56 protein-coding genes and 2 pseudogenes (1 of these 58 running past the window's edge) are annotated in these 56164 nt (G+C 54.3%); 18 read left to right on the forward strand and 40 right to left on the reverse strand.

From position 1 onward, the window contains the following. Both ACTF5F_RS00165 and pip read right to left on the reverse strand, forming a co-directional pair. Positions 1 to 270, reverse strand: a pseudogene (locus ACTF5F_RS00165) (ABC transporter substrate-binding protein); the annotation flags it as partial. 69 nt (positions 271 to 339) lie between these two features. Then, positions 340 to 1341: a prolyl aminopeptidase gene (gene pip / locus ACTF5F_RS00170; RefSeq protein WP_438954856.1), complete on the reverse strand. Its 1002-nt coding sequence runs from the start codon at positions 1339 to 1341 to the stop codon at positions 340 to 342. Positions 1342 to 1405: 64 nt separating this feature from the next. Between pip and ubiG the strand changes: the two genes are divergently transcribed. Next, the gene (gene ubiG / locus ACTF5F_RS00175; RefSeq protein WP_438954857.1) at positions 1406 to 2155 is read left to right on the forward strand and encodes a bifunctional 2-polyprenyl-6-hydroxyphenol methylase/3-demethylubiquinol 3-O-methyltransferase UbiG; all 750 of its coding nucleotides are present in this window, start codon (positions 1406 to 1408) and stop codon (positions 2153 to 2155) included. Here ubiG and ACTF5F_RS00180 read toward each other — a convergent pair. Genes ACTF5F_RS00180 through ACTF5F_RS00200 form a run of 5 tightly spaced genes read right to left on the reverse strand, consistent with a single transcriptional unit; the run spans position 2152 to position 4436 of the window. Then, on the reverse strand, positions 2152 to 2592 hold the full coding sequence (locus ACTF5F_RS00180; RefSeq protein ID WP_438954858.1) for a MarR family winged helix-turn-helix transcriptional regulator: 441 nt from the start codon (positions 2590 to 2592) through the stop codon (positions 2152 to 2154). The two genes, ubiG and ACTF5F_RS00180, sit on opposite strands and share 4 nt — an antisense overlap. Beyond that, the gene (locus ACTF5F_RS00185; protein ID WP_438954859.1) at positions 2589 to 3422 is read right to left on the reverse strand and encodes a carbon-nitrogen hydrolase family protein; all 834 of its coding nucleotides are present in this window, start codon (positions 3420 to 3422) and stop codon (positions 2589 to 2591) included. Before ACTF5F_RS00185 ends, ACTF5F_RS00180 begins: the two co-directional genes overlap by 4 nt. Further along, positions 3419 to 3676, reverse strand: a complete 258-nt coding sequence (gene grxC, locus ACTF5F_RS00190) for a glutaredoxin 3 (protein ID WP_438954860.1) — start codon at positions 3674 to 3676, stop codon at positions 3419 to 3421. Before grxC ends, ACTF5F_RS00185 begins: the two co-directional genes overlap by 4 nt. Before the next feature lie 31 nt (positions 3677 to 3707). Beyond that, positions 3708 to 4169: a ComF family protein gene (locus ACTF5F_RS00195; protein WP_438954861.1), complete on the reverse strand. Its 462-nt coding sequence runs from the start codon at positions 4167 to 4169 to the stop codon at positions 3708 to 3710. After that, the gene (locus ACTF5F_RS00200; protein WP_438954862.1) at positions 4170 to 4436 is read right to left on the reverse strand and encodes a double zinc ribbon domain-containing protein; all 267 of its coding nucleotides are present in this window, start codon (positions 4434 to 4436) and stop codon (positions 4170 to 4172) included. Between ACTF5F_RS00200 and ACTF5F_RS00205 the strand changes: the two genes are divergently transcribed. Continuing rightward, a complete protein-coding gene (locus ACTF5F_RS00205) occupies positions 4411 to 5280 on the forward strand; it encodes a methyltransferase domain-containing protein (protein ID WP_438954863.1) in 870 nt (289 codons plus the stop codon). The genes ACTF5F_RS00200 and ACTF5F_RS00205 overlap by 26 nt on opposite strands. A 53-nt stretch (positions 5281 to 5333) precedes the next feature. Beyond that, positions 5334 to 6419, forward strand: coding sequence for a ferrochelatase (gene hemH, locus ACTF5F_RS00210; RefSeq protein ID WP_438954864.1), 1086 nt, complete (start codon positions 5334 to 5336; stop codon positions 6417 to 6419). Positions 6420 to 6464: 45 nt separating this feature from the next. Here the strand turns inward: hemH and ACTF5F_RS00215 are convergent, their stop codons facing one another. Next, complete coding sequence (locus ACTF5F_RS00215) at positions 6465 to 7058, reverse strand: L,D-transpeptidase (RefSeq protein ID WP_438954865.1); 594 nt, start codon at positions 7056 to 7058, stop codon at positions 6465 to 6467. Positions 7059 to 7224: 166 nt separating this feature from the next. Between ACTF5F_RS00215 and ACTF5F_RS00220 the strand changes: the two genes are divergently transcribed. Further along, a complete protein-coding gene (locus ACTF5F_RS00220) occupies positions 7225 to 7788 on the forward strand; it encodes a CAP domain-containing protein (RefSeq protein WP_438954866.1) in 564 nt (187 codons plus the stop codon). On the opposite strand, the gene ACTF5F_RS00225 is transcribed toward ACTF5F_RS00220, so the two are convergent. The 7 genes from ACTF5F_RS00225 to ACTF5F_RS00255 all read right to left on the reverse strand — a co-directional run bounded on the left by ACTF5F_RS00225 (position 7779) and on the right by ACTF5F_RS00255 (position 14732). Continuing rightward, positions 7779 to 8270 carry a L,D-transpeptidase family protein gene (locus ACTF5F_RS00225; protein ID WP_438954867.1) on the reverse strand — a complete coding sequence of 164 codons (492 nt, stop codon included), beginning with the start codon at positions 8268 to 8270 and terminating at the stop codon, positions 7779 to 7781. The genes ACTF5F_RS00220 and ACTF5F_RS00225 overlap by 10 nt on opposite strands. Before the next feature lie 66 nt (positions 8271 to 8336). Then, complete coding sequence (locus ACTF5F_RS00230; protein ID WP_438954868.1) at positions 8337 to 9539, reverse strand: class I SAM-dependent RNA methyltransferase; 1203 nt, start codon at positions 9537 to 9539, stop codon at positions 8337 to 8339. Beyond that, positions 9540 to 11372: an ABC transporter ATP-binding protein gene (locus ACTF5F_RS00235; RefSeq protein ID WP_438954869.1), complete on the reverse strand. Its 1833-nt coding sequence runs from the start codon at positions 11370 to 11372 to the stop codon at positions 9540 to 9542. It abuts the gene before it with no gap. An 83-nt stretch (positions 11373 to 11455) separates the two neighbouring features. Continuing rightward, positions 11456 to 12034, reverse strand: coding sequence for a LysE family translocator (locus ACTF5F_RS00240; protein ID WP_438954870.1), 579 nt, complete (start codon positions 12032 to 12034; stop codon positions 11456 to 11458). Beyond that, entirely contained in the window at positions 12027 to 13157 is a 1131-nt protein-coding gene (locus tag ACTF5F_RS00245) for a CCA tRNA nucleotidyltransferase (RefSeq protein WP_438954871.1), read from the reverse strand. Before ACTF5F_RS00245 ends, ACTF5F_RS00240 begins: the two co-directional genes overlap by 8 nt. Further along, positions 13154 to 13744, reverse strand: coding sequence for a CoA pyrophosphatase (locus tag ACTF5F_RS00250; protein ID WP_438954872.1), 591 nt, complete (start codon positions 13742 to 13744; stop codon positions 13154 to 13156). The genes ACTF5F_RS00245 and ACTF5F_RS00250 overlap by 4 nt, the downstream gene beginning before the upstream one ends. Further along, a complete protein-coding gene (locus tag ACTF5F_RS00255; RefSeq protein ID WP_438954873.1) occupies positions 13737 to 14732 on the reverse strand; it encodes an Hsp33 family molecular chaperone HslO in 996 nt (331 codons plus the stop codon). Before ACTF5F_RS00255 ends, ACTF5F_RS00250 begins: the two co-directional genes overlap by 8 nt. Before the next feature lie 77 nt (positions 14733 to 14809). Here ACTF5F_RS00255 and ACTF5F_RS00260 point away from each other — a divergent pair, with 77 nt between their 5' ends. Next, entirely contained in the window at positions 14810 to 15244 is a 435-nt protein-coding gene (locus ACTF5F_RS00260) for an NUDIX hydrolase (RefSeq protein ID WP_438954874.1), read from the forward strand. A gap of 57 nt (positions 15245 to 15301) precedes the next feature. Beyond that, the gene (locus ACTF5F_RS00265) at positions 15302 to 16519 is read left to right on the forward strand and encodes an argininosuccinate synthase (protein ID WP_438954875.1); all 1218 of its coding nucleotides are present in this window, start codon (positions 15302 to 15304) and stop codon (positions 16517 to 16519) included. A 3-nt stretch (positions 16520 to 16522) separates the two neighbouring features. Here ACTF5F_RS00265 and ACTF5F_RS00270 read toward each other — a convergent pair whose 3' ends face one another. After that, positions 16523 to 17227, reverse strand: a complete 705-nt coding sequence (locus tag ACTF5F_RS00270; protein WP_438954876.1) for an HAD family hydrolase — start codon at positions 17225 to 17227, stop codon at positions 16523 to 16525. Positions 17228 to 17342: 115 nt separating this feature from the next. Here ACTF5F_RS00270 and msrA point away from each other — a divergent pair. After that, positions 17343 to 17974 (forward strand): annotated as a pseudogene (msrA, locus tag ACTF5F_RS00275) (peptide-methionine (S)-S-oxide reductase MsrA). Between the two features lie 23 nt (positions 17975 to 17997). Here the strand turns inward: msrA and ACTF5F_RS00280 are convergent. Both ACTF5F_RS00280 and ACTF5F_RS00285 read right to left on the reverse strand, forming a co-directional pair. Beyond that, on the reverse strand, positions 17998 to 18873 hold the full coding sequence (locus ACTF5F_RS00280; RefSeq protein ID WP_438954877.1) for a ribokinase: 876 nt from the start codon (positions 18871 to 18873) through the stop codon (positions 17998 to 18000). A 3-nt stretch (positions 18874 to 18876) separates the two neighbouring features. Next, complete coding sequence (locus tag ACTF5F_RS00285) at positions 18877 to 21132, reverse strand: NADP-dependent malic enzyme (RefSeq protein WP_438954878.1); 2256 nt, start codon at positions 21130 to 21132, stop codon at positions 18877 to 18879. 122 nt (positions 21133 to 21254) lie between these two features. Between ACTF5F_RS00285 and mutS the strand changes: the two genes are divergently transcribed. Then, a complete protein-coding gene (mutS, locus tag ACTF5F_RS00290; RefSeq protein ID WP_438954879.1) occupies positions 21255 to 23885 on the forward strand; it encodes a DNA mismatch repair protein MutS in 2631 nt (876 codons plus the stop codon). Here mutS and grpE read toward each other — a convergent pair. Next, on the reverse strand, positions 23882 to 24436 hold the full coding sequence (gene grpE / locus ACTF5F_RS00295; RefSeq protein WP_438954880.1) for a nucleotide exchange factor GrpE: 555 nt from the start codon (positions 24434 to 24436) through the stop codon (positions 23882 to 23884). The two genes, mutS and grpE, sit on opposite strands and share 4 nt — an antisense overlap. A 10-nt stretch (positions 24437 to 24446) precedes the next feature. After that, positions 24447 to 25481 (reverse strand): heat-inducible transcriptional repressor HrcA, encoded by a 1035-nt coding sequence (hrcA, locus tag ACTF5F_RS00300; RefSeq protein WP_438954881.1) that lies wholly within the window; start codon positions 25479 to 25481, stop codon positions 24447 to 24449. Between the two features lie 149 nt (positions 25482 to 25630). Between hrcA and rph the strand changes: the two genes are divergently transcribed. The 3 genes from rph to hemW are packed head-to-tail and all read left to right on the forward strand — an operon-like array spanning position 25631 to position 28081. Continuing rightward, positions 25631 to 26338: a ribonuclease PH gene (gene rph / locus ACTF5F_RS00305; RefSeq protein ID WP_438954882.1), complete on the forward strand. Its 708-nt coding sequence runs from the start codon at positions 25631 to 25633 to the stop codon at positions 26336 to 26338. Next, the gene (rdgB, locus tag ACTF5F_RS00310; RefSeq protein WP_438954883.1) at positions 26338 to 26946 is read left to right on the forward strand and encodes an RdgB/HAM1 family non-canonical purine NTP pyrophosphatase; all 609 of its coding nucleotides are present in this window, start codon (positions 26338 to 26340) and stop codon (positions 26944 to 26946) included. Before rph ends, rdgB begins: the two co-directional genes overlap by 1 nt. Then, on the forward strand, positions 26939 to 28081 hold the full coding sequence (gene hemW, locus ACTF5F_RS00315) for a radical SAM family heme chaperone HemW (RefSeq protein WP_438954884.1): 1143 nt from the start codon (positions 26939 to 26941) through the stop codon (positions 28079 to 28081). Before rdgB ends, hemW begins: the two co-directional genes overlap by 8 nt. Before the next feature lies 1 nt (position 28082). Here hemW and ACTF5F_RS00320 read toward each other — a convergent pair whose 3' ends face one another. The 7 genes from ACTF5F_RS00320 to hemJ all read right to left on the reverse strand — a co-directional run bounded on the left by ACTF5F_RS00320 (position 28083) and on the right by hemJ (position 35403). Further along, complete coding sequence (locus ACTF5F_RS00320) at positions 28083 to 28964, reverse strand: ParB/RepB/Spo0J family partition protein (protein ID WP_438954885.1); 882 nt, start codon at positions 28962 to 28964, stop codon at positions 28083 to 28085. Position 28965: 1 nt separating this feature from the next. Next, on the reverse strand, positions 28966 to 29778 hold the full coding sequence (locus ACTF5F_RS00325) for a ParA family protein (protein WP_438954886.1): 813 nt from the start codon (positions 29776 to 29778) through the stop codon (positions 28966 to 28968). Further along, a complete protein-coding gene (gene rsmG / locus ACTF5F_RS00330) occupies positions 29768 to 30382 on the reverse strand; it encodes a 16S rRNA (guanine(527)-N(7))-methyltransferase RsmG (RefSeq protein WP_438954887.1) in 615 nt (204 codons plus the stop codon). The genes ACTF5F_RS00325 and rsmG overlap by 11 nt, the downstream gene beginning before the upstream one ends. Beyond that, complete coding sequence (gene mnmG, locus ACTF5F_RS00335; protein ID WP_438954888.1) at positions 30382 to 32253, reverse strand: tRNA uridine-5-carboxymethylaminomethyl(34) synthesis enzyme MnmG; 1872 nt, start codon at positions 32251 to 32253, stop codon at positions 30382 to 30384. Before mnmG ends, rsmG begins: the two co-directional genes overlap by 1 nt. A 1-nt stretch (position 32254) precedes the next feature. Continuing rightward, positions 32255 to 33532: a tRNA uridine-5-carboxymethylaminomethyl(34) synthesis GTPase MnmE gene (gene mnmE / locus ACTF5F_RS00340; protein ID WP_438954889.1), complete on the reverse strand. Its 1278-nt coding sequence runs from the start codon at positions 33530 to 33532 to the stop codon at positions 32255 to 32257. Between the two features lie 30 nt (positions 33533 to 33562). Then, the gene (rho, locus tag ACTF5F_RS00345) at positions 33563 to 34837 is read right to left on the reverse strand and encodes a transcription termination factor Rho (protein WP_438954890.1); all 1275 of its coding nucleotides are present in this window, start codon (positions 34835 to 34837) and stop codon (positions 33563 to 33565) included. A 116-nt stretch (positions 34838 to 34953) separates the two neighbouring features. Next, positions 34954 to 35403: a protoporphyrinogen oxidase HemJ gene (gene hemJ / locus ACTF5F_RS00350; RefSeq protein ID WP_438954891.1), complete on the reverse strand. Its 450-nt coding sequence runs from the start codon at positions 35401 to 35403 to the stop codon at positions 34954 to 34956. Positions 35404 to 35791: 388 nt separating this feature from the next. Here hemJ and ACTF5F_RS00355 point away from each other — a divergent pair, with 388 nt between their 5' ends. From ACTF5F_RS00355 to dnaQ, 4 genes are read left to right on the forward strand one after another with little or no spacing between them, the layout of a single operon-like run. Beyond that, positions 35792 to 36388 (forward strand): Maf family protein, encoded by a 597-nt coding sequence (locus ACTF5F_RS00355; RefSeq protein WP_438954892.1) that lies wholly within the window; start codon positions 35792 to 35794, stop codon positions 36386 to 36388. Continuing rightward, the gene (locus ACTF5F_RS00360; RefSeq protein WP_438954893.1) at positions 36385 to 37218 is read left to right on the forward strand and encodes a shikimate dehydrogenase; all 834 of its coding nucleotides are present in this window, start codon (positions 36385 to 36387) and stop codon (positions 37216 to 37218) included. The genes ACTF5F_RS00355 and ACTF5F_RS00360 overlap by 4 nt, the downstream gene beginning before the upstream one ends. After that, on the forward strand, positions 37215 to 37808 hold the full coding sequence (coaE, locus tag ACTF5F_RS00365) for a dephospho-CoA kinase (RefSeq protein ID WP_438954894.1): 594 nt from the start codon (positions 37215 to 37217) through the stop codon (positions 37806 to 37808). The genes ACTF5F_RS00360 and coaE overlap by 4 nt, the downstream gene beginning before the upstream one ends. Beyond that, entirely contained in the window at positions 37801 to 38496 is a 696-nt protein-coding gene (gene dnaQ, locus ACTF5F_RS00370) for a DNA polymerase III subunit epsilon (protein WP_438954895.1), read from the forward strand. The genes coaE and dnaQ overlap by 8 nt, the downstream gene beginning before the upstream one ends. Here dnaQ and secB read toward each other — a convergent pair. Together secB and ACTF5F_RS00380 are read right to left on the reverse strand one after the other, a co-directional pair. Continuing rightward, positions 38489 to 38989, reverse strand: a complete 501-nt coding sequence (gene secB / locus ACTF5F_RS00375) for a protein-export chaperone SecB (RefSeq protein WP_438954896.1) — start codon at positions 38987 to 38989, stop codon at positions 38489 to 38491. The two genes, dnaQ and secB, sit on opposite strands and share 8 nt — an antisense overlap. Positions 38990 to 39058: 69 nt before the next feature. Further along, positions 39059 to 39547: an FxsA family protein gene (locus tag ACTF5F_RS00380; RefSeq protein WP_438954897.1), complete on the reverse strand. Its 489-nt coding sequence runs from the start codon at positions 39545 to 39547 to the stop codon at positions 39059 to 39061. A gap of 111 nt (positions 39548 to 39658) precedes the next feature. Here ACTF5F_RS00380 and ACTF5F_RS00385 point away from each other — a divergent pair, with 111 nt between their 5' ends. The 3 genes from ACTF5F_RS00385 to ACTF5F_RS00395 are packed head-to-tail and all read left to right on the forward strand — an operon-like array spanning position 39659 to position 41912. Continuing rightward, a complete protein-coding gene (locus ACTF5F_RS00385) occupies positions 39659 to 40321 on the forward strand; it encodes a Tim44/TimA family putative adaptor protein (protein ID WP_438954898.1) in 663 nt (220 codons plus the stop codon). After that, the gene (gene mltA / locus ACTF5F_RS00390) at positions 40318 to 41352 is read left to right on the forward strand and encodes a murein transglycosylase A (RefSeq protein WP_438954899.1); all 1035 of its coding nucleotides are present in this window, start codon (positions 40318 to 40320) and stop codon (positions 41350 to 41352) included. The genes ACTF5F_RS00385 and mltA overlap by 4 nt, the downstream gene beginning before the upstream one ends. Then, entirely contained in the window at positions 41349 to 41912 is a 564-nt protein-coding gene (locus ACTF5F_RS00395) for a Smr/MutS family protein (protein WP_438954900.1), read from the forward strand. Before mltA ends, ACTF5F_RS00395 begins: the two co-directional genes overlap by 4 nt. On the opposite strand, the gene ACTF5F_RS00400 is transcribed toward ACTF5F_RS00395, so the two are convergent. From ACTF5F_RS00400 to regB, 11 genes are all read right to left on the reverse strand, one after another. Further along, positions 41895 to 43121 carry an MFS transporter gene (locus tag ACTF5F_RS00400; RefSeq protein ID WP_438954901.1) on the reverse strand — a complete coding sequence of 409 codons (1227 nt, stop codon included), beginning with the start codon at positions 43119 to 43121 and terminating at the stop codon, positions 41895 to 41897. The two genes, ACTF5F_RS00395 and ACTF5F_RS00400, sit on opposite strands and share 18 nt — an antisense overlap. A gap of 39 nt (positions 43122 to 43160) precedes the next feature. Then, a complete protein-coding gene (gene hslU, locus ACTF5F_RS00405) occupies positions 43161 to 44471 on the reverse strand; it encodes an ATP-dependent protease ATPase subunit HslU (protein ID WP_438954902.1) in 1311 nt (436 codons plus the stop codon). Continuing rightward, positions 44464 to 45546, reverse strand: a complete 1083-nt coding sequence (locus ACTF5F_RS00410; protein ID WP_438954903.1) for a hypothetical protein — start codon at positions 45544 to 45546, stop codon at positions 44464 to 44466. The genes hslU and ACTF5F_RS00410 overlap by 8 nt, the downstream gene beginning before the upstream one ends. Further along, a complete protein-coding gene (gene hslV / locus ACTF5F_RS00415; protein WP_438954904.1) occupies positions 45543 to 46100 on the reverse strand; it encodes an ATP-dependent protease subunit HslV in 558 nt (185 codons plus the stop codon). The genes ACTF5F_RS00410 and hslV overlap by 4 nt, the downstream gene beginning before the upstream one ends. 109 nt (positions 46101 to 46209) lie before the next feature. Then, positions 46210 to 46530: a thioredoxin gene (gene trxA / locus ACTF5F_RS00420; protein ID WP_438954905.1), complete on the reverse strand. Its 321-nt coding sequence runs from the start codon at positions 46528 to 46530 to the stop codon at positions 46210 to 46212. A 57-nt stretch (positions 46531 to 46587) separates the two neighbouring features. Beyond that, positions 46588 to 49953: a double-strand break repair helicase AddA gene (addA, locus tag ACTF5F_RS00425; protein WP_438954906.1), complete on the reverse strand. Its 3366-nt coding sequence runs from the start codon at positions 49951 to 49953 to the stop codon at positions 46588 to 46590. Beyond that, complete coding sequence (gene addB, locus ACTF5F_RS00430; RefSeq protein WP_438954907.1) at positions 49950 to 52877, reverse strand: double-strand break repair protein AddB; 2928 nt, start codon at positions 52875 to 52877, stop codon at positions 49950 to 49952. Before addB ends, addA begins: the two co-directional genes overlap by 4 nt. Continuing rightward, positions 52878 to 53558, reverse strand: coding sequence for a nucleotidyltransferase family protein (locus tag ACTF5F_RS00435; protein WP_438954908.1), 681 nt, complete (start codon positions 53556 to 53558; stop codon positions 52878 to 52880). After that, complete coding sequence (locus tag ACTF5F_RS00440; protein WP_438954909.1) at positions 53555 to 54451, reverse strand: phosphotransferase; 897 nt, start codon at positions 54449 to 54451, stop codon at positions 53555 to 53557. The genes ACTF5F_RS00435 and ACTF5F_RS00440 overlap by 4 nt, the downstream gene beginning before the upstream one ends. A 55-nt stretch (positions 54452 to 54506) precedes the next feature. Then, positions 54507 to 54971: a tRNA (adenosine(37)-N6)-threonylcarbamoyltransferase complex ATPase subunit type 1 TsaE gene (tsaE, locus tag ACTF5F_RS00445; RefSeq protein ID WP_438954910.1), complete on the reverse strand. Its 465-nt coding sequence runs from the start codon at positions 54969 to 54971 to the stop codon at positions 54507 to 54509. Positions 54972 to 55424: 453 nt separating this feature from the next. Next, positions 55425 to 56164, reverse strand: the 3' portion of a protein-coding gene (gene regB, locus ACTF5F_RS00450) for a sensor histidine kinase RegB (protein ID WP_438954911.1). Its footprint extends 646 nt past the window's final position; only the last 740 of its 1386 coding nucleotides appear in the window; its start codon lies off the right edge, out of view — the gene reads right to left on this strand; the stop codon is at positions 55425 to 55427.

Consider the following 56164-nt stretch of genomic DNA (forward strand, 5'->3'; position numbering starts at 1 on the left):
TGAAACTTCCCAACTTTCGGCCAATTCGCCCTGTAACGTGCCATCGGCCGCCACCTCTGTCAGGCAATCAAAGACACAACCATGACCCGCAGCAATCATGAAGATGTCCGCATGGGTACGGCTGTCCCAACTGTCGCTGGAATGCGCGCCACTCAGCCCCGCAACCAGCGTCCCGCCACGGTGCTGCGCCCGAACTGGCAGACCGGTCAGGCTCAAAACACCTGCCGCTGCACCTGACCGAAGCAGGCCACGTCTGCTAATTCTGTTCATACGGGCGCGATCCCTAATTCAGATTTCGATTCGGACGGTACCTTAGCAATTTGGACGGTCACGGCGCTATCAATGGTTTGCGACGGCGCGTGTGTTGGTGAAAGAAATGCTCAGATCGTGCATCGCCCTCAGCAGTTCGGTCGTCACGCTACGCTCCGACAGCGCATGCCCAGCGCGTCCGACCATGCGAAGCTTGGCATTGGGCCAGAGTTTCGCAAGTTCATAGGCTGACACAGGTGGACAAATCATGTCGAACCGACCTTGAACAAGGTAGCCCGGTATATGCGCGATCCGGTCAACACGGTTCAGGATTTGCTGGTCCTCATCCAAGAAACCGCCATGCTTGAAATAGTGGTTCTCTAGACGAGCAAAAGCGCGGGCGTAATCCGCAGGGCTTTCCCCGACAATCCCGTCACTTTCGATGGAGGCCAGCGCGTTCTCCCAACTTGCCCACGCACGGGCGAAGCGGGTCTCAATGCTCAGATCGCCGCAGAAAAGACGTCGATGATACGCCTCGATCAAATCAGCCCGCTCATCTTCTGGGATCATACCTTCGAACTTGGCCCAAAGATCCGGCCAGAACTGCCCAGCGCCACCACCATAGAACCAATCCAGCTCTTTCTCGCGCATCAGGAAAACGCCGCGCAGGACCAAGGCCAAAACCGCTTCCGGATGTTCCTGCGCATAAATGAGCGACAGCGTAGCGCCCCAACTGCCGCCAAAGACGACCCATTTCGGGATGCCCAGCGTCTCCCGAATTTGTTCAATGTCGCGGACGAGGTGCCATGTGGTATTTGCCTCAACCCGCGCATTCGGACGGGATCGGCCACATCCACGCTGATCGAACAACACAATCCGGTAGATGGCAGGATCAAAATACCGCCGCATCACAGGGCTGCATCCCCCGCCCGGGCCACCATGCAAAACAACGACGGGCAAGCCATCAGGGTTTCCACATTGTTCGACATAAACGCGATGTCCGTCACCAACATCCAACAATCGTTGATCAAATGGATCAATCGACGGGAATAACTGCGGCAGTGCGCTTTTTTGGCTCAAGACCTTATCCATAAGAGACCTATATAGCTTGATAAGGTCAGTGACCACAGGCCGCGAAAGGTGCAAAAGGAACGCCATGCAAGCAGACGCCACAAATACGGTTGATCCGTCCGAGATCGCAAAGTTCGAAGCCATGGCCGCTGAATGGTGGGATCCGAAGGGCAAGTTCAAACCTTTGCACATGATGAATCCCGTCCGGCTGGAATACATCACAACGCAGATCGCGGCGGAATTTGACCGCGATTTGAAGGGGCCAAAGCCGTTTGAGGGGCTGCGCATCCTCGACATCGGCTGCGGTGGCGGGCTTTTGTGCGAACCGATGGCGCGCCTCGGTGCCACTGTCGTCGGTGCAGACGCAGCGGAGCGAAATATCCCTGTTGCGCGGCTTCATGCCGAACAATCCGGACTCGACATCGATTATCGGCACACAACGGCTGAAGCGATGGCAGCGGCGGGGGAGCAATTCGACGTCGTGCTCAACATGGAAGTCGTTGAGCATGTGGCAGACCCCCTTGGCTATCTGACCGCGTGTCAGCAACTCCTGAAACCCGGCAGGCTGCATCTTTGTTCCACCATCAACCGCAATCCAAAATCTTTTGCGATGGCGATTGTTGGGGCCGAGTGGATCATGCGGTGGCTGCCTAAGGGCACCCATCAATGGGACAAGTTCATCACACCTGATGAGCTCTACGAGTTGATGACCAATGCTGGAATGGAGCCAGTGGATCGCAAAGGCTATGTCTTCAACTTCGCGCGGTTCACGTGGTCGATTTCTGATCGGGATTTGTCCGTGAACTATGTCACTGCAGCGCTAAAGCCTTCCTAGTTTTCGTTCAGCTTGGTCCGAAGTTCGCGCAGCACAGGCAGCGTGGCTTTCACCTTCTCTTGGCCAACCGTGTCAACAAGCTCCGAAATAACCGGCGCAATCGCGGCCAAAGCCGCGTCCCGCGCGGCAATACCTGGCGGGCTAATCGACACCATCTTTTTGCGCGCATCATCCCAATCGGGTCGCACATGCACCCAACCGGCCCATTCGAGCTTGTTCAGCGTGTTTGTGATCGCCCCTCGGGTCAGATGAAACGTCTGTGCCAACTGGCCGGGTGATTTTTCTGTCCCCGCATGCGCGAGGTGGTTCAGAACCGAAAAATGCGACAGTTCCATCCCCTTTGGCAGCACACGTGCGAAACTCATCTTGGCAAGCTGATCCACCGTCAGCAGTTCGCTGAAAAGTGCAATTGCAAGATTCTTGTTCGTGTCGCTCATTCCGGCCCTTCAAATTCGCGCGCGCCAGAGAGGACTGGCAAACGCTCACGAGCTTTAGACACTTCAGAAAGATCAATTTCAACATAAGAGATACCGGGGGCCGTGCCCGCGTCACTCAAGACCTTACCCCACGGATCAACTGCCAAGCTATGCCCGTAGGTAGAGCGAACCTTATCTATAGAAGAGGGATGGGTGCCTGTTTGTGCGGCGGCCAACACAAAACACCCTGTTTCAATCGCCCTTGCGCGAAGGAGGGTTTCCCAATGCGCGGCACCTGTTGTGGGCGAAAACGCGGATGGGACCAAAAGGATGTCTCCGCCAGCCCGGGCGAGCCGGTGGTACAGCGCAGGAAAGCGGAGGTCATAGCAAATCGTCAGGCCAATCTTTGTGCCCTCCATATCTGCCAAGACTGCGCGACTCCCCGGGCGGGATCCGTCCGACTCGCGAAACCGCTCTCCCGCGCCGAGATCGACGTCGAACATGTGGATTTTGTCATAGCGTGCCGCGACACTGCCATCCGGCCCAATCAGAAAAGACCGATTTGCGAAGCGTCCATCAGGATCATCAGTTTTGAGCGCCAGCGACCCGATGGAGACCCAAACGCCCAGCGCCTTGGCTTGGTCACGGATCGCGGCAAGGGTGATGTCGTCCTCCTCCCGCGCCAGCACAGCTTCTTGCTGCGTGCGGCTGAGGGAGACGCAATTGCTCACTTCCGGTGTCAGGACAAGGTCCACACCACCTTTTGCCGCTTCTTCGATCATCGCGAATGTCTGAGGCAAGTTCGCCTTAGGATCATCGCCAGACGTCAGTTGCAGCAGCGCGACCTTCATGACGCGAGGAGGTCGTCCAATTTGCCGGAACGTTCAGCCGCCGCCAGTTCATCAAAGCCACCCACATGCGTGCCATCGATGAAGACCTGAGGCACCGTTGACCGACCATTGGCCCGTTGGATCATCTCTGGCCGTTCGCTGGGGTAATCCAATATGTCCACCTCAGCGAAGCTCACGCCTTTCGCCATCAGCAAACGCTTGGCCGCGTGGCAAAAACCACAAGTGCGTTTGGTGTAGATTTCAACGGTCGCCATTTTGAGTTCCTTTGCAGAGTTGAAGCCCTACCTAGGCATCTTTCGTCGCGTGTGCCAGAACCAAGATCGAAACCTGCTTTGCGCTCATCGCAAAACAGGCTTCTGTACAGGCAGACAGTGTCGCGCCCGAGGTCATGACATCATCCACAAGTGCAACGTTTTGACCTCCCAGAACACTTCGCGCTTTCGGGTTGGGCTGAATCGCCTCGTTGAGTTCGGCAAAGCGGTCATCAACACCGCTGACACCCAACTGCTGCGTGTACCTAATTCGTTGAAGCGCCGTGAGTGCCAGTCCAGACCCTGTTTGACGATGAATGGCCTTGGCCAATTCCGCCGCCTGATTGAACTTGCGTTTCAACATTCGAAAGCGGTGTAGCGGCACGGGAACCAAGACCGGATCGTCAGAAAGAACATCCCGACCCGCATGACACATCCACCCCGCCATTGCTGGCACAAGGTCGGTCCGGTCGCCATGCTTCAGCCCGAGCACCAATCACCGTCCGACATCGCGATAGGCAATCGCCGCACGCCCCCTGCCCCAAGGTCGGCCCAAGGCCAGACAATCATCGCAGTAAACGGTCTCCCCCATCACATTTCCTAAAAGCGGAACGCCACATAAGTCACAAGACGCACCATGAATGAAATGCGCGACCGGCCAACAGGCACCGAAAAGGCCATTATCCACCTCTATCGGGGCCACGCAATTAACGCATTGCGGCGAATAGACACCGCGAATGAGCCTTTGCATCAGTGCTGCCATTCATTACATCCCCTGCATGTCATCCGAACGCCCCACCCTCTTTGATCGCGCCGCCCTGCGGCGCAACCGTGCGCGGGCGAAGCGGTTGCCGGTCGATTTCTTGAGGCTTGAAGCCGTCGCTGACCTTGAGGAGAGACTGATTGAGGTTAACAGGACGTTTACAGATCTGGTGATCGTCACGCCGCGGCCCGATCTTTGGAAAGGTCGGTTGCAAGGCGCGAGATTCATTTTGGATGATGACCACCTCGATCTGACAGAAGACAGTTGCGACCTCATCATCCATGATCTGTGTCTACACTGGGCAAATGACCCCGTTGGCCAACTCATCCAATCCCGCCGCGCCTTGCGCCCTGATGGGTTGTTTTTGGGCACGATGTTTGGGGGCCTCACGCTGCAAGAGTTGCGGACAGCACTGACGGAAGCCGAAGCACGGTTGTCAGGCGGTCTGTCCCCCCGTGTCGCACCAATGGCCGAAGTGCGCGATCTGGGCGGTTTACTGCAACGCGCTGGCTTTGCCCTTCCCGTCGCAGACGCCCGACCGCTCAATGTATCCTATGCGTCGATGACGGATCTGATGTCAGAACTTCGGCAGATGGGTGAAACAAGCGCCCTATGCGGTCGCCGTCGTCAATTCTCCCCCAAAGCCCTATTCGCGATGGCCAGCGACATCTACGCAAAGAATTTCCCAGCCGATGACAATCGCATCCATGCGACTTTTGATATCATCACGCTTACTGGATGGGCGCCCTCCACCGATCAACCCAAAGCATTGAGGCCTGGTTCTGCGACAAATAGTCTGGCAGAGGCTTTGGGAACAAAAGAAACAAAGCTGAAACCGTTCTAAAGTTGATCTTTATCAAAACCCAATTAAATCGTCACAGAAAGTGCACCAAAGGGATGACGATGTTCGACGCCCAAAATGACGACCCGACAGAGGCGAAGTGCCCTGTTCACGCGGCTCCAGATCATCCGAAGATCAAGCCGGCGCGCGTTGGAATCCTGCTTGCGAACCTGGGAACGCCTGATGGGACCGACTATTGGTCGATGCGCCGATATCTGAATGAGTTTTTGTCAGACAAGCGTGTTGTCGATTACTCTGCATGGCTGTGGCAGCCGCTGTTGCAACTGATCATTCTGACCAAGCGCCCGTTTTCATCTGGTGCAGCGTATCGGTCCATTTGGAACACTGAAGCAGACGAAAGCCCACTACTTACGATCACCAAAGCGCAGACCGCCGCCATTAAAGCAGAGATGGAGCAGCGCTATGGCACCGACGTGCGCGTCGATTTCTGCATGCGTTACGGCAACCCATCGACGAAATCCAAAGTGCGGGAGATGGTCGAAGCAGGGTGCACCAAAATCCTCTTCTTCCCGCTTTATCCACACTATGCAGGGGCGACATCTGCAACAGCGAACGATCAGTTCTTCCGCGCGTTGATGGAAGAAAAATGGCAACCCATCGCCCGCGTAGTCGAGCCATACTTTGCAGAGCCCACCTATATCGACGCCTTGGCGCAATCAATTGAGAAAGCATATGCGGAGGCTGAGACACGGCCAGAAAAGCTGGTCTGCTCTTACCATGGCGTGCCGGAACGGTACCTGCGGGAGGGTGATCCGTATCACTGCCAATGCCAGAAAACCTCCCGCCTTTTGAAAGAGCGGTTAGGTTGGGATGACACTGACATCGTCACAACGTTCCAATCCCGTTTCGGGCCAGAAGAATGGCTCAAACCCTACACAGTGAACGAAGTGGCCCGACTGGCAGAAGAAGACGGTATCAAGAACATTGCGGTTTGCGCACCGGCATTCTCCGCCGATTGCATTGAAACGTTGGAAGAGATCAACGAAGAGATCAAGGAAAGCTTCGAGGAAGCTGGCGGTGAACACTTCACCTATATCCCATGCCTCAACGACGATGATGCACATATCTCAGCACTCTGCAGCATCATTGATCGCAATCTGCTTGGCTGGGTGAACCAATAAAAAACCAGCCTCGATGGGCCGGTTCTTCGTTCCAGTTTTGGACATTCAGATCAGAAGCACCTGCGTACCGACTTTCGTCATCTCATAAAGCTCGGCGATATGCTCGTTATAAAGACCGATACAGCCATTTGAGGACCGACGGCCAATCTTGCGCGTGTCATGGGTGCCGTGGATGCGGTAGTACGTCCATGTCAGGTGCAGTGCGTGCGTGCCAAGCGGATTGTCCGGGCCCGGACCGATGAAATCAGGCCATTCGGGGTTCCGCTCTTTCATCGATGGTGTTGGACGCCAAGATGGGCCCTCGACCTTGCGAATAATCTCTGTCCGGCCGAGACGTGTCAGATCCTCTGTCAACGGCACGGACGTTGGATAGAGCTTGTAGATCGACTGATCCTCCGACCAGTAGTGCAAAGCGCGACTTTGAATGTCGACCAGCACTGCACCGTTCTTGAGATCTTGGAAATATGGCTGCCAATCCAGCGACCGGAAGCTGGAGATGTTACGCACTACGCGACCGTCGACGTCCTGCTCAATCTCTGTACTGTTTTCGGACTGCGCTGTCGCAGCAGTTCCCATCACAGCGGCACTGCCGGCCACGAATGCGCGGCGGGACAACATCTGTGAAAACAGCTTTTTCATAGTCAAACCACCTCCAGTGGCGCATCACATGATGTCGCAGCAATACTGCCATGGTCCGCACGGATCAATTCAAAGATTCGTCAGATCGGCATCCTATTGCTGACGAGTATTTGATCTATCACCGACCTAGGGCTAAGTAAGCGAAAACCGTATAAGTACAGGATCGATGAACAGACGCTCATTCATTGTCAGCTTGTTGGCGGGATCAACTTTGGCGGCATGTACGTCCACGGCCGGTCGGATTGGGCCAAACGGGTTGCCGCTGCCACAAGTTTACCAGATCGAGGATGGCGATACAGCGGACATCCAGTTCCGCATGCTGGACAGCATCAACGCCCTACGACAAGCCGCAGGTGTGCCTGCAGTTGAGCTAGATGCGCGCCTAAATGCCGCCGCTGCGACCCACTCTCGCGACATGTCCGCACAGAACCGCCCATGGCTCTTTGGATCAGACGGATCATCGCCTTTAGACCGCGCCCGTCGCGTCGGTTTCGGCGGTCGGGTCTTGGGGGAAAATATCTCCGAAAGCTATGAAACAGAGCTTGAGACCCTGGCCGCTTGGATGAACCAATCGGACACGCGAGCTGTGATTTTAGACCCTAATGCACGGCGAATTGGCTTTTCTTGGTTTCAAGAAGAAGCTGGGAAACTGTGGTGGACCCTGACGGTTGGAACCGCCGATACAGGTGCCCTACGCCCCGCGTTGGCGCCTAGTGTCTTTCAGGGATAGATAAAGATCGGCGTTCCGTCCTTCACCATAGCGTAGATGTCTTCCATCTCTTCATCATTGACCGCGATGCACCCATAGGTCCAATCGTCTTGGCCCAAGAACGCGGATGTGGTGCCGTGGATGAAAATCTCCCCACCCGGGCTTCGGCCCTGAGAGCGCGCATAAGCAATATCCCGCGCATTTGGATAGGAAATGCCCAATGACAGGTGATACTGACTGTTTGGATTGCGGCGATCAATGCGATAGGCCCCTTCCGGTGTCCGCCCGTCCCCTTCGAAGGCTTTATGTCCTTCAGGTGCAAACCCAAGCTCAAATTCGTATTGCGCCAGAAGCTTGTCCTCATGCAGCAACTGCATAATGCGTTGCCCCTTAAAGAGCTGAACGCGCGTAACCGTCGGCCCTCTATATGTCTTAAACTTGCTCGTGCAGCCCGAAAGAAATGCTGCGATGAGTCCAAGTGCTCCCTGTCTGCGGGTGATCATGCCGCTACCCCGTCTGTTTTTTATTGAGTCTAACGGTCAGCTAACACCACAGCGACAGTTTTATCTTCACAATTTTGAAAAGCTGGCGACAAGCTCCACATGCGCTGACCAGCGGAATTGATCGACGGGCATCACCCAGTTCAACTTAAACCCACCGTCGATCAAGCCTTTTGCATCACGCGCAAACGTGACCGGGTTGCAGGAGACCATCGCGATTTTTGCAATACTCGACTTTATTAGAGTCTGTATCTGCTGCTCTGCCCCAGTCCTTGGCGGATCAATAACCGCGGCATCGAAGCGGTTAAGTTCATCCGGCTCAAGTGGTCGTCTGAACAGATCACGGACCCCTGTCGTCACGCGCTTGATCCCTTGAGTTTGCCGGAAACCATCGTCCAAAGCAGCGATCAACTCTCCCGATCCTTCCACCGCGTGAACCTCCGCGATTTGGGCCAAGGGAAAAGTGAACGTCCCACAACCCGAAAACAAATCAACAACGCTTGCAACGCCCGTGACTACTTCCGAGACTACGTCAACCAGCACGTCCTCCGCGTCTTTTGTCGCCTGAAGGAACGCACCAGGTGGTGGCGTCACCTGTGCCGAACCAAATGTCACGACGGGCTTGGCCAAGGTGACGACGACCTCATCATTCCATGCCAAACGCGCCAATTTGTGTTTCTGCGCCAAGTTCGCAAGCGTCACCTGAAGCTGTGCGTCGAGCGGTTTGTCAGTTTCGACCCAAACATCGGGACCAGCTTCACTGGCAATGACGGTAAACTGCGCCTCTGATTTCCGTGATGCGGCGAGAATAGTCAGATCTTCCAACGCGGGGATCACCGCTTTGAGGGGCTCGACCAGTACCGAACAATCCGGAACCTTCACAACCGTCGCAGATGCCATAGCGTGAAATCCGACAAGGGCGCCCTTTTTGGTGCGACGGCCCGAAAACTTCGCACGACGGCGGGAATTAGGGGGCGAAGTGTGTATCGGGCGAAACTCCGCCCCGATCCCGTGTGCGTCCAAGGCAGCTCGCACGATCCCCGTCTTCCATTCACGGACAAGGTCGTCGGACGCGTGCATGACACTGCAGCCACCGCAGGATTTGAAGTGCCGGCAGGGCGGTTTGACGCGATGGGCGACGGGCTCAATGATCCGCACCGCGCCATCATCACCCAGTTCAATCAGTTCACCCGGCAGGACGCGCGAGACAAATGTGCCGTCCTCAAGCCGCCCCATCCCGTGATGGGTCAGCGCCTTCACCCATTCTGTCATCTATTCCGCCGTGTCGTTGAACTTGATGAAGCCGCCAGACTGACGGTTCCAATACCGCGCGTATAGCCCATTTCGCGCGAGAAGGTCATCATGCGTTCCATCCTCAACGATCCGACCCTCATCAAGCACAACGATGCGGTCCATCCGCGCAAGTGTCGAAAGTCGGTGCGCAATCGCTATGACGGTTTTCCCGTCCATTACAGACACTAACGCTGCCTGAATCGATGCTTCAACTTCGGAATCAAGTGCGCTTGTCGCCTCATCAAGGATAAGGATTGGCGCGTCTTTGAGGATTGCGCGCGCAATCGCAATGCGCTGCCGCTGGCCACCGGACAGCTTCACGCCACGCTCCCCCAAGAAGGCGTCGTAGCCCTTATTACCCTTCTGATCGCGCAAATCCTGAATGAAATCGTGTGCCTCCGCACGTTTGGCGGCGTTCAGCAATTCCCCTTCGGATGCGTCAGGATCGCCGTAAAGGATGTTATCCCGCGCTGAGCGGTTAAACATCGCGGTTTCCTGCGTGACCATACCAATAGACCCTCGCAGGCTTTCCTGCGTCACGTCCGAAATATCGGTGCCATCCAGCTGGATCGAGCCGTTTTCAGCGTTATAAAGTCTCAAAAGAAGCGAAACGAGTGTCGACTTACCCGCACCAGACGCGCCCACAATCCCCAACCGCTCCCCCGGTTTCACTGTGAGGGTGATATCCGTGACCCCACCGGTTTCACCGCCATAGGCAAACGACACATCATCAAATTTGATCTCACCATCCGTGATATCCAGCGGTTTCGCGTTTGGCGCGTCGACCAACGTGTGAGCAGGGCTAAGGGTCTTTATGGCATCCTCAACCTCGCCCACTTCGGCGTACATGCTCATCAGCGTGAAGCTGACCCATCCCGTCATTTGCGACAATCTAAGACCCACCGCGCCACTGGTCGCAACCGCGCCGACGGTTGAATCACCCAGCGACCAAGAGTAGAGCGTCGCGCCGACCATCAGAACTGGTACGCCACCAGCGATGCCCGTCAGCAAAAATCGGAACTTGGCGGAGATCCATCCGAACGTGACCGATACATCCCAAAGATCGGCCATCGCCTTGATCGCCTCTTGGTCCTCGCGTTCTCGTCGCGCAAAAAGTTTGACAGTCGGGATATTCGTGACCGTGTCGACCACTTGCCCCGTCACCATCGCTCGCTTTCCAGCACGATCTTTGGATGCGGTCCGTATGCGCGGCATGAAATATCGGATCAGCGCGAGATAGGCCATGAACCAGATCGACAAGAAGATCGCCGTGCGGACATCAATCGAAATCATAAGGATGATAGAACCAACCAGCGACGCAATCGCGAAAAGGACGGTGTGTATCATCTCAATCACAAGGTTGGTCGACGCACGCGCGGCTTGGAGTTGTTTCTGCGCAATCCGACCCGCGAAGTCATCGTCAAAGAACGATACCGCTTGCCCCAATGTGTGGCGATGCAAACGGGAGAGCATGAGATTTGCCAGCGCAGGCCCAATCACAACCGATTGGGTAACGCTTGACAGTCCCAATACCACAGGTCGCAAGATCAGGAAAAAGACGCAAACAGCCAATATTAGTATCTGATTCTCCGCAAAGAACGCTTCCGGGCTTCCGCCCAGTGCGGCATCAATCACAAGCCCAAGGATCAAAGCAGTGGAGACATCGACGACCCCTGCAAGGATTGAAATGACACCCGACACCACCGTGGGGACATACCCACCTTTGAAGCCCCAAAGCAGGAACGCCATCAATGTGGATGGAGGTGGGCCATCAGCCTTCTGAAATGGGTCAATCCACCTTTCAATTTTCATTCGTTCAAAGGCCTAAACTATCCGTCCCGCCGACAACGCCCAACTTACGGTGGAGTGTCAACGCGCGTTATCGTGAAGTCGCTTCAGAGGAAGAGAAGCAGCGAAAATCCGACCAACGCCAGCGCCATCACACGATTGAACAGAGTCCATGCACACGGTCTGGTCAGTAAAACAGATAGGAGTGTTCCGGCCAAGGTCCAGAACGTGCAGACGCCGATATTGACCGTTGAGAATGTAAGACCGAGCGTGAGCGCTTGGATCATCGGCGGATGCGACGCGACAAAAGCGGATGCAGCGAGCGCAACGGCCCAGATTTTTGGGTTCACCCATTGGAACAAAACCGCTTCGACGAAAGTGAAGGGTTTCGCGTGCGGGTCTTGCGCTGGCGGGACAGCAATCCAGAGTCGATAGGCCAGATAAAGGATCCAGATCACGGAAACCATGGTCAAAACCCATTTCATCATCGGCAGAGCCTGCAACAAAGCGCCGATGCCGAACCCCGTGACGGCCGCGATGATGCCAACCCCAACTACAATACCCGCGATATGCGGCAATGTCCGCGCGAAGCCAAATCGTGCGCCAGATGTCGTGACCAAGATCACGTTTGGGCCAGGGGAAAACAGCCCCAGAAACACAAATCCAATCAACGACGCATTAAGCAAGGAGGTCTTCTTTAGTCAGCTGAAAATCAGATTCGATCCAGCGTTGTTCCAGTTCGACAAGTTTACGCCCCAAGGCGGGGCCCTCAGCACGATCCATGAGGTCTTTGGCTGAGACAGGAAATTGCGCCGTTATTCCAATTCGAGCCATTTCAGCCTGTTTAGAGTCTACTTCCGCACCTATGGACGACGCTTGAAGCACCAATGCAGGAATAGCCTCATCTTTAAGGCGATAACCCGTTTCGGCAGCCGTTGGATGGCTTGCCTTGAGGTTTTGCAGCGCCCGCACCTGTTTTTTGGACAACCTTAGATCATTCTCGGGCGACCCACCCAGCGCAACCAGGCGGAGCATGGGGTCAGGCCGCAATCTTGCAATCGTTTCGTTATGAATTAGCACGTGCAACACATCTGCCGTCGCGCCGGGCAAGCACTGCGCCAGCGCGCCAATCGCAGCCATCGACGCGACGCTCATCGACGGATTGGGTGCTGCAAGAAGTTTCAGAAATTCAGAAGTCACCCGTTCTTTCGACAGCGTCGGGATCTGATCGACAAATTCTGCACAAGCGGCCAGCCCTTCGGCTTCGATCCCAGCTTGCGGATCGCCATACCAAGCAAAGAACCGAAAGAAGCGCAGAATGCGAAGGTAGTCTTCTTTAATCCGCGCACGTGGATCGCCGATGAAACGGATCGTCCGATTGGCAAGCTCCGGCAACCCGCCAATCGGATCAATGACGTTGCCCTCGCGATCCGCGTAGATTGCATTAATGGTAAAATCACGTCGCCTCGCATCCTCAAGAACAGAGTCTGAATATGCGACTTTGGCACGTCTTCCATCTGTTTCAACATCAGTGCGGTAGGTTGTGACTTCGAACGGCACGCCATCTTCAATCAAGGTAATCGTCCCGTGATCAATCCCCGTTGGAACAGCCCTGATCCCAGCCCGTTCAGCGATCTTAAGGACTTCATCTGGCAATGCATTCGTTGCAAGGTCAAAGTCGATAACTGGTTCGCCCAAAAGCGCGTTGCGGACGCAGCCCCCAACGAAGAAGAGCTCATACCCCTCAAACGCATCGAAGATCTTCTTGGCGACGTCAGAGCGCACCCAATCTGTGTCGATGACCGTCATGCCGCGACCCGATCGGCAAGACCGCGCAGAATACGCGCGGTCGCACCCCAAATGTAATAGGGGCCAAATGGGACCACGTAGTAGCGGCGCGTATGCCCTTGCCACCGCCGTCCTTCAATCCGAAACCGCGAGGAATTGGTGGCGAGGTCTAGTGGCACTTCAAAGACTTCTGACACTTCGCCAACCTCGACCATTGTTTCAAAATCAGTGTCTAAACAGGCCAAAATGGGCGTGACTTCGTAGCCCGTGACCGTTTCGTGGGATGGCAAAGCACCCAATATTTCGACGTTTTGACGTGGCAAGCCAATCTCTTCTTCAGCCTCACGTAACGCCGTAGCATTGAGGTCCGGATCATCAGCATCCATCTTCCCACCCGGAAACGCTATCTGCCCAGGATGATGCTTCAGCTCGTTAGAGCGTTTGGTCAGGATCAACGATTGTGTTTCGAGTCTGACACAAACCAACACGGCTGACGGCTTCAAAACGCGGTTTTGAGGCAAGACCAGTCCGGGGTTCAGATCAAAATCAGAAGAGGCGCTGCCATCCTGTGACAGCGCCGCCACAAGTTTTGATCTCAGATCAGTCATTCGGTTCCGTGATTTCCGCTTCGAACCCAAGCGTTTTGGGATCGAAGACGTAGTGTGCACCACAAAACTGACAGTCGGCCGTGACCGTACCAGCATCCGTCGTCATCTTTTCGATATCCTTGGCCGAATAGATCGACAGACTTTGACGCACGCGGTCGCCCGAGCAGGTACAGCCAAAACGAAGTGGCTGCGTATCGAAAACGCGCGGTGCTTCCTCATGAAACAACCGCACTAGCAATTCATCTGGCGTGACGCTTGGGCCTATCAGCTCAATCTCTTCAACTGTGTCGAGCAATGCATTGGCGCGATTCCAGTTTTCACCTTCGTCATCCTCCAACAGCGACGCAGCCATCAAAAGACCGTCCTCGTCAGCCTCCGCCCCCTGACGGAGCAGGGACGCCTTTGGCATGTGCTGCAGCATCACGCCACCGGCACGCCATTCGGACTCTTCACCCGGCTGCTGGCTGCGCCCATAGGTCAGATTGAACCGTGTTGGAATCTGCTCCGATTGCGCAAAATAAGTTTCTGCACAGGCGGAAAGTGACCCTCCAGCGATCGGTGTGATCCCTTGATACGGCGTCATGCCTTCGCCCTGATCGATCAAAATCGCAAAGTAGCCTTGACCGATTTGAGAGAAGGGATCAGCCATCTCATCCAGTGCGTCTGCGTCGTAACTCGCATAAGCACGAATACGGGCAGGCTCACCTTCGTCAGTAGGACCATAGTAATCCGTGGCGATCAATCGGGCTGGGCCGCTTGCCCGCACTTGCAGCGAAAGCTTCCAGCGCAGTTTCACGGTTTGACCAATCAAGGCCGTCAGCAAAGCCATTTCTGCAACCAAAGCTTCGATCAAAGGGGGGTAGTCATGCTGCGCCAAGACAGACTCCAACACCCCATCCAAACGGGCAACGCGCCCGCGGATGTCCGACTTGTCGAGTTGGAACGGCAGTACGGTGTCGTCCCAGGCAATTTTTGCGCCTGTGGTCATGTGCTTTCCTAACGTGTACGGAGTTGCAATACCGCGCCTATATAGGCGGAACAACCCGTGGTCCAAGGGGGCAAGACATGATTAGACGTTTTGGCAACCCCCCAAAGGCGGGCCAGCGCTATATCCAACGGCCAGGCGCCTATGCGATTTTGCCACGGCGCGGGCAAATCCTTTTGACTTGGCAAGGTGATCCGCACAATGAAGTGCAGCTTCCGGGTGGTGGCATAGATGCGGGTGAATCAGCGCTGACAGCATTGCATCGCGAAGTCTTTGAAGAAACCGGCTGGCACATCGCGAAGCCACGACGGCTTGGCACGTTCAAACGGTTCACCTTAATGCCGGAATATGACCTCTGGGCAGAGAAGGTTTGCCACATCTTCGTTGCAACGCCGACGATCAAGATCAGCGCTCCGATTGAGCCTGACCACATCGCGATTTGGATGCATCCGGACACCGCCTTGCGCACCTTGTTCAATGATGGCGATGCCTCCTTCCTCGCTGGCTTGCTCTGATCCCTAATTCACGGTATCGCGCAGCCAAGTTGGAATCATTGAATAAAGGCCCCAGTTATGTCGGCACCCAAGAAAGTCGTTCTTGCGTATTCAGGCGGTTTGGATACGTCGATCATCCTGAAGTGGTTGCAGACAGAGTACGGGTGCGAGGTCGTGACCTTCACTGCTGATTTAGGTCAAGGGGAGGAGCTGGAGCCTGCCCAAGCAAAGGCTGAAATGATGGGCGCGTCGTCGATCTATATCGAAGATTTGCGTGAAGAGTTTATACGAGACTTCGTCTTCCCAATGTTCCGCGCAAACGCCCTTTACGAGGGTCTGTATTTGCTCGGCACCTCCATCGCGCGGCCCCTGATTTCCAAGCGCTTGGTCCAGATTGCAGAGGCAGAAGGCGCGGATGCAGTCGCACATGGCGCGACCGGCAAAGGCAATGACCAAGTTCGGTTTGAATTAGCAGCCTATGCCCTGAACCCAGACATCAAGGTCATCGCGCCGTGGCGGGATTGGGATCTGACCAGCCGGACCAAGCTTCTTGAGTTCGCAGAGCTGAACCAGATCCCCGTCGCAAAAGACAAGCTCGGTGAGGCACCGTTCAGCGTGGACGCAAACCTGCTCCACACATCGTCCGAAGGCAAAGTTCTCGAAGATCCGGCAGAGATGGCACCAGAATACGTCTATCAGCGCACCGTGAATCCAGAGGATGCGCCGAACGAGCCAGAGTTCATCGAGATCACGTTTGAGAAAGGCGATGCAGTCGCCATCAATGGTGAGGCCATCTCACCCGCGACAATCCTCACCAAACTAAATGAGCTTGGCGGCAAGCATGGCGTTGGTCGTCTTGACCTTGTTGAAAACCGCTTTGTCGGGATGAAGTCGCGCGGCATCTACGAAACACCAGGTGGTACAGTTTTGCTTGAGGCACATCGTGGCATCGAACAGATCACACTCGACAGCGGGGCAGGGCATCTGAAAGACAGCATCATGCCGCGCTATGCGGAGCTGATCTACAACGGCTTCTGGTACAGCCCAGAGCGTGAGATGCTGCAAGCCTTGATCGACAAGAGCCAAGAGCATGTCTCCGGCACGGTGAAGGTGAAGCTCTACAAAGGGTCAGCCACCACCGTTGCACGCTGGTCTGATCACTCCCTCTATTCAGAGGCGCATGTGACCTTTGAAGATGACGCGGGTGCTTATGATCAGACTGATGCAAAAGGCTTCATCCAGTTGAACGCACTTCGGTTGAAGCTGCTGGCGGCGCGCAATCGTCGCCTGAAATAGGCCCTAAACCAGTAGTTTCGCGCTTTCCATCATGCGGTAGCTTGGCAGGGCGGCTTCAACAATTTGAGCCGCTTTGCCCGCCACCTCTGGCAACGGTCCTTCGCGACCTGCAAAGCCCGTGCTCTTATGCACGGCGTCGTACCAATGCTGCGCCCAGACGCCGTCAAAGCTCTTTGGACCCGCCGGCCAGGCCAGCATCGCCGGATCAAACTCAAGGCCTATGGCCCCGCACAGCGCCATCATCATCCGCTCAGGATCAGCGCGCACATCAGCGCTGTCGATCACAATCCCGCCCAGCGCTTCATACACCGCGATTTGCTGTTGGAAGCCAACATCCTCCAACGAGACCTCATCGCGCTTTTTCGTGTAACTCGCCACGACACGCGCCGGATGCCGAATAAGGTGGATGTTCACGCAGTCCATCGCCCAATCGAACGGGAAATCAGGCATCATCTGATGCGGCATGTGTTTCATGTAGAAGTGCGGCTTGTTGTTTGGGATGTCGCCAACGCAGTGGTGAGCGACCGTATCTGGATCAGTATTATGTGTGCCCAAAATCTCCGCCTTCATCGGGTGGTCGATGTCGGAAGCCGCGAGGTAGGGCGCATAGAAAGGTTCGTCCCAAGCGGCAAAATCCGCACGATTGCCAAAACTATACATCATCGCCGTTGAAAGATTTCGCGGGCCAGACCACATCGCAATTCGCATGAGTATCCTCCTGACCCTACGGGACGCTAAATGTTGCTAGATGTAAACTCACGCGTGGGTGAACTGCTATTTCAAACGGCTTCGGCGCAACTGACCACAAGAAGGAGGCCCTCTCATGCCGGTAAACATCGAAAAGACCAAATCCGTCATGCTTGCAGTGGGTGTCGGTGTCGCAGCTTTGCTTACCACCGAACGCGCCGACGCGCGCGACATCCAAACCAACGTTCTGGCGGGTAGATGCTGGTGCATCGAAGCGGATTTCGAGAAGTTGGATGGGGTTCAAGAAGTCGTCTTCGGCTACTCCGGCAGCACAACGGCCAACCCGACGTACAAAGAGGTCACCGCCAGAGGATCAGGCCACTATGAGGTGGTTGAGATCACATATGACGCTGATGTCGTGTCATACGATCAACTGCTTCATGCGTTCTTCCGGTCTGTCGATGCAACGGATGCTGGCGGGCAATTCTGTGATCGTGGCGAAAGCTACCGAACGGCTATTTTTGTCGACAACGCGAAAGAGCGAGCAGCAGCTGAAGTAGCGAAAAGCGCCGCACAGAGTGCATTGGGTCAGCGGATGTCACGCCAATTTTGGAAAGCGTGCCGTTCTATGAGGCGGACAGTTATCACTAAGATTACTACAAAGGCACAAACATCGTCCTCACCCGCTGTGGACCGAAGTCACAAGAAAATGCCTACAAATTCTATCGCGAAGTCTGTGGTCGGGACGCGCGCGTGAGGGAGCTTTAGGGCTCTGAAGCGCTGTTCGCGAACTAAGAGCGGAAGTTCTGAACCGCTAAAAGGTCAGGAATAACATCGGCGGTGCCATGACGCATCACCATCAGCGCCCCTGCCTTTGTCGCCATCTGGATCGCCTGGGCCAAGGGCATCCCGCGATCAAGGCCGGCCAGAGTGTAGCCTGTGAACGTGTCACCGGCGCCTGTCGTATCGACGGGCGTCACAGGGATCGCATCAAAAGACTGCACTTCCCATCCCAATGACTGCTCAAACACATCAGCGCCCTTTGAGCCTTTAGTGACAATTACAATGTCTATACCTAACTCTCTTGGCGATTTCCCCATGGAGCTTTGCAGCTGCGCCATCTCCACTTCGTTCAGGATCAGAAAGTGAAGGTACGGTAGAACAGCCTCAATCGCACCTGCATCAAAAGGTGCCGCAGCGTAGGCCACACGAAGCCCCATCATATGGGCCAGCTTTGCGCCTTCGACCTGCAAATTGGTTTCGTTTTGGGTCACGAACCAATCGGTTGTCTGCGCCTCTGACAAAGCGGTCTGAACGCTGACCAAAGGGATCACGGCGTTAGCACCAGGGTACAGAATGATCGAGTTTTCGCCGTCAGCATCGACAGCAATGATGGCTTGCGCTGTATCCTCCTCAACTACACTGATATGGCGGGTATCAACGCCATATTCCAGTAGCCGATCAACCGCCCAGCGCCCGTCATGTCCTACTGCGCCGATATGACAGACGCGCGATCCGGCACGCGCGGCGGAAACTGACATGTTGGTGCCTTTGCCACCCAAAAACACGTCGCAATTTGTGGCGGCGAGAGTCTCCCCCGGTGCGGGAATGTGAGGCACGGAATAGACGAAATCGGCATTGATAGACCCTAGATTCCAGATCGCCATCGCTTACCCCACGCGACACGCGGCCAAGACAGCCATGTTCAAAATGTCGTTCACGGTAGAGACGGTCGAACAAATCTGAACCGGTCGATCAATACCGGACAGGATCGGACCAATCACCGTCGCACCCGCCATTTCCTGCATCAACTTGACGGAGATGGAAGCGGAGTGTCGGGCAGGGACCACAAGGACGTTAGCCGGACCTGACAATCGAGAGAACGGATATTGCTCCATCGCTGCAGCGTTCAAGGCGACATCGACTGTCATCTCCCCTTCGTATTCGAAATCGACATTGCGACTGTCCAGTATTTCCGGCGCGCGTCCCATTTTTTCCGCGCGTTCAGACACTGGATACCCGAAGGTAGAAAAGGACAGGAACGCAACGCGCGGCTCCATCCCCAAATTGCGGGCAACGTTCGCGCCCCGCTCCGCAATATCAGCAAGGTCAGTCTCATCCGGCCATTCGTGAACCAACGTATCAGAAATCAGAACAATCCGGCCATTGTGCAAAACGGCGGAGACACCGACTGCCCCATCCTTGGCCGTCGCATCAAAGACATAGTTGATGAGCTCAAGAACATGCGCTGACTTTCGCGTGGCACCCGTCACCATGCCGTCGCCATGCCCGTGCGCAAGCATTAGAGCCGCAAAAACGTGCCTGTCGCGAGCTGCAAGCCGGTGAACATCGGCACGATCAAAGCCTTTCCGCTGCAAACGCTCATAGAGGAATGATTTGTATTCGGCGAGGTGATCGGTCTTCGCTGCGTTGATAACCTCAATCTCTTCAACCGCATCGGCAAGGCCAAGGTCCGTCAGCTTTGTCGCTACGTCTTTGTCGCGGCCGACAACAAGGGCTTTGCCAAGGCCAGAACGTTGGTAGAGCACCGCCGCCCGCAGGACGCGCGGATCGTCACCTTCCGCAAAAATCACGCGGGCCTGAGCGGCTTTTGCTCGGGTGTTCAGATTGCGCAGGATGGACGCCGTTGGGTCCATGCGGGATTTCAATGAAAGCTCGTAGCTTTCCATATCCACGATGGGGCGCCGTGCGACGCCAGTATCCATGCCTGCCTTTGCGACAGAAGGTGGAATACGGTGGATCAGGCGTGGGTCAAAAGGCGTAGGGATGATGTAGTCCCGACCGAAAGTCAGCTTGGTTCCGTAGGCCATCGCAACTTCGTCAGGTACATCCTCCCGCGCCAATTCAGCAAGGGCGCGCGCGCAAGCGATCTTCATCTCGTCATTGATGGCGCGTGCATTGATGTCGAGGGCACCGCGGAAGAGGTACGGAAAGCCAAGCACATTATTCACTTGGTTGGGGTAATCAGAGCGGCCCGTGGCCACGATCGCATCCTCACGCACGGCATGTGCATCCTCCGGCGTAATCTCAGGATCAGGGTTCGCCATCGCGAAGATAACGGGATTTAGCGCCATGTTAGATACCATTTCTTGCGTGACCGCGCCCTTCGCTGACACGCCTAAGAACACGTCCGCGCCCATCATCGCATCGTCAAGGTACCGCGCATCGGTATGGGCAGCGTGCGCCGATTTCCACTGGTTCATCCCCTCCGTCCGGCCTTGGTAGATGACGCCTTTGGTGTCGCACATGATGCAGTTGTCGTGCTTGGCGCCCATCGACTTGAGCAGTTCAAGACATGCGATCCCCGCAGCACCCGCACCGTTGAGGACGATCTTCACATCCTCGATCTTCTTGCCGGAGATTTTCAGCGCATTGATCAAGCCCGCTGCACAGATCACCGCCGTGCCGTGCTGGTCATCGTGGAAGACGGGAATATCCATTTCTTCCTTCAAGCGCTGCTCAATCATGAAACACTCGGGCGCCTTAATGTCCTCGAGATTGATACCGCCAAACGTCGGACCCATTAACTTCACCGCGTTGCAAAACGCATCAACGTCTTCGGTGTCCAGTTCCACATCGATGGAGTTCACATCAGCAAACCGTTTGAACAGAACAGACTTCCCTTCCATCACGGGCTTAGAGGCCAACGCGCCCAAGTTGCCCAGCCCGAGGACAGCCGTCCCGTTGGAAATCACCGCAACAAGATTGCCTTTATTGGTGTAATCATAGGCCGTCGACGGCTTCTCGTTAATCTCTTTACAGGGGACCGCGACACCGGGGGAGTAGGCCAGCGACAAATCACGCTGCGTGGTCATTGGAACGGTGGCGCGCACCTCCCACTTACCGGGTGTTGGGTTCAGGTGAAACGTGAGCGCGTCTTCGCGCGTCATCTTATTCTTTGTCATCTACTGCCTCCGAGCCAGTTGCCATTTTGAAGGGTTTCCGAAAAGGGCGCAACAGACCGAATTTCGACTTTCGTCGCTAACATTGCGTCGGTACTGTCTCGTTCAGTGATCCGGGGGGATAAATGGCGGCAAAATCTGGCACGACGCCGATGATGGCACAGTATCTTGAGCTAAAGGCCGGATACCCTGATGCCCTACTGTTTTACCGGATGGGCGATTTCTATGAGATGTTCTTTGACGACGCGGTGACTGCTGCTGCTGCACTAGACATCGCGCTCACCAAACGCGGCAAGCACGACGACAAAGACATCCCGATGTGCGGCGTCCCCGTTCACGCCGCTGAGGGGTATTTGTTGACCTTGATCCGCAAGGGCTTCCGCGTCGCAGTTTGTGAACAGATGGAAGACCCAGCGGAGGCGAAGAAGCGCGGTTATAAGGCTGTGGTCAAGCGCGACGTTGTGCGGCTCGTCACACCTGGAACATTGACTGAAGACACATTGCTTGATGCGCGGCGGCACAACTACCTCGCCGCCTATGCGGAGATTAGAGACAGCGGTGCCTTAGCTTGGATCGATATCTCAACCGGTGCGTTCCATGTGATGCTCTGTCCCCGCGTCAGCTTGGGGCCGGAGTTATCGCGTCTGCGCGCAAGCGAATTGATCGTGCCAGATGGGTCTGAGGCGGATTTGTCAGAGATTGCCGAGGAAACCGGCGTAAGCCTGAGTGGTCTGGGAAAGTCTGCTTTTGACAGTGCAGCGGGGGAACTGCGGCTAAAAGCCGTCTTCAACGTGAAATCGCTTGACGCCTTTGGTCAGTTTGAGCGGGTAGAAGTCGCGGCGCTATCCGCAGTCGTTGAATACGTCGACATCACGCAGAAGGGCAAAATTCCTTTGCTGCGCCCGCCACAAAAAGAGCTGCAAAACGCAAGTATGCAAATCGATGCGACAACGCGGCGATCTTTGGAGCTGACACACAGCATGCAGGGCGGGCGGCAAGGCTCACTTTTGTCAGCGGTCGATCAAACGGTCACCGCTGCAGGGGCGCGCCTGCTGGAGCGTCGGATTTCGAGCCCTTCACGCAATTTAGACACTATTGTTGGCCGTTTGGATGCCGTTTCTCATTTCCACAACGACAGTCGTGCGCTTGAAACGCTGCGGGATTTGCTTAAGGCAGTGCCAGACGTCGATCGTGCGCTCTCACGCCTCGCTCTAGAACGTGGCGGTCCCCGCGACTTGGCTGCCATCCGGAATGCAATTCGTCAGGCGGAGAGTTTGCTTTGGCAAATATCGGTCGAGACACTTCCTGATCTCCTGACAGATGCAGCAGAGTCCCTTGTTGGCCATGACGACATTTTGGATTTGCTGGATCAAGCCCTAATCGCCCAACCACCGCTCTTGGCACGGGACGGCGGCTTCGTTGCAGAAGGGTATGACGCAGAACTTGATGAGATGCGCCAACTCCGCGACGAAGGGCGCAGTATCATCGCCAAGATGCAAGCCGACTATGTGAAGCTGGCGGGCGTTTCAAGCCTCAAGATCAAACACAACAACGTTCTTGGCTACTTCATTGAGACAACCGCAACCCACGCTGAAAAGATGATGTCAGAGCCGCTGAACGAGACCTTCATCCATAGACAGACAACCGCAAACCAAATCCGGTTCACAACCGTCGAACTGAGTGAGATTGAGACACGTATTCTGAACGCGGGAGGTCGGACGCTTGAGATTGAAAAGCGCATTTTCGAAAGCCTGCGTGCAGCGGTCATTGATGCTGCAGCTGACCTCAACTTACTTTCCGCTGGACTAGCTGAGTTCGACCTCGCCACCTCATTGGCCACGCTCGCCAGTAGCGAACGATGGGTCCGGCCAGAGCTCAATTCCACCCGCCAATTCGACATTTCTGGTGGGCGGCATCCCGTGGTGGAGAATGCGCTAAAATCGACAGGCGTACCCTTCGTGGCCAATGATTGCCATTTAACAGAGTCTTCTATTTGGCTTCTGACCGGCCCGAACATGGCAGGTAAATCAACGTTCCTTCGCCAAAACGCCCTGATCGCCATCCTAGCACAAACTGGATCCTTTGTGCCTGCAGAGGTTGCCAAGATCGGGATCGTCAGCCAAATCTTCAGCCGTGTCGGAGCGTCAGACGATCTAGCGCGGGGGCGATCCACCTTCATGGTCGAAATGGTCGAAACCGCCGCCATCCTGAACCAAGCTGACGACCGCGCGTTGGTCATTCTTGATGAAATTGGGCGCGGAACAGCAACCTACGACGGCCTTTCCATCGCCTGGGCGACGTTGGAGCATCTGCACGACATCAACAAATGTCGTGCCCTGTTCGCAACGCACTATCACGAAATGTCCGCGCTATCGGCCAAGCTCGACAGCGTCGACAATGCAACCGTGGCCGTCAAAGAGTGGGAAGGCGATGTGATTTTCCTCCATGAAGTCCATAAAGGCACGGCGGATCGGAGCTATGGCGTGCAGGTTGCACGACTGGCCGGACTGCCGCCCGTGGTAATCGAGCGCGCGAAAGTAGTTTTGGACGCGCTGGAGAAAGGGGAGCGGGAAGGGGCCCAAAACCCGAAAGCGATAATCGATGATCTGCCGCTTTTCGCCTCACCTCCGACTGGGCCGGAGCCAGAGATCAAAGCATCAGAGGTGGAAGACAGGTTGCGCGGCATCCTTCCCGACGAATTGTCGCCGAAAGATGCGCTTAACCTAATCTACGAATTGCGCGACTTGCTCGACTAGCTTGCCGGCATAGATGACACGCCGACCTGTGCAGGGCGCAGCAAGCGGTCATGCAGCATGAAACCCTCGGCCATGACCTCCAAGATGTCGCCAGACTTTGTTCCTGGAACAGGCGCCTCGAACATAGCTTGGTGAATTTGTGGATCAAATTTGTCGCCCACTTCTGGCACGATGGGTTCAATACCGTGCTTTTTGAAAACACTGATCAACTCCCGCATGGTCAGTTCAACACCTTCCAAAAGCGCGGCGTTTGCATCGCCTTCAACTTCGTCCTTCGACTTCAGAGCACGGCGCATGTTGTCGTAGACCGGCAGCAAATCACGTGCGAGCTTTGAGCCGCCATAATTCTCCGCCTCCTTACGATCACGGTCCGCGCGCTTGCGCATGTTTTCCGCATCGGCCAATGCGCGCATGAACTTGTCTTTGAACTCATCCCGCTCCGCCTCAATATCGGCGATCGACGCAAGAGTTTCCTCACCAGCCGCTTCCATCTCATCCGCTTCAGCGGCGAGTTCATCAAGGCTCATTGGTTCGGCATCATGGTCGTTCATGGTCAGTCCTTTAAGAACGGTCGGCGATAATCTTGCCGATGCGTTGCGCGGTATAGTTCACAATGGGGACGATACGTCCGTAGTTCAATCGGGTTGGTCCAATGACGCCAACAGCGCCAATAATCTTCCGGTCGGCGTTCATATAAGGGGAAACGACGAGAGAGGAACCCGAAAGTGAAAAAAGTTCGTTTTCTGACCCAATAAAAATTCGAACGCCTTCACCTTCCTCGGTCAGATCGAGGAATTTCGCGATGTCGCGTTTGCGCTCGAGGTCATCAAACAGCGTTCGGATGCGGTCCAGATCAGCTTTCGATTCGGGCCCAGAAAGCAGGTTGCCGCGACCACGCACAATAAGCCGTTCATCCGCTTCGCCTTCATTTTCCCAAAGGGCGAGACCGCTTTCGACAAGTTGCGCAGCGAGGCCGTCAATCTCCTGTCGGCGGGCTTGGATTTCACGGCTGATGAGGGCGCCAAGCGTGGACAGCGTTTGACCCTCTGCAATGGCATTGATGAAATTCGCCGCTTCGCGCATCGATGATGGGGTCTGACCTGTAGGTGGGGTGAAGACACGGTTTTCAACCAAGCCATCAGCAAAGACCAAGACGACAAGTGCGCGATCTGGGGCGAGAGAAACGAACTCAATATGCTTTATCGGCGCCTCATGTTTGGGCGTCAGGACAAGGCTGGCCCCACGTGTGACGCCGGACAAAGCAGACCCCACGCGATCCAGAAGCATGGGGACATCGCTATCGTCAGAAGACAGCGTCGTATCAATCTTCTTGCGGTCTTCACCGTTGAGCTGATCGACTTCAAGTAAGCCATCGACGAACATCCTGAGACCCAGTTCCGTGGGAATGCGCCCCGCACTGACGTGTGGGCTGTTGAGCAAACCGAAAAACTCAAGATCCTGCATCACATTGCGGATCGTCGCGGCGCTGACCTTTTCGGAGAAATCACGGGTCAACGTGCGGGAGCCAACCGGATCACCGGTTTCAATATACCCTTCGACAACACGTCGGAAAACCTCCCGCGAGCGGGTGTTCATATCTTCAAATCTTGGAGCGTCGTTAGGCATATGACTCAAATGGGCAATCCAGAGGAGCAATTAAAGCCACAACACCCAGAAGGTCAATTGGGGTTGGATTCCAGACCGAGGGCGCGTATCCAAACGGTCAACTTTTGGAGGACCGATTTATGCGCCCATCTGGCCGTCAAACCAACGAAATGCGAGACGTCACAATTGAGGTGAACGCGACGCGCCATGCGGAGGGATCCTGCATCATCAAATGCGGTGACACTCATGTCCTCTGCACCGCCAGTGTTGAAGATCGCGTGCCCCCATTCATCAAAGGTTCCGGCTTGGGTTGGGTGACGGCGGAATACGGAATGCTGCCCCGTGCAACACACACACGAATGCGGCGCGAGGCGAAGAACGGCCAATCCGGTCGAACCCAAGAAATCCAACGCCTGATCGGTCGGAGCTTGCGGGCCGGTGTGGACCGCGTGGCCTTGGGCGAGTGTCAGATCACCGTCGATTGCGATGTTATCCAAGCAGACGGTGGCACGCGCTGTGCATCCATCACGGGTGGTTGGGTTGCGCTGAAAATAGCCGTGAACCAATTGATGAAGGCTGGCGATGTCATCAGCGATCCACTGGTTGATCCTGTGGCTGCCATTTCCTGTGGGATCTATGCAGGGCAGGAAGTGCTCGACCTCGATTATCCAGAAGACAGCGATGCGGGCGTCGATGGCAACTTCATCATGAGCGGTGGTAAGCTTGTCGAAGTGCAAATGTCCGCAGAAGGCTCCACCTTTAACCGCGATCAAATGAACATTCTCCTCGATCTGGCAGAAAAGGGCATTGGGGAGCTGAATGCAATCCAGATGGCTGCTGTCTCCTGATGCGCAAGTTCACCGGATCAGAGCTGCTGATCGCAACGCATAACACGGGCAAGCTTGAGGAGATTGCTGATCTGCTGCGGCCCTATGGCGTTACCGTGAAGTCCAACGCAGACTTTGGCCTGCCGGAGCCAGACGAAACAGAAACGTCGTTTGTTGGAAACGCGCGGATCAAAGCCCACGCAGCAATGAAGGCGACAGGGCTGCCAGCTTTGGCAGATGACAGCGGGATCGAGGTCGATGCGCTTGATGGCGCGCCAGGCGTCTATACCGCTGATTGGGCGGAAGGGCCAAACGGCCGCGACTTTGAAAAAGCGATGACCCGGACATGGAATGCGCTGGAAGAGAAGGGCGCAGCCCTTCCTAGAACTGCACGGTTCCGCTGCGCGCTCGTCCTTGCGTGGGCGGATGGTCATGATGAGGTTTTTGACGGCAAGATCGAAGGGCAGGTGGTCTGGCCAATGCGCGGGGATCAGGGCCACGGGTACGATCCGATTTTCATGCCGGACGGATTTGATATTACTTTGGGTGAAATGGACCGGTGGGAAAAGAACAAGCTCAGCCACCGCGGAGATGCCTTCACCAAACTGACTGCGGCTTGCTTTGATTGAGGATTGGCAACACGGAGGGTTTGGGCTCTATGTCCATTGGCCGTTTTGTGAATCCCTTTGCCCCTACTGCGACTTTAATAGCTACGTGTCGAACAGCATCGATCACGCCGCTTGGGCATCTGCGCTTGTTTCCGAAATTGAGCGCAATGCACGGGATACACAGGGCCGCGCTTTACGGTCTGTCTATTTTGGTGGTGGCACGCCAAGCCTGATGGCGCCCTCGACAGTTGAGGCTATGTTAAAGTCAGCCTCCGATGTCTGGCCATTTGCAAATGACATTGAAATCACGCTGGAAGCCAATCCATCGTCTGTCGAAGCCGACAAATTCCGCGCGTTCCGCGATGCAGGGATCAATCGAGTGTCATTGGGGGTTCAGGCGCTGAATGACCCGGATTTGAAGGCTCTCGGACGACGGCATTCAGTGAGCGAAGCACGCGCAGCGCTTGAGACAGCGCAATCTCTTTTCGACCGGGTGAGTTTCGATCTGATCTATGCGCGCCAAAACCAGAGTTTGGATGATTGGGAGAAGGAGCTGACGGAAGCACTCTCGTTCGGCACCGATCATCTGTCGCTCTATCAGCTTACGATCGAGCAGGGGACCGCTTTTGGGGACCGCTTTGCAAAAGGCGCGCTGCGGGGTCTGCCGTCCGAAGACCTGAGTGCGGATATGTTCTTTCTCACGCAAGACCTGACAGCCGGACAGGGGCGTCCCGCCTATGAGACGTCCAATCATGCAGCGCCCGGACAGGAGAGCCAGCACAATCAAATCTACTGGCGAAACGGGGATTTCGTTGGCGTCGGACCTGGGGCGCATGGGCGGGTGACGATCAACGAAACGCGCTATGCGACAGAAACTCATCTGCACCCAGATGAATGGCTGGACGCAGTGAATAAGTTCGAAAATGGGGAAAGCGATCGCGCGCCTTTAAGTTTTGAGGACAAAGAAACCGAAATGCTCTTGATGTGTTTACGGCTTTATGATGGGGTTCTGATATCTCGTTTTCAGAACCCTGAAATATTATATAAAATCAAAGATTTAGTAGAAATCAATCTCATCGAGCTGCATGAGGATAAGCTGCGCCTCACGCCAAGCGGCCGACCGCTTCTCAACTCAATTCTGAACCAATTGGTCTAACCTAACCGCCACCCAAAATGCGCATCAGATCGTCGAGCTGCTCAAGATTTCGGTAAGAGATCGTAAGCTTCCCACCTTCAGTACCCGCATTGTGTTGAATGTTGACGGGCATCTTGAGGGTTGATGACAACTCCCCCTCAATTTGAAGGGTGTCAGGGTCTTTCTTCTTTGTGGCAGCACGAGGAGCTTTTGGTGGATTGAGATCGGTTTTCACCAGCTTTTCCGTTTCACGGACGGACAGTTGCTTGCGAATAATATGCGCCGCCATTTCCGAGGCATCATCTTGTCCTACCAACGCACGTGCATGACCCGCCGACAATTTGCCATCATTCAGCCAAGCCAACACATCCTTTGGCAAAGTCAAAAGGCGCAGATGGTTTGCAATATGGCTCCGGCTCTTGCCAAGGGCAGTTGCGACTTGCTCCTGCGTATGGCCAAACCGATTCATCAATTGGCGATAGCCTGTCGCCTCATCCACTGGATTGAGATCCGCCCGTTGAATGTTCTCAATGATCGCCACTTCCAAAACTTCGGTATCCGTAAAATCGCGGACAACCACCGGAACATCGTGCAATTGAGCGATCTGAGACGCGCGCCAGCGACGCTCACCCGCAACAATTTCGTAAGTGTCTGAGGCTGGGCTTTTGCGCACTATTAGGGGCTGGATAACGCCTTTTGTGCGGATTGAATTGGCAAGTTCTTCCAGCGCGGACTGATCAAACGTCCGACGCGGCTGATCGGGGTTGGGGACAATCTTCTCAATCGGGAGGTACATATCTGAAGGGGCGAATTGCGACGGTTCCATCACCTGCGCGGGAATATCAGCCATGAGGGCAGACAGGCCGCGACCCAAGCCGCGAGGTTTATTTGGTTTTTCAGTCATTTCATCCCCCGGTTAAGGCTGGCTGCCGATCTAATAGTTCCTGCGCAAGTTGCCGATAGGCTTGGCTTCCTTTGGATGCGCTATCATAATGCAGCGCCGGCATGGAAAAGGACGGCGCTTCGCTCAGACGGACGTTGCGCGGAATCAATGTCTTAAAGACGAGATCCCTCAAGTTCTGCCGCGCATCCTCTTCCACTTGCTGAGACAGGTTGTTCCGTGAATCATACATCGTCAAAACCACACCTTCGATCCGCAGGTTCGGATTTGCCGTTGCGCGCACATCTCTGACCGATAGCATGAGTTGCGATAAACCTTCCAAAGCGAAAAACTCACTTTGCAGCGGAACAAGCACGGAATCCGCAGCCACAAGCGCGTTCACTGTCAATATATTGAGGCTTGGCGGACAATCGATCAATATGTAGTCAAATTTGAAGACGTCCATGCTCAATTGGTGCAGGGCGTCACGGAGCAGAAAGCTGCGTTTTTCATTTGAAATCAGCTCGATATCAGCAGAGCTCAAATCAGTCGTCGCTGGGATCACATAGACGTTCTCAAACTCAGTCTTCTGGATTGCACTGCCCGGTGCCACGTCGCCCGCCAGAAAATCATACGTGGTGATGACGCGATCCTTCTGGTCGACCCCGAGACCAGTGGAGGCGTTGCCTTGCGGATCAAGGTCCACCAGCAAGGTTTGGCACCCCTTTTCGGCAAGCGCCGCCGTCAGGTTGATAGATGTGGTCGTCTTGCCAACGCCGCCCTTTTGGTTCGCAATTGCGATGATCTTGGCCCGTCCAAGCGGCGCGTTAGCTGACACGTTTCAGATCCCAGATTTCAAGAATACGGCTTTCGTTATCAGTCAAACTTGGATGAGTCTCAATCTCGAATTGCCATGATTGACGGGCTTCTTCGATTTCTTCCTGATACCGCCGACCTTTTGGAAAACAGTAGCGCGTGTGAGGAGTGGAATGGGGTAATGCCATTTCGAACAGGTTATTGAGGGAACTCAGGGCGCGAGCGGTGATGAAATCGACGCTCAATGGAGCCATTGACTCGACACGAGTATCGATGACATTAGCGTTCAAGCCAAGCTCGCGAACGCTAGTGCGAAGGAAAACAGCTTTCCGCTTATCGCTTTCAACAAGGGTCACATCGACATTTGAGAGGTTTTCTTGCGCGAAAGCAGCGATAACGATGCCAGGAAAGCCGCCGCCAGAACCAAAGTCAGCGATCCGCTGAATATTCTTTGGAATCAGGGGGGTAATCTGCAGAGAGTCGACAATATGCCGGTCCCAAACATCGTCAATTGTGCTCTTGGCAATGAGATTGATGGAAGGGTTCCACTTCCGAACGAGTGCTTCGCAAGCCTTCAACTTCTCCAATGTTTCACGTGAAACATTCCGCTCAATATCAAACGCCATCAAACAGCCAGATCTTTTGCTGGGCGTCGTAAAGCCGCTTGAACCACCATCAAAGCTGCAGGTGTCATACCGTCAATTTTCTTTGCCTGTGCGATTGTGGCCGGCCTTGTAGCTTGCAACTTGCGCTTCAATTCAAAAGACAGGCCACCTACAGCTTCAAAGTCAAAATCTGGAGGTATCTTGGCATTCTCATCACGTTGTAAGGATTCAATATCGCGATTTTGGCGCACGATGTAATTCTCATAGAGCGCATCACACTTGAGCTGGCGCAAAATCCGCCCCTCAAAGTCAGAAAAGTTAGGCCGTAACGCCAAAAGATGTGATGGCTCAACGTCGATAAGGGAGAGGGCCGTATAAGCCGAGCGTTTCTCGGAATCCGGATTTACCTTTGCGCCAGCCTCATAAAGCTCCCGCGCGGTGATCTGTTCGCCTTCCAACACTGCTTTACAACCATCCAACCGTTCTTTGTATGCGGAAAATGCACTCCAACGCTGACCCCCAACAACGCCATGTTCTTGGCCCCATGCCGTGAGGCGCTGATCCGCATTATCCGCTCGCAATGATAGGCGGAACTCGGCACGTGAGGTAAACATGCGATACGGTTCCAACACACCACGTGTTGTGAGGTCGTCGACCATAACTCCAATATATGAGGTCGTTCGAGAAAATTCAGCAGGCGGCTTTCCTTGAACCGCAAGCGCCGCGTTTAGCCCGGCAACCAACCCTTGAGCGCCAGCTTCTTCATACCCAGTTGTGCCATTGATTTGACCAGCGAGGTACAACCCCATGACTGATTTTGTTTCCAACGTGGGCTGCAACGATCGGGGGTCGATATAGTCGTACTCGATCGCATAACCCGGCTGGGTGATCTTAGCGTCTTCAAGCCCAAAGATCGAGTGAACATAGTCCTCCTGCACATCGAGCGGTAAAGAAGTCGAGATTCCATTGGGATAGACCGTTGGATCCGTTAGTCCCTCAGGCTCCAAGAAGACTTGGTGAGACGTTTTGTCTGCAAACCGAACGATCTTATCTTCAATGGACGGACAGTAACGCGGACCAACGCCGTCAATATGCCCCCCATACATTGCGGACCGCTCTAAATTCTCCCGAATGATCGCGTGGGTTTTTTCATTTGTGTGCGTAATCCCGCAAGAAATTTGTTCAGCCGCAGGCGCGGTGCTTAAGCTTGAGAAAAAGGCAGGGTCATCGTCCCCAGCTTGTTGATCCAAGATTTCCCAGTTGATCGTCCGCCCATCCAATCGCGGCGGTGTCCCTGTTTTCAGCCGCCCGAGCGGAAAATCAAATGAATCCAATCGTTCAGCCAACCGCACGCTGGGCCGATCTCCCATGCGGCCGCCTGATCGCTGAACATCCCCGATGTGGATGACGCCGCGCAAAAATGTCCCACTGGTGAGAACAACGGCCTTCGCATCAATTTTACCAACTTTCAAGAGCTCAACGCCTGAAACCTGTCCTGATGCCTCGATGAGATCGACAACTTCATCTTCAATGACGGTCAGGCTGGGTACATTCTCGAATTCCTTCTGAACAAAAGCGCGATAAAGCACACGATCAATTTGCGCCCTTGGTCCTTGAACTGCAGGGCCTTTCTTCCGATTCAACAGGCGGAACTGAATGCCAGCGGCGTCAGCAGCTCGGCCCATCATCCCATCCAGCGCATCAATTTCCCGCACCAAATGACCTTTCCCAAGACCACCGATCGCAGGATTGCAGGACATGACGCCAAGATCAGATTGGCGCAGTGTGACGAGCGCTATCTGGGCACCCGCGCGCGCAGCAGCGAGGGCGGCTTCACACCCAGCATGGCCACCGCCAACAACCACGACATCAAAATGTTTCACGTGAAACATCTCACTTTCCTATACAAAAGCTTCCGAATATTTCGTCTAAGAGGTCCTCTACATCAACCCGACCGACGATGGAGTCAACGTGCCTTATAGCGGTTTGAATTTCATGGGCGAGAAGATCAGTTGGCGCATCCGACGTGATCTCTTGCTGCACTACGGCGATTTGCTCGGAGCAGCGAGCCATAGCGATACGATGCCGTTCACGGATCGCGACGCCAACAGAAGATACACGATCCCTCAAGGTCCCGGAAATTTCCGCCAAGAGCTCTTCCAGCCCCTCTCCCGTCAAGCCTGATATCCCCGGCTGATCACCAGATGTAACGTCCACCTTAGCACGCCTCACAATATCCCCATCGCGAACATCAATTTCAGGTAAGTCATTGTTTTCAATTATAAAAACACGCAAATCTGAAGTCTGTGCACGCTTTAATGCCCTCTCAATGCCCAACTGCTCAATTGTGTCATTACTCGTCCGGATCCCAGCTGTATCAATGAATGTGACAGGTAAACCATCAAGGTCCATGTTCACTTCAATTACATCACGAGTGGTTCCCGCGATATCAGACGTGATCGCGGCATCGCGATTGACCAGACGATTGAGCAGCGTCGATTTCCCAACATTAGGTCTTCCGACAATCGCAATCTCGAACCCTTCGCGGACCCGTTCCGCCAAATAGAAACCTGCGATCTCGTCGTGCAATTCGGCATCAACAGACAGCAGAAGTTCTTTCACCTCAGGATATACATCGACCGGCACATCCTCATCCACAAAATCTATCGTAGCTTCCAACAGCGCGGCCGCGCGGATCAGCGCTTTGCGCCAACCTTCTGCTTTAAACCCCAATCCACCTTCAAACACGCGCATGGCTTGGCGACGTTGGGCTTCCGTCTCAGCATCGATGAGGTCGGCCAGACCTTCGACCTGTGCCAGATCAAGTTTACCGTTATCGAGCGCCCGACGCGTAAACTCCCCAGCCTCAGCTTCGCGCAAACCCTCCTGCTCCGACAACTCCCCTAGAACAGCTGAGACAATCGCAAGACTGCCATGAAGCTGAAGTTCGACGCTTGGCTCTCCGGTGAAGCTCGCTCCGCCTGGGAAACTCAAGACCAAACACTCGTCGATCAGTTCCCCATCTGCGCCAAAAAGTTTCCGCACACCACGGGACGCGGGCAGGGACCGACACAACCGCTCCGCCGCTTCAAAACTTTGCGATCCAGAAATCCGAATGACGGCAACGCCCGCACGGCCATTCGCGGTCGTACGGGCAAAGATGGTATCCATCACGATCTTCCTCAGATGGGACAGCCAGAGTTACGTATTCATCGAGTCAAAGAAATCAGAGTTCGTCTTAGTCTGCTTCAACTTCCCAAGCAGGAATTCAATCGCATCCGTCGTCCCCATTGGGTTCAAGATGCGGCGCAAGACATAAGTCTTTTGCAGATCGATTTTGTCGACGAGAAGCTCTTCCTTCCGCGTACCGGATTTGAGGATGTCCATGGCAGGGAAGACGCGCTTGTCTGCCACTTTCCGATCCAGGACAATTTCAGAGTTACCTGTCCCCTTAAATTCCTCAAAAATGACTTCGTCCATCCGACTACCTGTGTCGATTAGAGCAGTTGCGATGATAGTGAGGGAGCCGCCTTCCTCAATGTTCCGCGCCGCACCGAAGAAGCGTTTTGGCCGTTGCAAGGCGTTGGCATCCACACCACCCGTAAGAACCTTACCAGAGGACGGGACAGTCGTGTTGAAAGCGCGGCCAAGACGAGTAATCGAGTCGAGCAAGATCACCACATCGCGCTTGTGCTCAACAAGACGTTTGGCTTTTTCAATGACCATCTCTGACACGGCTACGTGACGCGAGGCTGGTTCGTCAAAGGTCGAGGAGACAACCTCACCTTTCACAGACCGCTGCATGTCCGTCACTTCTTCTGGTCGTTCATCGATCAGCAGAACGATCAGATAGCACTCCGGGTGGTTCTTCTCGATAGAGTTCGCGATATTCTGCAACAGAACAGTCTTGCCTGTCCGCGGAGGTGCCACGATCAGGGAACGTTGTCCCTTACCAATCGGAGCGACGAGGTCGATGATCCGGGCGGAGCGATCCTTCGTCGCTGCATCCGTTTCAATCTCCATCTTTAGACGCTCATCCGGATAAAGCGGTGTCAGGTTATCAAAGGCAACCTTGTGCTTCGCTTTCTCCGGCTCTTCAAAGTTGATCTGCTCCACGTTAACCAAAGCGAAGTAACGCTCATTGTCTTGCGGTTCTTTGATGACGCCCGACACTGTATCACCCGTCCGCAAGGAATACTTCCGGATCATATCCGGGGACACATAGATGTCGTCAGGACCCGGCAGGTAGTTCGCCTCAGGTGAGCGCAGGAAACCAAAGCCGTCCTGAACCACTTCCAGCACACCATCGCCACCAATGATCCATTCCTCGTCGGCACGCTCTTTCAAAATGGCGAACATCATGTCGCCCTTGCGCATGGTCGAGGCGTTCTCGATCTCAAGCTCTTCTGCCATCGACAAAAGATCTTTCGGGCTTTTTGCCTTCAGTTCGGAAAGGTTCAAACGATGTTGAGACATGGATACTCCAATGAAGACCGCGTGAACGGCTTCTCTATGTCAAAGAATGGATAATGCGTGATCCCGGCCGGGGCGCGTCACCGACCTAAGCGTTCATAACGTCTGAGTCAACTTTACTAGAACGGGCGAACGATCACAAAGATCACGATGATGAACATCAGAACGGTCGGCACTTCGTTCATCAAACGGTAGGTGGAACCTTTGAGTTGATTGGTCCCCGCCGCGAAATCCTTACGCCGCGCTGACAGCCAACCATGCATTCCTGTCATAGCAATGACGGCAACCAATTTGATCCAAGCCCATGCGGATACAAAGTCAAACCCACCAAGTGCGATTAAGAGAAGACCAAACACCCAGGTTGCGACCATAGCTGGATTCATAATTACTTTGAGGAGCTTGAGCTCCATCGTCTGAAACGTTGTATCAAGATCTGATCCAACTTCCGCTTTCTCAGCATGATAGACAAACAAGCGGGGGAGGTAGAACATGCCCGCCATCCATGAAATCACAGCTATGATGTGAAAGGCTTTGAGCCAATCATAGAATGGATGCAGTAAGTCTGACATGGTTCCTCCGGTCAGAGACAATATCATAAATATATAAGTAAGAAAGTATTTGGTTGATTTAGGGAAAAGCGTTTCTGTGGATCAAATAACTATCCTACTGTTTATCCACACTCAGACAGTGCCAAAATGAAATAAGTTTCAAGCATTTTCAGTGATATATATATTATAATTCATATGGTTAGATCACATTCGGAATTAGGATAGATCTAGTTTCATATGCAACCACCATAAGTTCTGCACAATAGACATTTATCATTACGCCCAGTGAGTTGAATCGCGCGAATCCTCGGACAAAAACGTAAAACGACTATCAAGCGATTTCTTGTTCAGGCTAAGGTGACAAGACAGGTTACGCTTCTCTCTTATATTAACAAGATATCCACAGAATATGTCACAGATCATTCTCGCGTCCGCTTCTAAAATCCGCCAATCTCTCTTGCAAAATGCTGGCGTCAGCTTCGATGTCAAAGTGGCACGGGTGGATGAAGAAGCAATCATTGCGTCTTTGAAGGTTGAAGGTGCCAAAGCGCGTGACATTGCTGATCATTTGGCTGAGTCAAAAGCGATCAAGGTTAGCCGGCAATCCCCCGATGCTTTAGTCATTGGCTGCGATCAGGTGTTGGAGTGTGAAGGTCAAATGTACTCCAAGCTAACATCAAAGGAAGAGGCCACTCAGCACCTGAGAAACCTCCGAAACCGCACCCATCGCTTGTTTTCCGCCGCCGTCGTTTATCAAGGTGGTGAGCCCCTTTGGCGACATGTTGGGAAAGTCTCCCTCACTATGCGCGAATTCAGTGATGCTTTCTTACAAGGCTACCTTTCTCGCAACTGGGAAGAAATTCAGCATTGCGTCGGGTGTTATCAGCTTGAAAAGGAAGGTGTCCGGCTATTTAGTCGTGTCGATGGGGATTTCTTTCATGTGTTGGGTTTACCGCTCTTGGAATTACTCTCTTATCTGACGCTGCAAGGGGAAATAGAGGCGTGAGTACACAGTCCATACCATTGGCCGGTGTCGTCGGTGATCCGATAGCCCACTCCAAATCCCCGCGTCTTCACGGGCACTGGTTGAAGCGGTATGGGATTGAGGGCCAATATGTACCGCTCCATGTTCCGGAGTCCGATCTCGAGACGGTCATTCGCGCCCTCCCAAAGATGGGTTTTGTGGGGATCAACGTAACGATTCCGCACAAGATTTCTGTCATGTCGCTTGCCGATCAAGTAAGCGATCGGGCGATCCTGATTGGTGCGGCGAATACGCTGACGTTTCGCCCTGACGGGAAAATCCTTGCGGATAACACGGATGGCCACGGATTTATGGCCAACCTGAAAGATCACGCACCGGAGTGGGATCCGAAGTCCGGCCCAGTTGCAGTGTTTGGGGCTGGTGGCGCAGCACGAGCTGTCATCGTGGCTTTGGCGGATGCTGGCGTTCCTGAAATCTTCCTGTCAAACCGGACTCGCCCCAAGGCGGAGGCGCTGAAAGCAGAGTTTGGTACGCGCGTCCAAGTCGTTGATTGGGTGCAAGCGGGAAACATGCTTGAAGACGCGAAAGCTGTTGTGAACACTACGTCCCTTGGGATGGTTGGGAAACTGGAGCTTCGTGTGCCATTGGATGGCATGAAAGAAGGAACGATTGTAAACGACCTCGTTTATACCCCTCTGGAGACGCCACTTCTCAAATATGCAAAGGACAACGGCTGTCTTGCTGTTGATGGTCTTGGAATGTTGCTTCACCAAGCTGCACCCGGATTTGAGCGTTGGTTTGGACAAACGCCAACGGTCGATGACGAATTGCGACGGGTGGTTTTGGGATGACGAAGTTCTGGCTCGGTCTGACCGGATCTATCGGGATGGGAAAATCGACCACCGCTGATATGTTCCACGATGCTGGTGTGAAGGTGTGGGATGCGGATGAAACTGTCCACGAACTTTATGCTGAAGGTGGTGCAGCTGTTCCGCTGATTGCTGACGTGTATCCTGAAGCGATCGTCGATGGCGCTGTGTCTCGGCCCGTTCTGAAGAATATCATCGCGGGGGATCTGGCAGCGCTTGGTGTAATCGAATCCATCGTGCATCCACTTGTGACGCAAAGCCGCGAAGTGTTTCAGGACCAGAATAACGGTCTCATCGTCTTCGACATTCCGTTGCTTTTCGAAATCAAGGCGGACGATTGGTTGGATGCCGTTCTTGTCGTTTCAACTCCTGAACATATCCAGCATGAGCGTGTATTTGCCCGCCCCGGTATGACGGAGGAATTGTTTGAAGACATCTCCTCCCGTCAACTACCGGATGATGAAAAGCGTGATCGCGCCGATTTTGTGATTGAGACGATCTCTATTGATCAGACCCGCAAAGAAGTGAGCGATCTGATTGCGGAACTGAAGGGAAGAATAGTCGATGCGTGAAATCGTTCTGGATACAGAAACGACAGGCTTTGAGCCGTCAGAGGGTGACCGGATTGTTGAGATTGGAGCGGTCGAACTGATCGGACATGTCTCAACCGGTCGAACTTATCATCAATACATCAACCCTCAGCGATCCATGCCGCAAGCAGCCTTTGAAGTGCATGGGTTAGGGGACGAATTTCTCGCTAACAAACCTGTTTTCAAGGATATCGCGCAAGACTTCCTGGACTTCATCGGCGATGCAAAGCTCGTCATCCACAACGCAGCCTTCGACATGAAGTTTTTGAATGCCGAACTGGGTTGGATAGATCGTCCGCTACTGCCGATGGACCAAGCGCTCGATACATTGGCCATTGCCCGTCGTCGTTTTCCCGGATCGCCTGCATCTTTGGACGCACTGTGTCGCCGATTTGGTATTGATAACTCATCGCGAACGCTCCACGGGGCGTTGCTCGACAGTGAGATTTTGGCGGAGGTTTATCTCGAACTTATAGGCGGTCGTCAGCCTGACTTTGGTTTGGCAACAGCGAGTGGCGTGAAAAGTTCAGATGCTGGCTCAGCCGATTGGAAACCAGCACCCAGAGCGCAAGCCTTGCCATCAAGGCTAACTGAAAAAGAAATCGCCGCCCACAGCTATTTTGTCGATCAGCTGGGCGGCGATGTGATTTGGAAGAAGATGTCTAGTTGACCTTCTGATCCGCTTTCTGCGCTTCTGCACGCTTGGCAAGTTCCGCACGGTAGAGCGCCAAGAAATCGATTGTCTCTAGGTTCAGCGGTGGGAAACCACCGTCGCGAGTCACGTCACTGACGATGCGGCGCAGGAAGGGGAAGGTGATGCGCGGGCATTCGATCAGCAGGTACGGATGCATCTGCTCATCTGTCAGACCTTCAACGTGGAAGATACCAGCGTATTCAACTTCCATTATGAAGAGCGTTTCGCCCTTCTCTTTGGATTTGCTGGACACGTTTAGCTTGGTAATGACTTCGAACTGATGTTCCACATTCCGTTTGCGCGCATCGAGGTTCACTTGAACGGAAATCTCTGGCTGAGGTTCACCGCTCACGCCTTTCTGGGCGAGGATGTTCTCGAAAGACATGTCACGAATATATTGAGCGAGAACCCGGCTTTTGACCTGAGGAGGTTGTTCGGGTGTTGCTGCAGCTTCTGGTTCTTTTGCCATTTTTGGGCTCCGAAAAATTGGTTTGGATCGTCTTAGCAGTCTGATTGACGGTCCTCAATGAAAATGCTGTCAGTGTTTTGTCCAACTGGATGGTTTGCTTGTTGGACTTTTTGGGTCGCCCAGATCCTCAAACTCTCCCTCGATGATTTTATCATCGGGCTGCCGCGATTGATTGGGGGACTGAAACCCATCGCCCATTTCAAAATGCGCGACCTTCACGCGCTTTTGTGCCCATTCGAAGATGCGCTTGCGGAATAGAGGCACCAACAGCACGAAACCCACTGCATCCGTGAAGAACCCAGGCGTCAAGAGTAGCGCGCCAGAAAACAGGATCATCGCACTGTTGGCGAGCGTTTCAGTTGGATCGCGTAATTCGTTAAAGGTGTTCTGAAGGTTTGCCAATTCCTGCAAGCCTTGACTGCGCACCAGCCATGTCCCAAGGATCGCAGTCACGATCACAACGCCCAAGGTTGGGAACAAGCCGATGGCACCACCCACTTGAATGAACAGTGCAATTTCGATCAGAGGGATGGCCACGAACAACGCGAAGAGCCACATAGAGTAATCCTAACGAATGTTTCATTGTGCTAAGGTGGACTCACCTCAACCTCTGACCTACATAAGCAACGTCGATGGCCGTTTCCATGCCGTCAGTGAAATGAGGTCCAAATGAACTCTTCGGTTATACAGCTTCTTGTTCTTGCCGGAATCGCTCTCTTCCTGATCTTGCGCCTGCGCAACGTGCTTGGCGCGCGCGAAGGGTTTGAGAAGCCACCAATCCAACAGGACCGGAGCACATCCCGCCAAACTGCGCGCGATTTCGAAGTCATCGAAGGAGGGCCGGACCCAGACATCGTCGACCATGTTGATGAGAACAGCCCAGCCGCTGCTGCGCTGGCAGAGATGAAGCGCGTTGATCCAAATTTCAGCGTTTCTGAATTCTTGCAGGGCGCGCGCGGTGCCTATGAAATGATTTTGATGGCGTTTGAGAATGGCGATCTGGCCAGCATCCAGCCTTACATTTCGGATGATGTATATGAAGCGTTCGATGGCGTTGTCCGCGACCGTGAAGAAAAGGGTTTGACCATTGAGGCGAATTTCATTGGCGTGAGCGAGATGAGCCTCAAAGACGCTGAGTTTGATAGCAAAACGAACGAAGCAGAACTGACTATGAAGTTCATGAGTGAGTTGACCTATCAGGTGTGGGACAAAGCGGGTGACGTGATCGAAGGCAATGACACCGACATCAAGCGTCAAAAAGATGTCTGGATCTTTGCGCGTGTCATGGGCACCGACGATCCAAACTGGCGCCTTGTCGCAACGGGCGAATGATTGCAAGACTGCTAGCACCAACCCTTCTGTCTATTTCAATGGCTGGTGCTGCAGTGGCCGATGTAACCTACACCAAGCTGACATTCGATGATCTGATCGGCTGGAACGACGACGATCACGAAGCTGCGCTGCGCGTATTTTTAGAGACTTGCCCAGACATTGATCGGCCAGAGTGGCAGCGCCTATGTGCCTTAGCTTTGGAGCGGCCAAACGCCAAAGACTTCTTTGAGCTTTTCTTCCAACCGGTAGAGATTACCGACGGAACACCGACGCTTTTCACGGGATACTTTGAGCCCGAAATTGCTGGCTCACTCGAACCGACGGATCAGTATAGTTTTCCAATCTACAAACGCCCTGCTGATCTTGTCTCAGGTCGTCGTTACTCCACGCGGCGCGCGATTGAAGAGCAGGGGCTGCTCGCCGATAAAGGGTTGGAGATCGCTTGGCTTGAAGACCCGGTTGATCGTTTCTTCCTGCAGGTGCAAGGCTCTGGCCGGATCAGGCTGCCGGATGGCGATGTGATCCGTGTTGGGTTCGCGGGAAAGAACGGGCATCAATACACCTCTGTCGGTCAGACGCTTGTCGCGCGTGGTGCTCTTGAAGCACATCAGATTTCAGCGAGTGCGATCCGCAATTGGGTCCGGCGTAATCCTGAAGAAGGGCGCGAACTACTTTGGCTCAACGACAGCTATGTCTTTTTCCGCGAGGTGAACGAAGTGCCACCGGAACGGGGACCGCTTGGCGCCATGAACCGTTCCATCACGACCATGCGCAGCATCGCGGTTGATCCTTCGGTAAACCTATTAGGTGCGCCCATTTGGGTTGAGAAGGATGGCAAGAGTCCAATCCAGCAATTGATGATTGCGCAAGATACCGGGTCCGCAATCAAAGGTGCGCAACGTGCTGATATTTTCTACGGGACAGGTCTTGCGGCTGGGCTAGAGGCGGGCCGGATTAAGGACAGTGGCCGGATGGTCATGCTCATGCCGATTGAATATGCGCTGTCGAAACTTGATCAAAGTGATACATGAAGAAACGCAGGCAAGTTTCGCCAGATGAACGCGCCCTTTGGGACAGCGTCGCACGACAGGCTGAACCACTCGATCCGAAGCGGATGATGGAGCAGGTCGAGCTTGGCGAGGTTCAGGGGCCTGCTACGGCCGAACATTCTGTGTCCATTATCCCCTTCAGTTTGGGCGAAAAATCGAACGCGGCTCCTGTTGCTTTGGCCAAAGGGAATAGTTTGCGCATGGATGCGTCTGCATTCGCAAAACTGAAGCGGGGCAAGCTAAAACCAGAACGCAAAATTGACCTTCACGGGATGACAGTCTCACAAGCGCATCCTGCCTTGATCCGGTTTCTATTGGATGCGCATTCAGAAAGGCGGCGTCTCGTTCTTGTCATCACAGGCAAAGGCGATCGGGCGGAGCCGAGAGGACCGTTTCAAGTCCAGCGCGGTGTGTTGCGCAGGCAGGTTCCGGTTTGGCTGACCACACCACCGCTGAATGGTATCATTCTCCAATTCACGCCAGCACATCAGCGGCACGGTGGCGACGGTGCGCTTTACATCTATCTACGGCGTCAGCGCTAGAATTTTGTTGCGCGGGACGAACTGAAACAGCGCAGCAGCGGCAAAAATGCCAGCAATCCAGATCAACTGGCGTTCGTAAGAAACGCCTGCATCAATCAATGCACCTGTGATCCAAGGTCCGGCTGCCGATCCCGCGACCATCAATGCGGCAATCGCCGATTTGATCGCGCCGAGGTGTTTGGTTCCATAAATCTCTGCCCAACATGCGCTCAAAACCGTTGCCTGTCCGCCCCCCGCCAAACCCATGAGGATCATTGCTATGCCTACCGTCCACGTTTCAGTCGAAAGACCGTGCAGGAAGAAGGCGAAGACGACAGGCGTGAGGTAGACTGGCAGTAATCTGACCGCGCCAACTTTGTCGATCAACCAGCCGTACAGGATCGTTGAAAATGCGAGGGTGATGGTGCTGAGTGGGAAGACGGCCACGAGGGCGAGATGCGTCCAACCTTTGATTTCGGCGAAATGCACTTGGTGAAACCAGAATGCTGTGCCGAATGCTGGCAGCAAGGCAACCGCAGGGGCCAACATCCAAAAAAGTGGGGTGCGGATCACCTCTGCCCGGCTCCAATGACGGCCTCCCATTCCCGTGCTTTCGTCCGCCCGCGCCATCGTGCTGGGCTGACGCTCTTTGGCAAGCAGCACAAACAGAATAGGGATCATGGCGAGCGCAAAAAAGGAAAACCCGATCCAAAGGGTGCGCCAGTCGATGAAGGACTTTAACCAGACCATGATCAACGGCATCGTCGCCTCACCAATCATGAAACCGAGGGAGGCGACGGCAATGGCACGCCCCCGTGTGGCGATGAACCACCGCGACATGGCAACAACGGCAAGGTGGCTGGCCATGCCTTGCCCTGCAAACCGTAGACAGAAAATCACTGCAAACAGCGCGTAAACAGATGTGATTTGGGAAATCAAAACACAGCCAACAGCAAGCAAAGCGATGACTGCCGCGCTCAAGCCCCTAATGCGAAAGCGGTCGGCGAGCGTGCCTGCGAACACCATGACAATCGCGGAGAGACCGGTGCTGACCATATAGAGAAAGCCCCAGTCACCGTCAGACAGTTGGAATGCCCCACGGATTTCACCACTGAAGATGGAGACGAAGTATGTCTGCCCAAGACCCGAGATGAACATCAACAGGAAACCCGCCGCGAGGTACGGCAGGTTTTCGAGTATGAATTTCAGATATCTATCGGAACGGCTCATCCGACTATTGATGGGTCGAAATGCTCAGAAGGGAAAGCGCTAAAGCACGTAGCGGCTGACATCTGTTGTGCGTGCCAATTCACCAAGGTGGGTTTCGACGAAAGCCTCATCAATGAAGATCTCTTCCCGCGCGCGGTCAGGGGCGGTGAAGGACAAGTCCTCGAACACACGCTCAATCACGGTGTAAAGGCGACGCGCGCCGATATTCTCAACCGATTCATTCACCTCAGCTGCGATTTTGGCGAGCTGCGCGATGCCTGATTTCTGAAACGTCACGGTCACTTTTTCTGTCTTCATCAGGGCAGAGTATTGCAGCGTCAGCGCATTGTCCGTCTCCGTTAGGATGCGGATGAAGTCCTCTTCAGTCAGGGCGCGAAGCTCAACACGGATCGGCAAGCGGCCCTGCAATTCTGGTAGCAAGTCTGATGGCTTGGCTACATGAAACGCGCCTGATGCGATGAAAAGTATATGGTCGGTTTTGATCGGGCCGTGTTTGGTGCTCACGGTTGTGCCTTCGATCAGTGGAAGGAGGTCACGTTGCACCCCTTCACGGCTCACATCAGCACCGCGGTTTTCCGCGCGAGCGCAAACCTTGTCGATCTCGTCCAAGAACACGATGCCATTCTCTTCGACCGCTTCAAGCGCCGCTTTGGTTACGGTCTCATCATCCAAAAGTTTGTCAGCCTCATCGGCGATCAGGGCGTCATAGCTTTGGGCCACGGTCATGCGTTTCTTCACGGTCCGGCCACCCATTGCTTTGCCGAATAGGTCGCTGATGTTCATCATGCTGCCCATTCCACCACCGGGTTGGCCTGGAACTTCAAATCCACCAAAGGGATTGGATGTGTCGCTGAGTTCAAGCTCGATCATCGTGTCATCAAGTTCACCCGCTTTCAGCTTTTTGCGGAACATCTCCCGCGTGCCGTCGCGCGCGTCGGTGCCGGCGATGGCTGTGATGACGCGGTCTTCGGCGGCTTCGAGCGCTTTGGCTTTCACGTCTTCGCGCATGTACTCCCTTGTCTCAACAATCGCCGTCTCAACCAAATCGCGGATGATCTGTTCGACATCACGACCGACATAGCCAACTTCCGTGAATTTTGTTGCTTCGACTTTGATGAATGGCGCCCGGGCAAGCTTTGCCAGACGGCGTGAAATCTCCGTCTTGCCGACGCCGGTTGGCCCGATCATCAAGATATTTTTTGGATAGACCTCATCACGCAAATCATCACCCAACTGTTTTCTGCGCCACCGATTGCGTAAGGCGACAGCCACGGCGCGTTTGGCGTCTTTCTGTCCGATGATAAATCGATCAAGCTCAGATACGATTTCGCGTGGGGTCAGGTCAGTCATAACAATCAAGTCCTACAGATGGAGGTAGGCGGTCGAGCGGGACAAATCCTGGCACGACTTTCAGAAGACGCGCGCGGATTTTCTCCCAAAACGCTCCGAGGAGGAGCAGGACAATGCCTAAGATCAGGATGGTGGTCATCGCACCATTACCTTCGAAAACAGTCGCGGCCAAGGCCACGACATAGCCAATGGCCGCAATCAGGAAGGAACGTCGATCAATGATAATCGCGACGATGCCGAAGATGATGAGGATGCCGAATAGGATAGCGTTGCTGCCTGTGCTCTCTTGCGACAGCAAGGACAGGGCGATAGTGTTGACGAGTGCGGGGGCTGCGACGACGTGAAGCCAAAATCCGTTGGCCGATCTGCGGGTCACACGGTGTGGGTCGCTCATGTCAAAGATCATTGCGACGACGAAGACCGCGATGCCGAGCGCCAGAGTGATCCATGCAAACGGGCCGCCAGCAGAGAGCAAGAAAAGATCTTTAGGAGAGGATGGCGTGCCGCTTTGTGTCGCTTCAAAGAGGATCGCAACGATGAACAAACCAACCGCGATCATCGCCATTGCGAATGGGACTTTGAACCGGAACCAATAGATCAAAAGCGCGACCGTGCCCAAAGCAAAGGGCAGGGGGAGGGAGCCGAAATCCTCCTGCGCAACCATGAAGGGTTCCGCGAAATAAGCGGTCAGCGCAATGGCCGCGTTTATGGCAAACAGGATTGATAGGGCTATCGCGGGGGCGACCATGCGACGGCGGCGGACAAAGTATTCGGAAAGCAGCCAGATCGTTGTAGCCCCAACAAGGCCAAACGGAATCGTGGCTTGTTGCGGATTGGTGATGGAGCTTGTGTAGATCGCAGCGCTGACGCCCCACCAGCCGACAGACAGGATCACCAGACCAATAACGATGAAGATCTCATTGAACCCTTTGAACAGCTCGAACGGCTCAACACCCGGATCAAGGTTTTCCCGCGCGCCGTTCCGGCTGTGCGCGAGGCTGACCAAAGAGGCGGCTTGTTGTTCTGAAACAATGCCTGCGCCAACAGCCGCCTTGAGATCATCGTTTCCGATCATGCTTTGATGGTCTCAACCGTCAAATTGCCGTTCGTGTAGACGCAGATGTCAGAGGCGATGGCCATTGCCTCGCGCGCAACCTCTTCTGCTGATTTCTTGGTGCCCATCAAGGCGCGGCCTGCCGCAAGTGCGAAATTCCCGCCGGATCCGATGGCCGTGACATCATGCTCAGGCTCAAGCACGTCGCCGGCGCCGGTGATGACAAACAGCTCTGTCCCATCGCTGACAATCAGCATCGCTTCGAGCTTTTGCAGGTATTTGTCCGTGCGCCAGTCTTTCGCCAATTCGACAGAAGCGCGGGCGAGCTGGCCAGGAGTTGCTTCCAGCTTCTTCTCAAGACGTTCAAGCAATGTGAAGGCATCCGCGGTGGACCCCGCAAAGCCGGAAACGACGTCATGCCCACCTGGTGACAAGCGGCGCACTTTCCGCGCGGTTCCTTTGATGACGGTCTGTCCAAGGCTGACCTGTCCGTCGCCTGCGATGACAACCTCACCACCTTTGCGCACACCGATAATCGTTGTGCCGTGCCAACCCGGAAACTCTTCTGACGCCATCACATTTTCCTTTCGTTGGTGAGTTATATGGAGATCACCACCCACAACAGCAAGGTGCAACAAAAAAGGGGCGCTGTGAGCGCCCCTTTCGATCAATGTCGTGAAATTGCTAGATGGATTCTTCAATCCAGCCTTGAAGCGCTGCTTTTGGCGCAGCCCCCGCACGGTTTGACACCACTTCACCACCTTTGAACAGGAAGAGCGCTGGAATACCTCGCACACCCATCTGTGCAGGTGAATTTGGGTTCTCGTCCACGTTCACTTTGACGATCTTGACCTTGCCGCCCATTTCTTCGGACAGCTCTTCAAGCGCTGGGCCGATCTGTTTGCAGGGGCCACACCACTCTGCCCAAAAATCGACGACAACGGGAATGTCGGACTGGCGCACTTCGGCGTCGAATGTTGCATCTGATACTGCGACTGTAGCCATTGTGGCCTCCATTACGAATTCTTCGAGAACGGAAGGTATGAACGACGCATCAGTTGGTCAAGGCACGTTCACGCGGGAGAGAGCCTTTGAAACAAGATCGTCAGGTAAAATCATCACCTCACCCGTCTTCGTCCAAAGAAGGCCAGTAGTGATCGCATGTTTCGGGTAGATTTGTTTAAGTGCTGCGGAGTATGCGCCCATTTGGCGGAGCAAGCCTTCGGGAACCTCATTAGGGCTTTGCGGCACCGTTGCGTTCGTTTTGAAATCAATTGCGGTTACGGACGTATCGGTCACGATCAATCGGTCGATGAAGCCAAGGATTTTTCTGTTGTCCAGTTCTGGCAGCTCCGCTGTTATGGGCACTTCTGCCAGCGCCTCTGGTGCGAAAACCCAATTGAGGTTTTTGTCTGCGAGCAAATCAAGAACTATGGCTGAGGACGGCTCATCAAACAAATGCCCGTCTGGATGAGATTGAATCAACCGGTTTGACAAATTCTGACGCTGTTCCACGGCAACTGATGGCAGATGTTCCAAAAGCGTGTGGATCACACGCCCACGAGCCATACCATTTTCTATATCGAAGACTTCTCCAGGAAGGGCTTTCGCACCGCCTAGATCAGACGGGGAGAGTGGGGCGAGGTTCAGGGGTTCCGCTGGTGTTGCGAAAGTTAGGGCTGAGATGGGAGAGGTGCTGGTTGTGGCCGAAGTCTGGCTCTGCACAGTGGGCCATGTGTCTGTTTCAAACCTCTGAAACTCCAAGCCATCTGAAGTGCAGTCGACTTTCCCCATATGCGCCATCGTGGCTTCAGCGATTTTGAACCAGCTTTCGCCGTCCTTCCCGACGTCGCCCGCACCGCAAAGAATCAGCCAATTCTCTGCCCGCGTCATGGCAACATAGAGAAGGCGCATCCGCTCCGCTTCTTGGCGTTCCTTCATCTCCTCCATTGCATCAAAGATAGCCTTAGGGGCAGTGTCTTTGCTGGTTTTTATGAAGGCGGAGCCATTGATGGTGACGACACCTTCTTTGACTTGGTTCTTGCGTTTGCCTGTGTCTGGCAGAATGACAATCGGGGCTTCCAAACCTTTGGCACCGTGCACTGTCATCACACGGATTTCGTCTGATTGGCTGTCCATCTGGCGTTTGATTTTGGCCGCTTCAACTTCCGTCCAGCAGAGGAAGCCAGTTAAGCTAGGCGTGCCGTTGGATTCGTATTTGAGCGCCTGCGCCAACAGCGCATCAATCCCGTCCGCGGCTTCCATCCCAAGGCGTGACAACAGTTTCTCACGCCCCTTGTGTTTGGTCAGAAGACGTTCGATCAGTTCGTAGGGACGAAGGAAGTCAGACTTTGAACGGAGGTCATTGAGAACCTCAAGCGTTTGAGGGTGCGTGTCGCTGTCGCGCAGGGCCTGCCACAGATAATCCTCCGTCCGGTGATAGGCGAGCCCGTAAAGGTCTGCCTCGCTCCATCCGAAGAGAGGAGATTTGAGCGCCGAGGCCAGTGACAAGCTGTCTTCTGGCAAGGCCAGAAAGCTCAGGACGGCGAGGATGTCTTTCACAGCAAGTTCCGCGGTCAGTTCAAGCCGGTCAGCACCTGCAATTCTGAGCCCCCTTGATTTGCAAGCGCGAATGATTTCGGTGAAAAGTTCGGATCGCCGCTGGACCAAGATGAGGAAGTCACCCTCCGTGATCTTTCGTCCGACAAAATCGCCGGAGGCAGGATCGCGCTTTGGCAAGCTCTCGTGACACATCATATGTTGGATTTGGCCCGCGATCCGCTCCGCCAATTGCACGGTGTGGTGGGTGTCCTGAAGTTGGTCGATTGGATTGAACCACTCGCCGTCCCCGTCATTGTCTTTCATCGCCTCGATATGCGGCCAAAGGTCGACCCGTCCCGGCATGTCATGATGAAACGGGAGATGTATGGCGCTGCCGCCGATTGCAGTCCCAAGGTCACCGATAAAGACCTGATCGACAAATCTCAGGATTGCCGCAGCGGAGCGGAAGGAGTGTTGAAGCGTTGGTGTCGCCAGATTCTGTTGGGCATTGACCAAGGCCTGATTGAAGTGCGCTTGCATTCGGTCAAACTCACGCGGGTCAGCCCCTTGGAACGAATAGATCGATTGCTTTTTGTCACCGACGACAAAGATCGTGCGGGCGATGTTACCGCGCGCGGATTGGCCAGAGGTGAATTCCTCAGTAAGTGCGCGGATGACTGCCCATTGCGGGGGGCTGGTGTCTTGGGCTTCGTCCACAAGCAGGTGGTCGATCCCACCATCAATGCGGAACAACACCCATTGCGCGACCTTGGGGTCTTGAAAAAGGGCCAGCGCCTTTGTGATCAGATCATCAAAGTCGAGGAGGCCTAGCGCGAGTTTTTTTGCGGCGTAGGATTTGCAGAAAAGCTCACCAAAATGGTGGAGCGCATCGGCCCGCTCGAACGCTTGCAGGGCAAGCTGGTGATCGCGGGCTGCTTCGACGGCTTTCATGAACGAATTGAGCTCATCCATGAGGTCGGGATGGGCTTTTTGCGTAGCAACATTGGGAAGGGAACCAACTTTTGCGCCAAAGGGTCGTTTTGTTTTCGGACCAAACAGAACAACAGACCCCAACCTTTCAAGGAGAGATGTGCTCGGCACCTCTGCCACCAATGGAGCAATCTTTTGTGCCGTGTCTTGTTCCTTTGGTGAACCGCTCTGCATCGCCACGCAAACCCGTTTCAGCATATTGTCCCAACCGGGCGTGAATACTGATTGAAGCAGGCTATGTACTGTGACCGATGCGGGAAGATTGAGGATGCCTTTGGTCTTCACCGGATCGAACAGCACACGAAACACCTCGGCATTCTTCAGGATAGAAGCCAGCATCGGCTCAAGATCGCTGCCCCCGAAATGGAACAGGAAATCCCGAAAAACCTGCGCCTTTGGTCCATCTGAGATTTCGTCTAAGACTTCCGATTGGAGCGCTTTGGCGGACACCTCATCCAGTTCTTTGAACTGCGGGCTGATATGGGCTTCCAGGGGGAAGCGGCGCAAGATGCTTGAGCAGAACGAATGGATCGTTTGGATCTTCAAACCGCCCGGCGTTTCAATTGCGCGGGCAAAAAGCCGGCGCGCGGTTGGCAGGCTCACTTGCCCTGTGCGGTCTTCGACCCCCAGCTCATCCAGATCGTTACGGAGTTCGGCGTCAGACAGCATTGACCACTTGCCCAATCGCCGGAACAAGCGGTTTTGCATCTCGGATGCTGCGGCTTTCGTATATGTCAGGCAGAGGACGTTTTGCGGATCGACACCGTCCAGCAACAAACGGGCCACGCGGTCGGTCAGAACCCGCGTCTTGCCCGAACCGGCATTCGCGGTCAGCCATGTGTTTAACTGCGGATCAGCAGCATCAACTTGGGTTTGTGTGGCATCATTCCGGATCATGCGACGTCCTCAGATGAAGCATCATCACTCGGACCCCATTCGCCGAAGCGGGACAGATGATCATAGGCGCTGAAGGCATCTTTCTTCAGCATCGCCATCCGCGCGGTGTAGCCACGGCTTTGATCGCGCCAGTTTTCGATGAGTGCTTTGAAATCCTCGATCACTTGCGCTGGGCTGACCTCATTAAGCGGCGCATCAACAATCTTCATGTCCTTTTTGATGCCGAGGAATTGCGCCTTCTGCACAGACTGGGCCGCAATACCGGAAAACGCACCAAGCTCCATCATGGCGGCTTCGAGGAGCAACTGTTTGTCGAAAATCATTTGCTGTTTTTTGGTCGGTGGCTCACCAGTCTTGTAGTCGTAGATGATCGCCCCACTTTCGGCTAGATCAATCCGGTCTGCCTCACAGGTGAGTGTGAATTCAGGGTTCGTGAGTTTGAGCCGACCCTTCGTTTCCGTCCCGATATTCTTGGCCTCACTCTGGCGCTGTTGTTCGGCGGCAATGAACAGGGGGGTGACCTTGGCAAAGTCTGTCTGCCAGCGCACGCGGATCGCTGGCCAAGGGCATTCCCCTGCAATCAATTTCTCACCAAGGCTTATGAGCGTCGGTTCTGCTGAAGGATTGAAAACGTCTGCCTTGCTTTCGATGAAGAGCTGTAAAATTTTGTGATAGAGGATGCCTTTCAGCTGATATTCCTGCTTTTGCGCAAGCGTGTTGAGTTCCGGCAAATTGAGCAGTTTCTTCGCGTAGATCGCATAGGGGTCGCGGATCAGCGTCTTGATTTGTGTCACTGAAAGCTGAGTTGGTCGATGATTGGTTGGTGGTCTTGGGGATGGACGGTGGGCGGCGTCAATCTTGGATGATTGGTCCAATTGCGCCGATGCACAGTCTGCCCAGACCTGACCACGCGCACGCATCGCCCTCAATGCCTCTGGACCATTGGTTTCTGAAAGCCCCTCGAGCAAATTCGTCAAGCGATTGACCCAGCGGGAGGGAACCGTTTCGGACTCATCGTTGCGGATCGAGCGTGAGATCATCACCACCCTTGCGCCCATGCCCTGTTGAAAATCATGCGCGGACAGGCCGACTTGGCGTTCGGGTGACAGCAGGCCGGCGTTCTGTCTCAGCTGTCTGTTTAGCCAAGGATCAGGGTTCGAGGATTGCGGCCAAATCCCTTCATTCAGGCCGCCAAGGATAACAAGATCTGTCGTGTTCACGCGCGACTCGAGCGTTCCAAGGATTAGAATGTCGGAACGGCCTGTGTCCGGATTGCGGACGGTTTCCTTTGAGAAGACGTTGGAAAACAGCGCTGCATAATCCCGCTTACTGAGCGGTCCGGCATTGCCAATATTCGCCCTAAGATTGGCACACTGCTTCTGTGCTTCGCGACCTTCGGCCTTGTCCCAAAGCTCACCGCTCTCTGTCCCTTCAGGACCGGCGCAAATGCGTTCGGTCAGTGCGATGTGGGTGTTGAGCAGTTCCTCCGCATCTTGGACCTCGTGGTCTTCGACGAAGAAAACGGACAGTAACCAATCGGACCATTCGCGTACTGGCTTGCCGCCTTGATCCTTCTCTGTCGTCCACTCTTCAATGATCTCCCGATTGACCAAAACTTTTCCCGTCTTGCGCAGCCTGAGTTCCAACTCTCGGGTCCAAAGAAGATGGTTGCCCCTTGGCGCGCCGGTGTGTGTGAGCGGGTGTTTTAAGGTGGTGAGGAGGAGTTCCGCCGTTAAATCAGAGACCAGAAGATCAGCGACGTGACCAAAGAGGCGCCCCGGCGGCGTGAGATGAAGCGGCACTCCTGCACTGTCGTCGGCCACAACTTTCCATCGGTCCAGCGCGGCAGCGACCTGCCGTGTCAGAACTCGGTTCGGGGAGATTAACGCCGCCGTTTGTCCATCGGTGATGGCTTGCATGAGGCGCAGCGCAATGGCTTCTGCTTCCACCTTTGGCGTTGGCGCTTCAAGAAGTGAGATATTGCTGGTGCACGCAAGCAGATCACCCAAGTTTGGACCGTCTTCGCGCCACCCATCCGTCACGGGCGCTGGTCGTAACGCGAGGGAGACAAGCTCGTTTTGGGTTGCGTGATTGACTGCCTGCGATGCCCAAGGCCGGACGTCACTTGGCTCGATCCCTAAAGACAGCAACAGCTTCCAAAACCTGAACTGAGGGTGGTCTTCCTGATCCGGCTGTCTGTCGGTCGCGCTCAGACTTTTCCAAATATTGAACGGCATATGCTGGTCAAATCCAGGGAGGATGACACCGCAATTATCCAGACGCGCCACGGCCCGCATCAAATTCCGCGTCGGCGTTCGGGAGCCGGTCGACCCCACAACAAAGACTGGGAACTTCGGTGGTAAATTTTGCCACTCGCCTATTTGCTGTGCCACTGCTTTGGACAATCGATGATCTGGCGTCGCCAAAGTGCTGGCATAGGGCGCGATGATCTTCAGGAACTCTAGCGTTCGCTTCCAATGCCCCGATTGGTCCATCACATCCAGCTCGGCGATCTGGTCAAATGTCACCTCTTCCGCGGCCATTTCATTGACCAACTCAATCAATGAATCCGCCAAAGCAAAAACCGACGATCGCGGGGCAAGCTCTGGCGCGGCATCGAGAAGACCCGCAATGATCTTTGCGATTTCCAGTTTCATGGCGAGCGGTGATTGCACCGCGTCCCCCGCGCCGTCATCGTTGGCGAGGTCTGTAATCAATCGGATGCATGGCAAGAGCATTGCACCAGATGCCGCAAATGCGTCCTGAAGCCTTTTGCGCATCCGCGAAGTGTTCACAAAGATGACGGATTGTGCACGCTCGTGCGGGGAAAGATTGATCGTCGCTTTCAGGAAGCCGTTAACAAACGCGCCGCCAACATCGACACCGGGTGGCAGTCCATAAATGTTCGGCGCGCGGGTCATCATCTATGTGGACTGCTCCAACAACTCTTCTGCAATTTCAATGGCGCCCGGCCATCCGACATCGCACCACTGGCCGGAATAAATGGCTCCGTAAAGCGTGCCCTTTTCAAGCATCATTTCCCAAATCTTATTGGTGGAAAAGACATCTTTTGGATGGGCTTCGAACACCTCCGTCCGAATGATCTGAAGCCCCGTGTAGATGCTTGACGTACCACGCTTCAGACGACCAGAATCGTCTATGTCAAAGTCGCCGGCGCCCTTATGCCCTGCAGCGCGATCTGCTGGGACAAGAAGCAAGAGACCATCCATTTCCCCAGACCAGTGGGGCACCAAGGTATCGACAGGGTTTGGTCCTACCCAAACGGCGTCGGAATTGAGTGTGATGACCGTGTCACTGGCAAGCAATGCACGCGCATGTTTGAGCCCGCCGCCAGTTTCTTTCAATGTCTCTTCGTAGGAGAAAGTGACCTTACGATCAAAGTCTAGAGACTGAATCTGATCGGCGAGGTAATGTGTGTTTATAACGACGTGTTTGACGTGGTCGGATCTAAGCGCATTTATTGCGTGCTCCACAAGCATTTCGCCGCCAACGATGATCAGAGGCTTGGGCCTGTCGTCGGTCAGCGGCCTCATCCGCGTTCCAATCCCAGCGGCATAGAGGAGGGCGGGAAAACGCGTAGTCATTTTTTGTGCGCATCCAGCGGGAAGTGCGTTCTGATGACGTCCGTCATAGGCGCCCAACAAAGTCTTTCCGTGTCCTCATGAACCATGCGCAGCACGCGCGATTGAAACTGAAGGTATCGCCTCTTCTGCGGGTTCAGCGCGAGGCGTGCAAAGATGCCGAGGATTTTCAAATTCCGCTGTAGGGCAAGACAATGGAACTGCGGCTGAAATTCAGCACTCAAATTATGGTCCGCAACATATCTGGCTGTCATCGCCACCGTGAGGGTATCGCTCAAATCCCGTCTGGCATCGCGGAGGAGGGAAACAAGATCATACCCCTTGGGCGCAAGTACAGCGTCTTGAAAATCCAACACACCGATACGGTCAAGACCAGCCTGATCAGGCCGCCAGATTGCATTCTCAACATGATAATCCCGAAGAGCAAAAGTGTAGTCTGTCGCGCAGAACAGCCCATATGCCTCAGTCATGAGGTCCGCCAATGGTTGTGTCAGCGTGGGGTCTCTCAAATAGAAATCTGCTGTAACAGCCAGGGCGTCGCCCGCCTCTTTTGCATCCAGAACCGGAAGGTCAGGGGCTGTGATCGTCTCCGTCAGAAGTAAGAGGTCTGTCAGTGCCTCATATACCTCAATTTCATCGTCTGGGTGTACATCAAGGTGGGCCTTCGCTGTCTTGTAGCCCAAGTCGGATATTAGCAGGAAACCCTGATCCAAATTCTTTCCGACGACCTCCGGCGCGACAATGCCTTTTTCCAAGAGCTTATCTGACAGCACCACAAATTCTGGTGTACCCAGCGATTTGTCAGGTGGCGCATCCATCAAGAGAAGCGCTTGCTCGTTTGTGTGTTGTAAACGGTGATACGTGCGTTCGGAGGCATCAGATGGCAGCGCTGCCAAGGGGCAATCCCCATAGCCTGCCCTGGCCAAAAACGCTTGTCTTTCGTCCGCTCGACTAGACATTAAGATCGCCCAGTCGCTTAGCCCATTTCGCAGAGCCTGAGAAAGAAAACCGGCGCTTGTCCCCTACCAGCGAAATGGAAAGCTCAAGCGCATCAGACGGTTTCAAATCTCCCAGCCGATCGGGCCACTCCACAAGCACGACCGCGTCCTTAAAAGCTGCATCCAAGCCAAGTTCAAGAATGTCGTCAGGTCCGCCCAAACGATAAAGATCGCAATGCCATATCTCGATGTCATCGGCGTCGTAGGTCTGGACAATGGTGAAGGTTGGTGATGGGACGTCTGTGGCGGGGCCACATCGCGCTTTGATCAATGCACGGCCGAACGCTGTCTTTCCTGCACCAATATCACCCTCAAGCAATATGGTGTCACCTGTGCTTAAGAGTTGGCTGATCTTTGTGGCAAGCTGATCTGTTTCGGCCTCTTCCAAGACCTCGAACGTTTGAATAGCAGGCGACATGCCCTGAAACTACTTGCTCCGCTGAACGCTGCAAGCGGTTATTGAGGGATCTTGATAACTTCTCTTTGCGCGACGCGTGGCAGGCTTTCGATATTCTTCTGTCGTGGTGTCAGTTTCAGAAAGAAATGTCCGTCCGTCGCTTACGTCCGACTGACGGTAAACGCATGGCCGTTAGCGAAGGTAAGAAGCAGTGATTGATTTGAAGGGAGAAGCAGGAAACGTTTCAAAGATACGGCCTGACATCCTGGCAACATCTTTTCTTGGAAGGCGGTATCAAAAATCGCTCATTCGCATCAGAGAATGGTGGATCCAAAATGCGCCACCTCTGAAACACCATGCCAATTGCAAAGCCGCAAAGGACAACCAATGGGATGAGGATTGCAAATGTCATGAAAGACTCACCTATAGCTAAGTGAGTATTGGAAAACTGTCGTTAACCAAGAGTTAACTTGCTTACGGAAGGTTCAGCTGGTTTTCGCCCAAAGCACTGCCCATCGCGCCCTTTCCAAATTCAATCGCGGGTCTTGGCCAACTGACATTGATGATGGCGCCAACATGATCGGACTCGGACTCCGATGACTGACCGTTTGCAAAATTTAAATCGGCGGAGCTGCGCTCCAACAGCGTCTTAGCAATGAAGAGTCCCAAACCCATCCCTTCGTAGGAAGGCCGATTTTCTTGATCCTGTGAAGTTCGCCGCCGTCGCACAAATGGATCACCAATCCGACCAATCACCGAAGCTGGAATACCAGGTCCATCATCGACGATGCGGACATTCAAGCGGTTCTCTGTCCAAGAGATGTCTATCTCCACCCATTCATGGGCAAAGTCCACCGCGTTCTGGATCAAGTTCCGAAGACCATGAATTATTTCAGGCCGACGTAACACAATCGGCTGGGCGAGTGACATGTCATTCTCAGGTGCGATATCAAACAGGATCGTCTTTCCGCGATCCATATGTGGCTCCGCCGCTTCACGAACAACGGCTTCAATAGGTGCGGTCTTCAGATGAGCGTCGTCTTTTCCAGCGCGTCCCATGGAATGTAAAATCTCTCGGCAACGATCAGCTTGTTCCCTAATCAGTTGAACATCTTCGACCATATCGGCATTGCCCTTCAGGTCTTCGACAAGTTCCGTACTGACAAGCTTAATGGTCGCAAGGGGTGTACCCAATTCATGCGCCGCTGCTGCAA

Origin of the sequence: Cognatiyoonia sp., assembly GCF_965661665.1 — a bacterium.
Taxonomy (GTDB): domain Bacteria; phylum Pseudomonadota; class Alphaproteobacteria; order Rhodobacterales; family Rhodobacteraceae; genus Cognatiyoonia.

Bases quoted from the DNA above. Each gene is read 5' to 3' on its own strand.
- pip (WP_438954856.1), bottom strand. From the start codon at position 1,341: ATGGATAAGGTCTTGAGCCAAAAAAGCGCACTGCCGCAGTTATTCCCG.
- ubiG (WP_438954857.1), top strand. From the start codon at position 1,406: ATGCAAGCAGACGCCACAAATACGGTTGATCCGTCCGAGATCGCAAAG.
- ACTF5F_RS00180 (WP_438954858.1), bottom strand. From the start codon at position 2,592: ATGAGCGACACGAACAAGAATCTTGCAATTGCACTTTTCAGCGAACTG.
- ACTF5F_RS00185 (WP_438954859.1), bottom strand. From the start codon at position 3,422: ATGAAGGTCGCGCTGCTGCAACTGACGTCTGGCGATGATCCTAAGGCG.
- grxC (WP_438954860.1), bottom strand. From the start codon at position 3,676: ATGGCGACCGTTGAAATCTACACCAAACGCACTTGTGGTTTTTGCCAC.
- ACTF5F_RS00205 (WP_438954863.1), top strand. From the start codon at position 4,411: ATGAGCCTTTGCATCAGTGCTGCCATTCATTACATCCCCTGCATGTCA.
- ACTF5F_RS00200 (WP_438954862.1), bottom strand. From the start codon at position 4,436: ATGGCAGCACTGATGCAAAGGCTCATTCGCGGTGTCTATTCGCCGCAA.
- hemH (WP_438954864.1), top strand. From the start codon at position 5,334: ATGACGATGTTCGACGCCCAAAATGACGACCCGACAGAGGCGAAGTGC.
- ACTF5F_RS00215 (WP_438954865.1), bottom strand. From the start codon at position 7,058: ATGAAAAAGCTGTTTTCACAGATGTTGTCCCGCCGCGCATTCGTGGCC.
- ACTF5F_RS00220 (WP_438954866.1), top strand. From the start codon at position 7,225: ATGAACAGACGCTCATTCATTGTCAGCTTGTTGGCGGGATCAACTTTG.
- ACTF5F_RS00225 (WP_438954867.1), bottom strand. From the start codon at position 8,270: ATGATCACCCGCAGACAGGGAGCACTTGGACTCATCGCAGCATTTCTT.
- ACTF5F_RS00230 (WP_438954868.1), bottom strand. From the start codon at position 9,539: ATGACAGAATGGGTGAAGGCGCTGACCCATCACGGGATGGGGCGGCTT.
- ACTF5F_RS00235 (WP_438954869.1), bottom strand. From the start codon at position 11,372: ATGAAAATTGAAAGGTGGATTGACCCATTTCAGAAGGCTGATGGCCCA.
- ACTF5F_RS00245 (WP_438954871.1), bottom strand. From the start codon at position 13,157: ATGACGGTCATCGACACAGATTGGGTGCGCTCTGACGTCGCCAAGAAG.
- ACTF5F_RS00250 (WP_438954872.1), bottom strand. From the start codon at position 13,744: ATGACTGATCTGAGATCAAAACTTGTGGCGGCGCTGTCACAGGATGGC.
- ACTF5F_RS00255 (WP_438954873.1), bottom strand. From the start codon at position 14,732: ATGACCACAGGCGCAAAAATTGCCTGGGACGACACCGTACTGCCGTTC.
- ACTF5F_RS00260 (WP_438954874.1), top strand. From the start codon at position 14,810: ATGATTAGACGTTTTGGCAACCCCCCAAAGGCGGGCCAGCGCTATATC.
- ACTF5F_RS00265 (WP_438954875.1), top strand. From the start codon at position 15,302: ATGTCGGCACCCAAGAAAGTCGTTCTTGCGTATTCAGGCGGTTTGGAT.
- ACTF5F_RS00270 (WP_438954876.1), bottom strand. From the start codon at position 17,227: ATGCGAATTGCGATGTGGTCTGGCCCGCGAAATCTTTCAACGGCGATG.
- ACTF5F_RS00280 (WP_438954877.1), bottom strand. From the start codon at position 18,873: ATGGCGATCTGGAATCTAGGGTCTATCAATGCCGATTTCGTCTATTCC.
- ACTF5F_RS00285 (WP_438954878.1), bottom strand. From the start codon at position 21,132: ATGACAAAGAATAAGATGACGCGCGAAGACGCGCTCACGTTTCACCTG.
- mutS (WP_438954879.1), top strand. From the start codon at position 21,255: ATGGCGGCAAAATCTGGCACGACGCCGATGATGGCACAGTATCTTGAG.
- grpE (WP_438954880.1), bottom strand. From the start codon at position 24,436: ATGAACGACCATGATGCCGAACCAATGAGCCTTGATGAACTCGCCGCT.
- hrcA (WP_438954881.1), bottom strand. From the start codon at position 25,481: ATGAACACCCGCTCGCGGGAGGTTTTCCGACGTGTTGTCGAAGGGTAT.
- rph (WP_438954882.1), top strand. From the start codon at position 25,631: ATGCGCCCATCTGGCCGTCAAACCAACGAAATGCGAGACGTCACAATT.
- rdgB (WP_438954883.1), top strand. From the start codon at position 26,338: ATGCGCAAGTTCACCGGATCAGAGCTGCTGATCGCAACGCATAACACG.
- ACTF5F_RS00320 (WP_438954885.1), bottom strand. From the start codon at position 28,964: ATGACTGAAAAACCAAATAAACCTCGCGGCTTGGGTCGCGGCCTGTCT.
- rsmG (WP_438954887.1), bottom strand. From the start codon at position 30,382: ATGGCGTTTGATATTGAGCGGAATGTTTCACGTGAAACATTGGAGAAG.
- mnmG (WP_438954888.1), bottom strand. From the start codon at position 32,253: ATGTTTCACGTGAAACATTTTGATGTCGTGGTTGTTGGCGGTGGCCAT.
- mnmE (WP_438954889.1), bottom strand. From the start codon at position 33,532: ATGGATACCATCTTTGCCCGTACGACCGCGAATGGCCGTGCGGGCGTT.
- rho (WP_438954890.1), bottom strand. From the start codon at position 34,837: ATGTCTCAACATCGTTTGAACCTTTCCGAACTGAAGGCAAAAAGCCCG.
- hemJ (WP_438954891.1), bottom strand. From the start codon at position 35,403: ATGTCAGACTTACTGCATCCATTCTATGATTGGCTCAAAGCCTTTCAC.
- ACTF5F_RS00355 (WP_438954892.1), top strand. From the start codon at position 35,792: ATGTCACAGATCATTCTCGCGTCCGCTTCTAAAATCCGCCAATCTCTC.
- coaE (WP_438954894.1), top strand. From the start codon at position 37,215: ATGACGAAGTTCTGGCTCGGTCTGACCGGATCTATCGGGATGGGAAAA.
- dnaQ (WP_438954895.1), top strand. From the start codon at position 37,801: ATGCGTGAAATCGTTCTGGATACAGAAACGACAGGCTTTGAGCCGTCA.
- secB (WP_438954896.1), bottom strand. From the start codon at position 38,989: ATGGCAAAAGAACCAGAAGCTGCAGCAACACCCGAACAACCTCCTCAG.
- ACTF5F_RS00380 (WP_438954897.1), bottom strand. From the start codon at position 39,547: ATGTGGCTCTTCGCGTTGTTCGTGGCCATCCCTCTGATCGAAATTGCA.
- ACTF5F_RS00385 (WP_438954898.1), top strand. From the start codon at position 39,659: ATGAACTCTTCGGTTATACAGCTTCTTGTTCTTGCCGGAATCGCTCTC.
- mltA (WP_438954899.1), top strand. From the start codon at position 40,318: ATGATTGCAAGACTGCTAGCACCAACCCTTCTGTCTATTTCAATGGCT.
- ACTF5F_RS00395 (WP_438954900.1), top strand. From the start codon at position 41,349: ATGAAGAAACGCAGGCAAGTTTCGCCAGATGAACGCGCCCTTTGGGAC.
- ACTF5F_RS00400 (WP_438954901.1), bottom strand. From the start codon at position 43,121: ATGAGCCGTTCCGATAGATATCTGAAATTCATACTCGAAAACCTGCCG.
- hslU (WP_438954902.1), bottom strand. From the start codon at position 44,471: ATGACTGACCTGACCCCACGCGAAATCGTATCTGAGCTTGATCGATTT.
- ACTF5F_RS00410 (WP_438954903.1), bottom strand. From the start codon at position 45,546: ATGATCGGAAACGATGATCTCAAGGCGGCTGTTGGCGCAGGCATTGTT.
- hslV (WP_438954904.1), bottom strand. From the start codon at position 46,100: ATGGCGTCAGAAGAGTTTCCGGGTTGGCACGGCACAACGATTATCGGT.
- trxA (WP_438954905.1), bottom strand. From the start codon at position 46,530: ATGGCTACAGTCGCAGTATCAGATGCAACATTCGACGCCGAAGTGCGC.
- addA (WP_438954906.1), bottom strand. From the start codon at position 49,953: ATGATCCGGAATGATGCCACACAAACCCAAGTTGATGCTGCTGATCCG.
- addB (WP_438954907.1), bottom strand. From the start codon at position 52,877: ATGATGACCCGCGCGCCGAACATTTATGGACTGCCACCCGGTGTCGAT.
- ACTF5F_RS00435 (WP_438954908.1), bottom strand. From the start codon at position 53,558: ATGACTACGCGTTTTCCCGCCCTCCTCTATGCCGCTGGGATTGGAACG.
- tsaE (WP_438954910.1), bottom strand. From the start codon at position 54,971: ATGTCGCCTGCTATTCAAACGTTCGAGGTCTTGGAAGAGGCCGAAACA.